The organism is Amycolatopsis sp. N2S4-7 (assembly GCF_058119595.1).
In genome coordinates this window covers 6,884,965-6,941,529 of the sequence record NZ_CP172299.1, presented here as the reverse complement: position 1 = coordinate 6,941,529, position 56,565 = coordinate 6,884,965, and the positions used below count along the sequence as shown (strand labels likewise).

Sequence of the window (56,565 nt, the reverse complement as noted above, 5' to 3'; positions counted from 1 at the left end):
CTCGGTGCTGACCGCGCCGATCAGCTTGGCGAGGTCGTCGGTGAAGCTGGCCGAGCCGTCGAGGTAGGGCCGCGCGAGCGACTGGACGACGTCGGAGTGCTGCACGAAACCGTCGACGCTCTTGCCGAGGCCGATCGAGCCGACGATCCGGTCGAAGAACATGGTCTCGCCGCCGACGATGTCGATGTCGGCCTTCTCCAGCCCGACGCTGAGCACGGTCGCCTGCGCTTCGGCGACGTCACGCTGCACGTCGAGCGCGGCCAGGCGAATCTCCTTCTCCGCCTCCAGCCGCAGCCGGTACTCCTCGTGCTCGCGGCTCGCGCTGTCGAGCGCGGCCATCGCGGCGGCCTTCTCGGTGAGGCCCTCGGCCTCGCCCTTCAGCTTGTCGCGCAGCGCCTCGGCGACCACGATCGCCTTCTCGCGTTCGACGATCGCCTCGGCGCGGCCGACCTTCTCCAGCGCGTCGGCGTCGCGCTCCTTGACCAGGGCCGCGGCGAGGCCGGCGGCGGCCTCCTCGGCCTGGATGCCTTCCGCCAGCCGGATCTTGGCCCGCGTCTCCAGCTCCGCGGTCTGCTGGCGCGCCTCGGCGAGGGTCAGCTCCTCGCGGGCCTTGTGCTTGGCGGCCTGCTCCGAGGCCTCGGCGGCCTTGATGCCCTTGACCAGGTTCTCCTGCGCTTCGGCCTCGGCACGGATGACGATGGCCTCGCGCGTGCGCTGGGCCTCCTCGACCACGCGCAGCTTCTTGATGTTCTCTTCCTGCTCCGCGACGGTCTTCTCGACGGCGATCCGTTCGCGGATCACCTCGGCGATCGACCGCTTCTCGGTTTCGAGTTCCTTGTCCTTCGCGATCCGGGAAAGCTCGGTCTCGCGCTCGCGGCCGATCACTTCGAGCAGGCGGTCCTTTTCGATCCGCTCGGACTCGATGGCGATGACGCGTTCGCGGTTCTTGCCGGCGACCTCGATTTCGCGCTGCTGGTTCTGCTGCTGGATCCCGAGCTGTTCGTCGGTGCGCAGCTGCGCGGCCTGCGACTTGAGCCGCTCCTCGGCCTGCACCTTGAGGGTTTCCGCCTCTTCACGCGCCCGCATGGTCTCGATCTCGCGGCGCTGCTTGATCTCCGCGTCGGCCTGGCGCCGCTCCAGTTCGAGGATCGCCTCGCGGGCGTCCACGTTCTGGCGGGTGATCTCCTTTTCTTCGTGACGCCGGAATTCGTTGGTGCGCACGTGCTCGATCGCGGTCAGCTCGGTGATCTTGCGAATACCCTGCGCGTCCAGGATGTTCGCCGCGTCGAGCGACGTCATCGGCGTCTGCTCGAGGTAGTCGATCGCCGCGTCCTCGAGGCTGTACCCGTTCAGGTCGGTGCCGATGACGCGGATGATCTGGTCGCGGAACTCGTTGCGCTTGGTGTAGAGGTCGACGAAGTCGAGCTGCTTGCCGACGGTTTTGAGCGCCTCGGAGAACTTCGCGTTGAACAGCGCCTGCAGGGTCGCCTGGTCGCTCGCGCGTTCGGTGCCGATCGCCTGCGCGACCTTCACGACGTCCTCGGCCGTCTTGTTCACCCGCACGAAGAACGAGATCCGGATGTCGGCGCGGATGTTGTCCCGGCAGATCAGGCCTTCCTGGCCGGTGCGCTCGATGTCGATCGTCTTCACCGAGATGTCCATGACCTCGGACTTGTGCAGCACGGGCAGCACGACCGCGCCGGTGAAGGTGACGTCGACCTTGCGGACCTTGGAGATGATCAGCGCCTTGCCCTGCGGCACCTTGCGGAACAGCCGGCTCACGACGAACAACAGGACCAGAAGGATCAGGACCACGACGGCGATCAACACGCCGGCCCCCAGGCCGATGGCATCCATGTTCAGTCCTTTTCTGCTTCGAGTTCCACCGGGCTGACCCAGAAGAACTCACCCGCGGTGTCGTAGTCGTAGATGACCACGCGGCTGCCCGCTCCGAGGTTGCCTTCCCCCGCCAGCCGGACTTGCACGATGGCCGAGGACCCGTCGGCGGCGGTGACTTCGGCCTGCCCGAAGTCCTCCGTGACGGTCGACGTCCGGATGACGCAGACGCGGCCCACGAAGTCCTTCCGCGTCGGCTCGGCCGCCCCGGAGAAGACCCGCCGCAGCGGCACGACGATCACCCGGGTGACCAGCGCCCCGACCACGAGGGCGGCCACCAGGACGCCGACCCCGAGCCCGATCCGCAGGGGCGTGTCCACGGCCTCGATGAGGACCGTCCCGACGAGACTGAGGAACCAGCTGAACGCCACGAGCAGCGACAGCGAGACGGACAGCGGCACGCCGCCGAAGAACCCGACGTCAAACCCGGGCCCGTCCTCGATGTCGAGCACGCCGACCAGCGCGAGCACCCAGTACCCGATCACGACGACCAGCAGGAAGCTGAAGAGCACGGCGGGAAAAGCCAATGCCGCGGTGACGAACCCGCTCATCCGACGTCGGTTCCTTCCCCCAAGGAAGAGCTCCCGGCAGCCCAGGGCCCTGGCCAGCGACTATAACCGGCACACGGAGGCGGGGAAGAACGTTTCGGACACGAACCGGTCACGCGGACGAGCCGGTGGCCGCTCGCCCGGGAAAGGGCGAACTCAGCAGGGCCAGGTACCAGGTAACGACGACACGGCGTCAGGCGACCTAGGGGTCGTGGATCCCGCCGCCTCGACCTCACCGCGGCGATCCTCCCAGAACAGCGGGCGGAGCAACGATGTTTCGAAAGCGCGTTGACGACAGCCACACCGGGCCCCTCGCCGAATTCAACGCATTGCGCGCCGAGATCCTCCAGCTGACCGACCAGCAGTGGAAGACGACCACCGTTCTGATCACCACCACCGGCGCTGTTTTCGGGTTCGCCCTGTCCGGAAACGGACGGATGCCGTTGCTGTTGATCGTTCCCTTCATCGCCTACGTCCTCTGCGCGCGGTGGGTTCACAGTCACGACCTGGTCAACCGAGCTGCGCACTACATCAGGACCGAGCTTGACGCGAAGGTGCCCGGAGGGCTCGGGTACGAAGAATGGATCAAGAAGAGGCGCGGCGAGCTGAGGTTGAAGAACGTGCTGGCGATGACGTGGATCCAGCCGACAGTCACGGTGTACCCGGCGATGTCTTCTCTTTCCTTGGCCGCCGTCGCCGTCTGGTTTTTCACCACCAGGCCATCACTGGCCAATCTCATGGTCATCGTCGGCATGCTCGCGTGGGCCTTCGGCATCGCCCTCACGGCCTTGTCCTTGGCGTTGATGCTGTGGTCGAAGAAACGTGTCTCCAGAGGAGACTTCTCGTACTAGCCGGCAACAGACCGGCCCAGGCCGCCGCATCAAGCCGGCCGCGACTGGCCTGATCTCCGCCGGACCGGCCACCGGGCTTCCGGCCGACATGAAGAAACCCCCTGCCGAGGGGGGCTCTGACCGGAGCCGCCAAGGGGCTCGAACCCCTGACCTTCTGTTTGTGGTTGGGGTCGGTGTACGTCCCGATCAACCGGATTACCTCTACGTCCAAACCGGTTTCTTCTCGAACCTCGCGGACGGCGGTATCCGTGAAGTCCGGCGCCGGCCGACGAGTTGTCAGCGTGCCACCCCCGCTCGTGCTGGCCCTGCTCGCGCACAGGGAGCAGCAGGAGGCTGCACGGCAGATCGCCGCCGACCTGTGGCACGACGGGCAATGGGTCTTCGCGCAGCGCACCGGCAAGCCCACCGACCCGCGAGCGGACTACGACGAGTGGAAGGCCGTCCTCAAGGCCGCCGGTGTGCGGGAAGCGCGCCTGCACGACGCTCGCCACACCGCCGCGACGTTCCTGCTCGTGCTCGGGATCGGTGAGCGAGCCGTCATGGACGTGATGGGCTGGTCCAAGATCACGATGGCTCAGCGCTACCAGCACGTGCCCGACGAGGTCCGGAGCGGCATCGCCACCCAGCTCGGTGGGCTGCTCTGGCAGGCACCGGGAGACGACGACGGAGAGCCGCCGGCGTCCGCGCTCGTGCCCGCGTAGATCGCCAAATGAGACTGGAACTGAGACGGAACGACACAAGGAGTCTCCCGAAAACGGAGACTCCCTGGTCAGAGCTGAGCCGCCAAGGGGGCTCGAACCCCTGACCTTCTGTTTACAAGACAGATGCTCTACCAGCTGAGCTATAGCGGCCTGGCGCGCGCGGCGCCGGACACAGTGTATCGGCCTCGTCCAAGGGCACCGAGCAGAGGCGGTATCCCCTGGTCGGGGGCCGATGATCACAACGTGGTGGACGCCACTCCATGATCCGTGCAACGGTCGGCGGGTAGCCGTCGATGGTCCGGGAGGAACGAGCGAGGAGGTGGATGGATCATGAAGATCAACGAGCGCACCAACGGGGGCCGGGCGACCAGATGGCCGCTCCTGGAACCCCCCGCTCAGCGACCCCGGACCCACCGCCCCAACCTGCTCAAGAGAAGGCCGTGGCACGTCCTCGAGGCGCCCACCGGGGAACTGCCCGCCGTCGACGCCGAGGCGGCCATGGGGCCGCAGCTGCCCGACGAGGCCACCGTCAACTTCGTCCTCGACCTCTCCCTGCGCATCGGCGAGGTCCAGATGGCGAGCGGCGCGGGCGCGTCCGACGTCACCGCGACGATCATCGCCATCGCCGGCGCGCTCGGGCTGCCGCACTGCGAGGTCGACGTCATCTTCACGTCGATCACCGTCACCTGCCACCGCGGCACCGACCTCTCGCCGGTGACCGCGCTGCGCGTCGTCCGGAGCCGGAGCCTCGACTACACCCGGCTGACCGAGACCGAGAAGCTCGTCCGCAAGATCGTCCGCGGGCACATGGGGGCCGAGCAGGCGCAGACCGAATTGGAGCGGATCACGTCGGCGCCGCACCCGTACCCGCGGTGGGTCGCGACGCTGTCCTGGGGCGGTGTCGCCGCGTTCATCACCATCCTGCTCGGCGGCGGGGTCGACATCGCGCTCGTCGCGTTCGTCATCAGCGGCGTCATCGACCGGATCGGCCGGATCGTGAACCGCTACGGGCTCCCCTTCTTCTTCCAGCAGGTGGTCGGCGGCCTGGTCGCGACGCTGTCGGCGATGGCCATCCTGAGCAGCAACCTCCTGACGACGGACAAGCCGACGCTGGTCGTCGCGGCCGCCGTCACCGTGCTGCTGTCCGGGCTGTCCACCGTCTCGGCGGTGCAGGACGCCATCACCGGCTACAACGTCACCGCCGCCGGCCGCACCATGGAGACCGCGCTGATGTCGGCGGGGCTGATCGCCGGCGTGGTCCTGGCCCTGCGGATCGCCGTCATGCTCGGCCTGCCGCGCACCCCGCTGCCCGAGGTGACCGGGTCGACGCCCCAGCAGCTGCCGCTCGTCGTCCTCGGCGGGGCCGGCGCCTCCGCCTGCTTCGCGCTCGCCAGCTACTCCAAGATGCGCGCCATGCTGGTCGCGGCGGCTGCCGGGGCCATCGGCGCCGCCGTCTACGGCTCGCTCATGCTCGCCCGGCTGGACGGCGTCAGCTCGTCCGCGATCGCCGCGACGCTGGTCGGTTTCTGCGGTGGCGTGCTCGCCCGGCGACTCGGCGTTACTCCACTGGTGGTGGCCGTGTCCGGGATCACTCCACTGCTTCCGGGCCTGTCGACCTACCGTGGTCTGTACCAGATCGGGGTCGAGCCCAGCGGCGACATCTCGACGCTCATGACGGCCGTCGCAATCGGGCTTGCCCTGGCAGCGGGCGTGGTACTCGGGGAATGGCTCGCCCAGCCGGTCCGCACCGGCCTGGGCAGGCTCGAGCGGCGGTTCGCCGGACCACGCATGGCTGGTCCGCTCGAACCGACCGAACGAAGCTTGGAGTAACTCGGCGGTCACCGGCTGTTCATCGCTCACGCGATAGGGTTTCACTCTGGGGCCGCGACCCAGGACGCGAGGAGCAGCTGACGTGAGTGACAAGAAGGAGAACGGGAACCAGGCCGACTTCGTCGTGGTGGCGAACCGGCTACCGGTGGACCTCGAACGCACGGCGGACGGCGAGCGCCGCTGGACGGCCAGCCCGGGCGGGCTGGTGTCCGCGCTGGAGCCGTTCCTGCGCTCCCGGAAGGGCGCCTGGGTCGGCTGGCCGGGCGTTCCCGACGTCGACGTCGACGAGTTCGACGACGACGGTCTCGTGCTGCACCCGGTCTCGCTGAGCGCCGACGAGGTCCGCGACTACTACGAGGGCTTCTCCAACGCGACGCTCTGGCCGCTCTACCACGACGTCGTCGAGCGCCCGGTCTTCGACCGCGCGTGGTGGAACAGCTACGTCAAGGTGAACCGACGCTTCGCCCAGGCCAGCGCCGAGGTCGCCGCCCCGGGCGCGACCGTCTGGATCCAGGACTACCAGCTCCAGCTGGTGCCGGCGATGCTGCGCGAGCTGAGACCGGACCTCCGCATCGGCTTCTTCCTGCACATCCCCTTCCCGCCGGTCGAGCTGTTCATGCAGATGCCGTGGCGCGCCGCGCTCATCCGCGGCCTGACCGGCGCGGACCTCGTCGGCTTCCACCGCCCCGGCGGGGCGCAGAACTTCCTCTGGCTGTGCCGCCAGCTGATCGGCCTCGAGTCGACGCGCGGCGCGGTCGGCGTCCGGTCGCGGCCGGGCACCATGCAGGTCGGCGACCGGACCGTCCGGGTCGGCGCCTTCCCCATCTCCATCGACGCCGCCGGCCTCGACACGCTGGCCCGGACCAAGGGCGTCCAGGAGCGGGCCGCGCAGCTGCGGCGCGACCTCGGCAACCCCAAGACGGTCCTGCTGGGCGTCGACAGGCTCGACTACACCAAGGGCATCGACCTGCGGCTGCAGGCGCTGCACGAGCTGCTGCACGAGGGCAGGCTGCAGCCGGACGACGTCACGTTCGTCCAGCTCGCCACCCCCAGCCGCGAGCGCGTCGAGCACTACCAGCGGATGCGCGGCGAGATCGAGCAGATGGTGGGCCGGATCAACGGCGAGTTCTCCCGCGTCGGCCACCCGGTCGTGCACTACCTGCACCAGTCGGTCGACCGCACTGAGCTGGCCGCCTTCTTCACCGCCGCGGACGTCATGGTGGTGACGCCGCTGCGTGACGGGATGAACCTCGTCTGCAAGGAGTACGTCGCCGCCCGGCACGACCTGGGCGGTGCGCTGGTGCTCAGCGAGTTCGCCGGCGCGGCCGCCGAGCTCTCTAGCGCATTCCTCGTCAACCCCCACGACCTGGACGGGGTGAAGGATGCTCTAGTGGCTGCCATTACGCTCGACCCGGCTGAGGGCCGTCGCCGGATGCGCGCCATGCGTCGCCAGGTCCTCACTCATGACGTCGATCGATGGGCGCGCTCGTTCCTCCAAGCATTGGGTGCCGAAGCGGTCGACTGACATAGTCCCGACCCATGCACGAGCTCCTGAGGAGGAGTGTTGACTGCCGAGGCCCTGCCCGCCGAGCTACGGCGCGCGATCGTGCAGATCGCCCGTACTCCGCGTCTGCTGGTCGCCTGCGATTACGACGGCACGCTGGCACCCATCACGCTCAACCCGGACGAGGCACGCCCGCTGCCGGAGTCCGTCGGCGCCCTCAGATCGCTCGCCGGTCTCCACGAGACCACGACCGCGGTCATCTCCGGCCGCGCTCTGCGCGACCTGGCCACGCTTTCGCGGCTGCCGTCCGAGGTGAACCTCGTCGGCAGCCACGGCTCGGAGTTCGACATCGGCTTCATCCACGCCCTCGACGAGAAGGCGCGTGAGCTGCACCGGCGGCTGGAGGCCGAGCTCGAGCAGCTCGTCCTGGACGTCCCGGGCGTGTCGCTGGAGGTCAAGCCGGCCAGCATCGCGGTGCACGTGCGCCGCGCCGAGCACGAGGCCGGCCGCCGCGTGCTCGCGGCCGTCCACTCCGGACCGTCCAAGTGGGAGGGCGTGTCGACCACCGACGGCAAGGAGGTCGTCGAGCTCGCGGTCGTCCAGACGGACAAGGGACGCGCGCTCGACATCCTGCGCCACCAGGTCGGCGCCACGGCGGCCATCTTCCTCGGCGACGACGTCACCGACGAGAAGGCCTTCGCCCGCCTCTCCGGCCCGGACCTCGGCATCAAGGTCGGCGACGGGGAGACCCTGGCCGCCTTCCGCGTGCCGGACACCGTCGACGTCGCGCTCGTGCTGGCGTTCATGCTGGAAGAGCGCCGCAACTGGCTCTACGGCGAGTCGGCGCCGCCCATCGAACGGCTGTCGATGCTGGCCAACGAGCGGTCGGTCGCGCTGCTCACCCCGGACGCCAAGCTGACCTGGCTGTGCCACCCCGGCCCGGACGCGCCGGCGGTGTTCGCCGACCTGCTCGGCGGCGAGGGTGCCGGCCACTTCTCCATCAAGCCGCACCGCAACGGCCTCCCGCTGGGCCAGCGCTACCTGCCGAACACGATGACGGTCGAGACGCGCTGGTCGCGGCTGCTCGTCACCGACTACCTCGAGCCGGAGAGCGCGCCGCACCGCACGGACCTGGTCCGCGTGATCTCGGGCGAGGCGGCGGCGAGCGTCAAGTTCGCGCCGCGCCCGGAGTTCGGCGGCGTGCCGGTGAAGCTGGAGATCACCGAAGGCGGCGTGAAGGTGCTCGGCACGTCCGAGCCGTTCGTGCTGTACTCGCCCGGCGTCGAGTGGACCATCACCTCCGACGGCCTGCACGACACCGCCACCGCGCTCGTGCAGCCGACGCCGACCCAGCCGGTCGTGCTGGAGCTGCGCTGCGGCACCACGGACCTCGGCGCGCACGAACTGTCCGAAGTGGAACGCCGGGACCGCGCGGGCCGCTACTGGAGCGAGTGGACGTCGAAGCTGCAGCTGCCGAAGGTGCAGACCGACCTGGTGCTGCGCTCGGCGCTGACGCTGCGCGGCCTGGTCAACACCGACACCGGCGGGGTGCTCGCCGCGGCGACGTCGTCGCTGCCGGAGGAGATCGGCGGCGTCCGCAACTGGGACTACCGCTACTGCTGGATCCGCGACGCCGCGATGACCGTGCGGGAGCTCGTGCACCTGGGCTCGATCGAAGAGGCCGAGGGCTACCTCCGGTGGCTGCACGGCGTGCTCGCGACGCTGGCCGGCCCGGAGCGGCTGCACCCGCTGTACACGCTCGCGGGCAGCGTCATCGGCGCCGAAGCCGTCATCGAGTCGCTGCCCGGGTACGCGGGTTCGCGGCCGGTGCGCGTCGGCAACCTGGCGAACCACCAGGTGCAGCTGGACGTCTTCGGCCCGGTCGTCGAGCTCGTGCAGACCCTCGCCGCGGCGCGCGGCGAGCTGCGCGACGAGGACTGGCAGATGGTGCGCGCGATGGCGGAAGCCGTGACGCGGCGCTGGAACGAGCCGGACCACGGGATCTGGGAGGAGCGGCACGTGCCGCGCCACCGGGTCTACTCGCGGGTCATGTGCTGGGTGACGATCGACCGCGCGATCAAGCTGGGCGAGCAGTACGGCCGGGGCGTCCCCGGCGCGTGGCCGTCCCTGCGCGACGAGATCAAGCACGACGTCCTCACGCACGGCTGGAACGACGAGGTCCAGGCGTTCACCACGGCCTACGACGGCACGGACCTGGACGCGGCGTCGCTGTTCGTCGGGCTCACCGGGCTGATCGACCCGGCCGACGAACGCTTCCAGCAGACGGTGACCGCGATCGAGGCGGAGCTGCGCAGTGGGTCCACTGTGTACCGTTACCGCCGCGACGACGGCCTGCCGGGCGGCGAGGGCGGGTTCCACATCTGCGCGGCGTGGCTGATCGAGGCGTACCTGCTCACCGGGCGGCGCACCGAGGCGCAGGAGCTGTTCGACCAGATCGTCGCGGCGGCCGGCCCGACGGGCCTGCTGCCCGAGCAGTACGACCCGATCGCCGAGCGGTCCCTCGGCAACCACCCGCAGGCGTATTCCCACATCGGGCTCATCCGGTGCGCCAACTTGCTGGCGGCCAGTTAGCCCTTTCGGTCCGAACTGCCGTCAAGGCCACCTTGCGGGCGTCCGGCGCCCGTAAGCTGGTCTTGACGGCGTTCGGAGGTGGTGGGTGCAGGGGACGTTCGGGCAGGTCGAGTTCGTGCCGCTGCCGCCCCGGTTCGCCGACCGGGTGCGGTGGGGCTCGGTGGTCGTCGGCTCCTCGATGATCGCCGGGATGGTGCTGCTCTTCGGGCTCACGACGTTCCTGCAGGGCGTCGTCCACGGGCACGCCTTCCCGGACGCGCTCCTCGGCAAGGCCGCGGCGGCGCTGCCGCCGCTGGGCGTGCTGGCGATCGCGGTGCTCGTGCTGACGTGCCGCCGCTGCCTGCGCGGCAACTACCTCGTGGTGGCCAGCGCCCAGGCGACGCGCAACGCGCTGCTGTTCACGTACCTGCTGACGCTGGTGCTCATCCTCGGCTCCTTCGCGGTGCCGTTCGTGTTCCGGGTCTGGCGGGACACCCCGGAGCTGCAGGCTCCGGACCTGCTCACGACGTTCTCGACACTCGCCTTCGCCACGATGGGTTTCCTGGCGGGGATGTTCTACGTCCGGCCTTCCGTGCAGACGCTCCGGAAGTTCAGCGACCACCCGATCTGGTGAGCAGGGCCGCGTAACCCACTTTCGTCCACTGTGGACGTCTTGGTCTCCGCACGCCCTGGGGCACCCTCGTGGCCAGCGTGCAGAGATTTCTTTGCATAATTTCCTGTGCACGGCTACGGTGGAGCCATGACCAGCGCTCCACCACCGGAAGAGCTCGATCCCGACGCCCTCAAGGCCGTCACGCACCCGCTGCGCCGCCGGATCCTCGGCGTGTTGTCGGCGGGGCCGGCGACCGCCACGAAGCTCGCCCGAGCCCTGGGCGAGAACACCGGCGCGACCAGCTACCACCTGCGGGAACTGGCCCGGTTCGGGTTCGTCGAGGACGTCCCGGAGCTCGCGCGAGGCAAGGAACGGTGGTGGCGGACGCGGCCGCGGGACATCCGCTGGCCGCGCCGCAGTGAGCAGAGCGCCGAATCCCGGGTGCTGTTCGACGACATGCAGCGGCAGGGGTTCGAGGACGACCTCGAAAAGCTCAACCGGTTCGCGGAAAAGCGTGACGAGCTGCCCGGTGACTGGGCGGACTCACTGCTCTTCGCGCGGGGCGCCACGTGGCTCACCGAAGAGGAGCTGCAGCAGCTCTGGCACGACTACATGGAGCTGTTCCGCCGGTACTGGCGCACCGAGGAAGACCGGTCACCGGAAGCGCGGCGCGTGCTCGTGCGCTGGCTCGCGTTCCCGGATCCAGGGGAATGACAGGACAACAGGGGGATTTCAGATGCGAAGAGGGGCTCTACTGGCCGGGGTGATCCTGGCGGTCACGGCGCTCGCGCCACCGGCTTCGGCCGCCGACGTGACCAACGACGACGTCACGTTCCAGAACGGCGGGGTGACCTTGCACGGCACCGTCGTCGCCCCGCCCGGCGGAACGAAGCTGCCGGGCCTGGTGATGGTCCACGGCTCGGGGGAACACAGCCGGGATGACTACCGCGTCGAGGCGGAAGCCTTTGCGCGGCAAGGGATCGCGACGCTCATCTACGACAAGCGCACGGAAGGCTATTCCCAGTTCGAGCGGTCCTACTCGACGCTCGCGGACGACGCGATCGCCGCGGTCGAGGCGCTGCGGAAGCGGCCGGGGGTGGATCCGGCACGGGTGGGTGTCTGGGGGTTGAGTGAAGGCGGCTGGGTGGCGCCGCTCGCCGCATCGCGGTCGTCGGACATCGCGTTCGTCGTGACGCTGGGCGCGAACGGCGTCGAGCCGTCGCGGCAACAGGCGTGGGCGATCGAGAACCAGCTGCGGCGGCTGGACATGGACGGCTCGATCGTGCGGATGGCGTCGTCGACGATGATGCGTCAGCTCGTCGGCGGCGGGGTGTTCCCGGAGGCGCACTACGACCCCGTGCCGGTGCTGAAGAGCCTGCGTCAGCCGGTGCTCGGGTTGTGGGGCGCGAAGGACGTCCTGACACCGCCGGGTGAGGCGGTCCGGATCTTCCAGGCGTCGCTGGCCCGGTACACGCTGCGCGTGTTCCCGGACGCGCAGCACCAGCTGCGCCGCACGACCGACGGCTTCGACAAGCTGCCCGGCTACGCGCCGGGCTACCTGGAGCTGGTGGGCACGTGGGTGCACGACCTGCCCGCCGGGTCCAGCGCCGACGCGCCGCCGTCGCAGGACCGGCCGAGCGTGGGGGTCACGCCGCTGAACTGGTACGAGTCGACCTGGCTCCAGCTCGCCCTGCTGGTCGTGCTGCTGGTGGCGTTCGGCTCGTACCCGGTGCTCCGGCGCCGGGGTGGCGGGACGCGGTCCGCCCGCTGGCTGACGGCGACGGGGCTGACGGCCGTGCTCGGCTTCCTGGCCGTCGACGTGCTGATCCAGGTCACCATGGGCCGGAGCCTGGGCCCGGTGGTCCTCGGCCGTCCGCTGCCGTGGCTGGTGCTGCAGCTGGTGTCGGTGGGTGCGGTGGCCGCGACGATCGGCACGGCGGTGGCGTGGTGGCGGAACCGGACACCCCGGCTCGGCGTCCTGCTCGCCGGCGGCGTCCTGTTCGTCCCTTGGGCGGTCTACTGGGGGCTGTTGACCACCTGAAGGTAGGTTCGCCCGTGAACGCGCGGCACGCCTGCGGGCAACAGGGGGTATGCAGGTGATCTACGAGGGGTCGGAGACCTGGGGGCACGACCGCCCCGACCTGGGCGGCGCCGAGCCCGGGCCGGCGTTCGGCCGGCTCTTCGACGCCCACGCCGCGCAGCTGCGCCGGTACCTCGCCCGCCGGGTCGGCCCCGAGCCGGCCAACGACCTCGTCGCCGAGACGTTCCTGGTGGCGTTGCGGCGGCGCGAGACCTACCGGCCGGAGCTGGGCACGGCCCGGTCGTGGCTCTACGGCATCGCGACCAACCTGCTGCGCCACCACGTGCGGTCCGAGCTGCGCGGGCTGCAGGCCACCGCGCGGCTGGCCCGCAGCCGCGAGACCAGCCACGCGGGCCACGACGGCCGCGTCGCCGAGCAGGTCGACGCCCAGCTCCGCGCGGCGCAGCTGGCCGGCGCGCTGGCCAAGCTCAACCCGGCCGACCGCGACACGCTCCTGCTCGTGTCGTGGGCCGGGCTCGAGCCGGCCGAGGTCGCCGAAGCCCTCGGCATCCCGCCGGGTACGGTCCGGTCCCGGTTGCACCGGATCAGACGCTGGCTCAGGACGAACGCCCCGGCTCAGGAGGAGGTGCAGGACCTTGCGTGAAGACAACGTCCGGAAGATCTGGTCCGAAGCCGAGCTCGACGCGGCGCTCGACGACCTGAACAGCGACGTCGACGAGGACGACGGACTCGCCTTCGCCCGAGCGTCCCTCCTGGCGGCCGCCGGGGTCGAGGTGGCGCCGCCCGCGGAACCGCGCCGGTCCGGGACGTGGCGGTGGCTCGCGGTGGCGGCGGCCGTCGTCACCCTGGTGGGCGGGCTCGGGATCGTCGCGAACGTGATGACTTCGGACCCGCCGGAGACGGCCCAGCCGGCCGCGCCGCCGCCCGACCTCGACCGCCCGCTCGCGCCCGGTGAGTTCCGCTACTCGCAGAAGCTCGAGTGGTCGACCCACTTCGTCGAGGGAAAGGCGGTGACGACCCAGCTGCGGACCGAACTGTGGATCCCGGCCGACCCCACCGGCGTGTGGCACCGGCGGAGGACCGAGAAGGACGTCGTGCGCGAGCCGGACGGCGAGTCACCGGAGTCCCGGCCCTTCGACGAATACGGGCCGGGCGGCGTGTTCCCCGGGTACCCCAACCTCGCCGGGCAGACCAACCCGACCTGGCACACGCCGTTCCAGAACTGGCTGACCCCGGACGCGGCCTTCCTCGCCACGCTCGCCCCCGACCCCACGTGGATGATCAAGCGGCTCAACTTCGACACCGTCGACCTGAAGGACAACGGGAGGGCGCACAGCGCCACCATGGCGCTCACGATGGTGCGGACCGTGCTGGAGACGGGGCTGGTCCGCAAGGACGTCCGGGTCGCGCTGCGCGAGGCGTTCCCCGAGATCGAAGGGGCGTTCGTGCTACCGGGGACGGCTCCGGACGGCCGGCCGGCGACGGTGCTCGGGACCAAGGACACCGGGCAGCGGATCTACCTCGACCCGGCGACGGCGCAGCTGATGGCGTGGGAGATACCCACGCAGGTGATGATCAGCCGCAGCAGCGAGGTGCCGTTGAGCACGCCCCAGACACCGCCTCGCTCCGCCCCCTTCCCGACGACCACGCGCCCCGAGGCACCGGATTCGATGAAGGGCAGGTACGCGACGGTGTATTCGTTCGCGATCACCCGCACCTCGGGCTGATCAGCCGAGGGGTGCCGGGTCGCTCTCGGCAGGCGTCCCGGCTCAGCGGGCGCGCCTGGTCGGCCGACCGGCGCCCCGGCGTACCCCGGCTCAGGCCCAGCGTGCTCTGGCCCGGCACCGGCTCACCGCCGCCACCCCACCCTGGCCGCCCCGGCCCAACCGGCCCCCCAGCTCACCGGGCGTGGCTGGCCGCGTTGAGGGCATCAGCGACGTTCGCCACCTCCAGCACCCGGATCCCCGCCGGGGGCTTGCCCGAGTCCGGTGGCACCAATGCGTGCGTGAACCCGAGCCGCGCCGCTTCCGCCAGGCGGCGGCCCACGCTCGGGACCCGGCGGATCTCGCCCGCCAGCCCGACCTCGCCCACCGACACCAGCCGCGGCGACAGCGCCACGTCGCCGAACGATGACGTCAGCGCCAGGACCAGGGCCAGGTCGATCCCCGGCTCGGTGATCTTCATGCCGCCGACCGTGGCGGTGTACACGTCCTTGTCGCCGAGCTTCAGCCCGCCGCGCTTCTCCAGCACGGCCAGGACCATCGCCACCCGCGCCGAGTCGAGGCCGCTCACCGCGCGGCGCGGCTGGGGCGCCGACGTCGACGACACCAGCGCCTGGACCTCGCCCAGCAGCGGCCGCTTCCCCTCCATCGACACCGTGATCGCGGTACCCGGCACCGGCTCCGCCGTGCGGCTGATGAACAGGCCGGACGGGTCCGGCACCCCGACGATGCCTTCTTCCTGCAGCTCGAAGCAGCCGATCTCGTCGGACGCGCCGAACCGGTTCTTGATGCCGCGCAGCATCCGCAGCGTCGAGTGCTTGTCGCCCTCGAACTGCAGCACGACGTCCACCAGGTGCTCCAGCACGCGCGGGCCGGCCACCGTGCCGTCCTTCGTGACGTGCCCCACGAGCACCACCGGCAGCCCGCGTTCCTTGGCCAGCGCGACCAGCCCGGACGTCACCGCGCGGACCTGCGTCACCCCTCCGGGTGAGCCGTCGACCTGCGGGGACGCCATCGTCTGCACCGAGTCGACGATCAGCATCCCCGGCTTGACGTCGTCGACGTGCCCGAGGATGGCCGAAAGGTCGCTCTCGGCGGCCAGGTACATCCGGTCGTGGACGTTGCCCGTTCGCTCAGCGCGCAACCGGACCTGGCCCGCGGACTCCTCGCCCGTGACGTACAGGGACCGGTCGACCGTCTTCGCCCACTGGTAGGCGACCTCGAGCAGCAGGGTCGACTTGCCGACACCCGGCTCACCCGCGAGCAGCACCACCGCGCCCGGCACCAGGCCACCGCCCAGCACCCGGTCGAGCTCCGAGACGCCGGTGCGGCGGGCTCGCGCCGCTTCGACGTCGACCTCGCCGATCGGCCGCGCCGGTGCGCTGGGCGCCCCGGCCGCGACGCGCTGGATCGCCGGCCTGGCCGCGGCCCCGCGTTCCTCGAACGAGCCCCATGCCTGGCACTCCGGACACCGGCCCAGCCATTTGGCCGCTTCGTACCCGCAGCTCCCGCAGCGGAAGGTGACGCCTTTCTTCACCCCGTGAGGCTATCGGCGCCCACCGACAAAACCGGGGACCTACTCCTTGACGTGCGCCGGCGCCGCGACCGGCAGCTCGACGGTCAGCGGTCCGGCGTTCTTGAAGACGAACGTGACCTTGATGACCTGACCCGGCCAGAGCGGCTGCTTCAGCGCGGCGAGCGTCACAGTGGCCTTGCCGACGACCTCCGGGGCGGTCGGCGTGGCGGCCGGGCCGGACGACGGGACCTCGGACGTGGCCGTCGCGGTCAGGTTGTTGCCCGGGCTGTTGGTCGCCGAGCTGGAGCCGGCGGGGCCGGTGGGGGTCGTCGTCGGGGCCGCCGACGACGAGCTGGGCGCGCCCGAGGACGTGGGCTGCACCTCGTTGGTGGCCTCGACGGCGTCGTCCGGGCCGATGACCAGGGAGTGCCCGGCCACGATGTCCTTGGAGCCGCCGACGGTCGCCGGGCCGCCGCCCTCGGTCGTCACCGAGACGAGCGAGTCGTCCTGGGTGCCCTGGTTCACGATGGTCAGCGTCAGCGCCGGGGTCGCGCCGGCCGCGTAGCCCGCGCCGGACGTCGGGTACTGCACCGCGGCGTCGCGCAGGACGATGGTCTTGACCTGGGCGTGCGTGCCGTTGACGGCGGGCTGCTGCGAGTCGGTCTGGGTGATCTGGCCGGCCCCGCACCCGGCGAGCACGAGCGCGGCACCGAGCGCCAGCACGCCCGCGCCGAGCACGCGACGATTCTGCAGCCTCACGTCGCAGTCCTTCCCTTTTCACGGCCTCGTCCCCGCGAAGACTAGCCGGGGGCGATCTCCCGCGCGGAACCGGTGTGCGTTGCCGGGGCGCGGCGCCCAAGATCAACCGTCCACAAAGGATTTCCCGACGCGTGACGAAACGCTTCCCCGCTACCTGCGTGAGCACGGGGGTCCGACGTTTGTCAACCCCCGCTCAGGCCGCTGACCTGCGAGGACGAGTCCGGCCCGCTAGGTGGGCACTGGCGGCCCGTGCTAGGATGGAGTCAGCGAAAGGGGCAGAGGACACATGGTTTTCAAGGTCGGAGAGACCGTCGTCTACCCGCACCACGGTGCCGCACTCATCGAAGCCATCGAGACCCGTGTGATCAAGGGCGAGGAAAAGAAGTACCTCGTCCTCAAGGTCGCGCAAGGGGATCTCACGGTTCGCGTGCCCGCAGACAACGCCGAGATCGTCGGCGTTCGCGATGTCGTCGGGCAAGAAGGACTGGACAAGGTCTTCGACGTTCTGCGTGCTCCGCACACCGAGGAGCCCACCAACTGGTCTCGTCGGTACAAGGCCAACCTCGAGAAGCTCGCCTCCGGCGATGTGAACAAGGTGGCCGAAGTGGTGCGCGACCTCTGGCGGCGAGAGAAGGACCGCGGGCTTTCGGCAGGCGAGAAGCGCATGCTCGCCAAGGCGCGGCAAATTCTGGTCAGCGAGCTCGCGCTCGCGGAGGGCACCGACGAGGACAAGGCTGAAGTCCTCCTCGACGAAGTTCTGGAAACCGCGACGGTCTGACGCCCGGGCATCCTGCCCGACGGGCGGGTGGGTGCCTCTACGATCGCGAACCGATGAACGTCGTCGTGATCGTGACCGTCGCACATCATGCCTCCGACGGAGAGCTCGCTCTCACGCCGGTCCATGGTGAGGCGCTACTCACGCACACCGTGCGGGGGCTGCTCGGCGTACCGGAAATCTCTTCGGTGCTCGTGGCGGCCCCCCAGCGGTGTGCGCAGTTGTATACCCAGGCCCTCAGCGGTCTCGCGTGCCGGGTCGTCACCGGCTCGCTCCGGCAGGCCTTCGCCGCCGTCGAGCCCGGGCTTCCCCGTGACTCAGTTGTACTCCTCCACGACGCCCTGCGGGCCTTCATTCCTGCGCAGACGGTAAGTGACGTCATCAACGCGGTGAGTGACGAAACTCCCGTCGTCGTCCCGGTGCTCCCGATGGCCGACACGGTGAAGGTGACCGACGCCGCCTCGCTGATCGTCGCCACCGAGGACCGCTCCCGGCTGCGCACGGCCCAGACCCCGATCGGCTTCACGCTCCCGGCGTTCCGCGCGGCGGAGCCCCCGGACCTCTCGGCGGCGGTCCGCGCGGGCGCGGCGACCGTGCCGGGGCACCCGGACGCGATGCGCGTCACGACCGATTTCGAACTTTCCCTGGCCGAGGCGATCGCGGCGGCACCGAAGAACGAGGAGACGCTGTGAGGATCGGCAACGGGGTGGACGTCCACCCGATCGAACCGGGCCGCGAGTGCTGGATGGCCGGGCTGCGGTGGCCGGGCGTCGACGGCTGCGCGGGCCACTCCGACGGCGACGTGGCGTCCCACGCCCTGTGCGACGCCCTGCTGTCGGCGGCCGGCCTTGGCGACCTGGGCGCGGTCTTCGGCACGGGCGACCCCCGCATGGACGGCGCGCACGGCGCGGACATGCTCGCGGAGGTCAGGGGCCTGATCGAGGCGGCAGGCTGGCGGGTCGGGAACGCCTCGGTGCAGATCGTCGGCAACGCACCCCGGGTCGGCAAGCGGCGCGAAGAGGCCCAGAAAGTTCTCTCGGAGGCAGTGGGCGGCCCGGTGAGCGTCTCGGGCACGACCTCGGACGGCTTGGGCCTGACCGGCCGCGGCGAGGGCATCGCAGCCTTCGCGACCGCGCTCCTGCTCGCGGCGGAATAGGCCCCCACCGCCGCCCGTTCGCCGTGATATGCCCCTCACCCTCTCGGACGACGTCCGCGCGCTGATCGACGGGAAGAACTTCGCCACGGTCGCCACCCTCGACCCGGACGGTGGCCCGCAGACCTCCGTGATCTGGATCGGCCTCGACGACGGCGACCTCGTCTTCAGCGCGACCGAGGACCGGCGGAAGGTCCGCAACCTGCGGCGCGACCCGCGCGTGAGCGTCTCGATCATCGACGCCGAGAACCCGTACCGGCACACGCAGCTGCGCGGCACCGTGACCATCACCGCCGATCCGGCCAAGGCCCTGCCGAAGACCCTCAGCCACAAGTACCTCGGCGAGGACCCGCCGGCGGAGGGCGCCGACGTCGAGCGCGTCGTCGTCCGCCTGAAAGCCGAGAAGATCGCCGGCAACGTGAAATAGGGTCACGACCATGGGTGTGACTTTCAACGAGGCCACCAAGGCCCTCTTCGACGGCAAGAACTTCCCGGTGGTCGCGACGATCAACGCCGACGGCTCGGTCCAGACCTCCGTCGTCTGGGCCAAGCGGGACGGCGACGCGGTGCTCTTCGCGACCGTGCGCGGGCGTCTCAAGGAGCGGAACATGAGCCGCGACCCGCGGGTCTCGCTGTCCGTCTTCGACCTCGACGACCCGCTCAAGTACGTCGAGGTCCGCGGGCGTGCCGAAATCACCGAGGAGGGCGGCCGCGAGCTGATCAACGAGCTGTCCCACAAGTACGACGGCAAGGACTTCCGGACCGAGCCGCCGGAGGTCGTGCGCGTGGTCGTGCGCGTGGTCCCCGACAAGATCACCGGCTACGCCGCCTGACGTGACGCGGATCGCGGGCGCCGCGGTGGCGCCCGCGCTCTCGCTAGGCTGAAGCCCATGACGATCAGGGCGGTGTTGTTCGACTTCTCCGGCACGCTCTTCCGGCTCGAGCAGGACGAGTCGTGGCTGGCCGAGCTGACCGACCACGAAGGCACGCCGCTGGACATCGAGGCGCAGGCCGAGCTGATGCGCCGGATGACCGCCCCGGTGGGCCAGGTCGTCGAGCTCGACGCCGAGCACCAGCACGCCTGGCAGCACCGCGACCGCGACCCCGTGCTGCACCGGAAGGTCTACCTCGAGGTGCTCGGCAAGTCGGGTGTCCCGCGGCCCGAGCAGGCCGTCGCGCTGTACAACCGGCTGATCGATCCCAGCCAGTGGACGCCGTACCCGGACACCGAGGCCGCGCTGAAGGCCGCCGCCGAGCGCGGGCTCAAGGTCGGCGTGCTCAGCAACATCGCCTTCGACATCCGGCCCGCCTTCACCGCCCGGGGGTGGGACGCCTACGTCGACGAGTTCGTCCTGTCGTTCGAGGTCGGCGCGGTCAAGCCGGAGCTGGAGATCTTCCGCAAGGCCGTCCAGTCCCTCGGCGTGCCGGCCACCGAAACGCTGATGGTCGGCGACAGCGAGGAGGCCGACGGCGGTGCCCGCGCGCTCGGCTGCGAGTTCGCGCTGGTCGACCCGGTGCCGACCGCCGAACGGCCGGACGCCCTGCTCACGGCGCTGCGCACCCACGGCGTCGCCTGAGGGCCAGAGACGTCCCTCACGCCCGACCCCGTACCCTTTGGGGGTGGCCCTTCACCTTTTCGACACAGCGACCCGGAGCGTGCGGGAGTTCCACCCCGTCCGTAGCGGAACGGCGTCGATCTACGTGTGTGGTGCCACCGTCCAGGGCGTTCCGCACATCGGGCACGTCCGCGGCGTCCTGAACTACGACGTCCTGCGCCGCTGGCTCGTCCACAGTGGACTCGACGTCCTGCTGGTCCGCAACGTCACGGACATCGACGACAAGATCCTGACCAAGGCCGCCGAGCACGAGCGGCCCTGGTGGGAGTGGGGCGCGACGCACGAGCGCGCCTTCGAGACCGCGTACGAGCAGCTCGGCTGCCTGCCGCCGTCGATCAACCCGCGCGCGACCGGGCACGTCACCCAGATGGTCGAGCTGATGGAACGCCTCATCGAGGGCGGCCACGGCTACGTCGCGGACGGCGACGTCTACTTCTCGGTGAAGTCGTTCGACGACTACGGCAAGCTCTCCGGCCAGGTCCTCGAGGACGTTCAGCAGGGCGAGACGCCGACCCGCGGCAAGCGCGACCCGCGCGACTTCACCATGTGGAAGAGCGCGAAGCCGGGCGAGCCGTCGTGGCCGACACCGTGGGGGAACGGCCGGCCGGGCTGGCACCTGGAGTGCTCCGCGATGGCGACGGCGTACCTCGGCGCGGAGTTCGACGTCCACGGCGGCGGGATCGACCTGGTCTTCCCGCACCACGAGAACGAGCGCGCCCAGTCCAACGCGGCGGGCGACGCGTTCGCGCGGTTCTGGCTGCACAACGCGTGGGTCACCATGTCGGGCGAGAAGATGTCGAAGTCGCTCGGCAACACCGTGTCGATCCCCGCGATGCTGGAGCGCTACCGGGCGCCGGAGCTGCGGTACTACCTGGTCCAGCCGCACTACCGGTCGACCATCGAGTACTCCGACGCCGCGGTCTCCGAGGCCGCGCAGGGGTACCGGCGGATCGAGACGTTCCTGCGTCGCGCCGCGCAGTCGGGCACCGTGGGAGTCGGCACGATCCCGGAGGCGTTCGCCAACGCGCTCGACGACGACCTGGCCACCCCGCAGGCGTTCGCCGTGGTCCACACCACGGTGCGGGACGGTAACGCCGCCCTCGACGCGGGCGACACCTCCAAGGCACTCGAATTCGCCGCGGCCGTCCGCGCGATGACCGACGTGCTCGGCCTCGACCCGCTGTCCGCGCGCTGGTCCGAGGCGGGCGGTTCCGACACGCCCACCAAGCAGGCGCTGGCCGGACTCGTCGAAGGGCTGCTGGCCGAGCGCCAGCAGGCCAGGGCCGAGAAGGACTTCGCCCGCGCGGACGCCGCCCGTGACCGCCTCCAGCAGGCGGGCATCGTGGTGGAGGACACCCCCAACGGTCCGCAGTGGACAGTCAAGTCGGACTGACTTCGCACCAACGCAAGGAAACTTTCACCATGGCAGGCAACTCGCGGCGCCAGGGCGCGATCCGCAAGACGGGCACCAAGAAGGGTGCCGTCGTCGGCTCGGGCGGTCAGCGCCGCAAGGCCCTCGAAGGCAAGGGGCCGACCCCGAAGGCGGAGGACCGTCCCGGGCACAAGGCCTACCGGTCGGCCAACGCGGCGACCAAGCGCGACCAGGCGCGGCAGAAGAAGGCCGACAAGCCGGAGCTGATCGCCGGGCGCAACCCGGTGGTCGAGGCGCTGCGCGCCGGCGTCCCGGCGACCGCGCTGTACGTCGCGCTGAACATCGAGATCGACGACCGCGTGAACGACGCCGTCCGGCTGGCCGGCGACAAGGGCATCTCGATCCTGGAGATCCCGCGCGAGGAGCTGGACCGCAAGACCAACCGGGCCATGCACCAGGGCCTGGGCCTGCAGGTCCCGCCGTTCGAGTACGCGCACCCGGACGAGCTGATGGCCGCGGCCCGCAACTCGGGCGAGGTACCGCTGTTCGTCGCGCTCGACGGCGTCACCGACCCGCGCAACCTGGGCGCGGTGATCCGCTCGGCGGCCGCGTTCGGCGCGCACGGCGTGCTGCTGCCGGAGCGGCGCAGCGCGGGCATGACGGCGGTGGCGTGGCGCACGAGCGCCGGCACGGCGGCGAAGCTGCCGATCGCGGTGGCGACCAACCTCACCCGCCAGCTCAAGGCGTGGGCGAACGAGGGCCTGATGCTGGTCGGCCTGGACGCCGACGGCTCGGTGGGCATCGACGAGCTGGAGCTGGCGGCCGACCCGCTGGTCATCGTGCTGGGCTCGGAGGGCCGCGGCCTGTCGCGGCTGGTCCGCGAGACGTGCGACGCGACGGTGTCGATCCCGATGGCGGCCGGCGTGGAGTCGCTGAACGCCTCGGTGGCGGCCGGCGTGCTGCTCGCCGAGGTGGCGCGGCGCCGCCGTGCCGCCGGCCGGGTGTGAGGGCCGACCTTCACGACGACGCACCACCCACTCGGGTTAAGGTCGCCATCGGATAAACCCGAGGGGACCTGACCACCGATGTCGTTCGTTTCGCCACTCTTCCTGTGGTACTTCCTGCCGGCGGTGCTCATCGCCGTGCTGGTGTGCCCGCGGAGCTGGCGCAACGGCATCGTCGCGGTCGGGAGCCTGCTGTTCTACACGATCGGCGCCGGGCCGTTCGTGTTCCTGCTGCTCGGCTGCATGGTCGTCAACTTCGTGGCCGGGCCGCTGCTGGCGCCGAACCCGTTCGACGTCAACGGCGCCCGGCGGCGCCGGATCCTGATCGGCGTGGTGTCGCTCGACGTCGCCGTGCTGCTGGTCTGGAAGTACGCCGGGTTCGCGACGCAGCAGATCGCCGCCGTCGCGCACTGGTTCGGCGGGAGCGTGCCCGTCGCGAGCCTGGTGGTGCCGATCGGCATCTCGTTCTACACGTTCCACCACATCTCGTACGTGGTCGACATCTACCGCGGCGAGCGGCAGGCGCTGCGGAACCCGGTGTCGTTCGCCGCGTACATCGCGATGTTCCCGCAGCTGGTGGCCGGCCCGATCGTGCGTTACCGCGAGATCGCCGACCAGCTGCCGCAGCTGCGTTCCCACCGGCTCGACGACATCGCGGCCGGCTTCCCCGGTTCGCGCTCGGGCTGTGCAAGAAGACGATCATCGCCGACTCGCTGAGCCCGCTCGTCGAGGCGTGCTTCAAGGTGCCGTCGGACCAGATGACGTTCGCGACGGCGTGGCTCGGCGCGATCGGCTACACGCTCCAGCTGTTCTTCGACTTTTCGGGCTATTCGGACATGGCCATCGGGCTCGGCCGCATGCTGGGCTTCCGACTGCCGGAGAACTTCGCGCGGCCGTACTCGTCGGTGACGATCACGGAGTTCTGGCGCCGCTGGCACATGTCGCTGTCCCGCTGGTTCCGCGACTACGTGTACATCCCCCTGGGCGGCAACCGCAACGGAGCCGGCCGCACGTACCGCAACCTCTGCATCGTGTTCGTCCTGACGGGCTTCTGGCACGGCGCGCAGTGGACGTTCCTGGTGTGGGGCTGCTACCACGGCGCCCTGCTGGTGATCGAACGCCGCTTCGGCCTCGACCTCGACCCATCCGTCCGCTGGCAGCGCTACCTGCGCCGGGCGCTGACCATGCTCCTGGTGGTGTTCGGCTGGGTGTTCTTCCGCGCCCCGGACCTGGGCCACGCGCTGTCGATGATCGGCCACATGCTGATCCCCGACTTCGACGGCCTGGGCACCGGGGTAGAGCAGGCGTTCACGAACCAGCGCCTGGTCCTCCTGCTGGCAGCCCTGGCGGTGTTCCTCCTCCCGGCCCACCCGGTGACGGGACCCCTGCTGGAGTCATCCCGCAGTCGCCCGGCAACGGCCCTGCGCATCGGAGTGATGACGGCAGGCCTGCTGTACGCGGCGATCCTGATCGCCACGGGAACATTCAGCCCGTTCTTGTACTACCAGTTCTGACGCCCGCTCGCCCGCGCCGGGCCAGACGGCCAGGGTCCCCCCGGCCAGCCCCCCACCGCCGACAACCTGGCAGCATGATCGAAGCCAGGACCAACCAGTGGGGAGCCCCCGAAGGATGAGCGACGAGCTGGCCAAGGTGCCGGGCGTGATCCCGTACGTCGACAACCACGACGGCCCGCGCCGGCTGCTCACCGTCGAGATCCCGCACCTCGGCCACACCGTGCGCGCCTACGCCCCGATCGCCAGCATCGACGGCCGCCAGTACGTCGTCTCCTGGGGGTCCGTCTCCTTCGAGATCCCCGCCGACCGGAACGTGCACGTCAGCGTGCACCTCCACACCAACAGCGGGCACGAACACACGATCACCCCGTTCGCCTCGATCGTCCTGTCGCCCCACCTCGCGCCGATGCGGCTGGTCGCCCAGTTCGTACCGGCCCAAGGTCCCGAAGGCGCCCTCATCCCCGTCGGCTGAACCGTGCTGACCACGCGGTACCTCTTCCTCACCCGCCACGGCGAGGCGGCACCGGACGGCAGGCTCACCGAGGCCGGGCAGCGGCAGGCCGTTCTGCTCGGGCGGCGCCTGCGCGACGTCCCCGTCACCTCGATCCACCACGGTCCCCTCCCGCGCGCCGCGCAGACCGCCGCGCTGATCGCGACGCAGCTTCCCGGCGTCCCCGTCCACGTCGACAAAGCGGCCGACGACTTCGTCCCCTACACGCCGCGGCGCGAGGAACTCCCCGAGACCTCCGGCGACCTCCTGCACGCCTTCGCGCGGCAGCTGCCACCCCCGGACGAAGAACTCGCCGCCGAGGCCGAGCGGCGGTTCACCGGGCCCGTGCCCGGAACCGAGCCGCGGTACGAAGTGCTCGTCACGCACAACTTCCTCGTCGGCTGGATCGTCGGCGCGTCGCAGGATTCGCCGCCGTGGCGGTGGCTCGCGCTCAACCACGCCAACGCCGGGCTCACCGTGATCCGCTACTCGCCGGGGCGGCCCGCCGCGCTGCTGACCTACAACGACCTCAGTCACCTCCCCGCCGAACTGCGCTGGACGGGCTTCCCACCCGACTTTTACGTTCCGTAACCGGCAACCGCGGAACGTCACCTGCCCCGAAAATGGGTCTCGCCCGAATGGCCGAACCTGTCACGATGGCCGGATGATTGCCGTTCCGTCGCCCACCTCCGATCGGCTCAGCGACTACCTCGCCGCCGACGCCGTCGTCGATCACGGGCACCCGCTGATCCGCGCCCGGGTCGACGCCCTCCGCCAGGCGGACGACGATCCCGTCGAACGCGCGAAAACCGCGTTCCTCTTCGTCCGCGACGAGATCGAGCACGTGATCGACGCCGGGGATCCGCGGGTCACCTGGCGGGCGTCGGACGTGCTCCGCGAGCGCGTCGGGATCTGCCACGCGAAGGCCCACCTCCTCGCTGCTTTGCTGCGGGCACAAGGGATTCCGGCCGGGTTCTGCTACCAGGAGCTCTCCGCGCTGCACGGGCTGAATGCCGTGTACCTGCACGGCAAGTGGTCGCGGCTCGACGCGCGGGGCAACCGCACGGGCGCCGGCGGGGAGTTTTCGCTCCAGGAGGAGAAACTGGCGTGGCCCGTCGACGCGGCACGCGGCGAACGCGACCACGCGGAGATCCACCCGGCGCCCGCACCGGTCGTCGTGGATTTCCTGATGACGGCCGAACCGGGGCCCGGCTGGTACGAAAAGGGGCTGCCGGCCACGCTTTGACCATGGTTTTCCGTGATTTTCGGAAAACCCGGCAAGCCGGTTAATTATTGCCGAGAGTGACGCCTGTCCGTCAGCCTTGTCCCCCGAACTTCTTATTTCGCGCGCCCCGCCAGGCGCGTAAAGTGACTCCCCGCGCTCGAACAGACACTTTACGCATTCGTCCGTTCGAGTGGTTCGAGGGAGGTGAAGCACGTGGCCGCGGATGGCGGACACCTCCGCCGTACCCCACTGCAGGAGATCTTCTGGACCAGGACGAGCTTGCTCCTCACAGTGCTCGTCGTGGTCGCCGGCCTGAGCCTGTGGCTCGCCGGTCTGATGGACCCCGGCACCGGGAAGAACCTGGTGACGTCGCTGGGCACCGGCACCCTGATCTCCGCGATCGTCGGGTTCGGCACGACCTTGATCACCGCCAGCGCTTCGCAGCGGGCACTGGTGACCCCGGTGATCGAGGAGAGCAGGCGCGCGCTGGAGGACCTGAGCGCCGAATACCGCGCGCTGAACAAGGAGTTCTTCCCCACCGACGTGTTCGAGGCGACCACCGATCCCGACCCGGCGTTCAACCGCGCCCTGATGGCCGACCTCAACGCGACCCGGCAGTACTTCTTCCGCGGCTTCTCCGGGCGGCACGCGGCCGCCCGGCTGTTGCTTTCCCGCACGGAACGCGAACTGCGGGCCGTCATCGCCGATCCGCGCGACGCCAGCTCGATCAGCGGGCGCGCCCGCTACCTGCTGCGCCGCGAAGCCGGCGACGTCGACTCCGAACAGATCCAGACCCGGCTCGACGAAGAGATCCGGATCGGGCTCGTCGGCCTCTTCCTGGCGCGCAGCCGCTGCGCGCAGGTCGACATCACCGTCGTCGCGGACCCGCCGCTCGACCGGCTGGAGCTGTTCGACGACAGCGTGTGGGTGTCGCTCTACAGCGACGTCCGCGGCGCCACGAAGCTGTACCCGCGGACCTTGCGGTTCACCGAGGGTTCCTTCCTCTACAACATGGAACGCGCCGAGTTCGTGCGCGTCTCGCAGTCCCGGACCGGCCGCCACTTCCGCATCACGTCCGCGACGACGCGGACGGATTTCCTGGCGCTGTTCGAAAAGATCACCGGATCCCCCCTGTCCGAGGAGCAGTTCCGAGAGCTGGAAGGCAAGTTCCACGCCTTCCGCGCGGAGTTCTCCGAAGTCGCCGAGCTAGGGAGCTGACCTTGCTCACCCGCCTGTCCCCCCTCTCCGAACTGGCCACGCGCCTGCGCGCGGCCACGTTCCCGCTCGCCGCGGACTGGCGCGCGGTCGACGGCTGGTTCCGGCCGTGGGCCGAGCACGCCGGCCTGCGGGATGAACTGCGCACGCAGCTCCGCACGCTCTCCGCCGCGCAGGCCGCCAAGGTGCTGCGCTCGTCCCGGGAAACGACCACGCACTTCGCCTGGTGCCTGCTCGATTCGCCGTCCGACCCGTTCTCCTTCTGGCTGCACGAATACAAGGCGCAGGAAGACTGGCGGGAGGGGTACGCGGATTCCGTGCACAACCACAGGTACCACTTCTGCACCACCATTCTCCGGGGTGACTACGTTCACGAAAGGTACGAAACGACGATCGACGCCGGCACCGGGCTGATCGCGTCCGCGCGGCTGCGCCGCCGGACGATGTGCCAGGCCGGGGCCTGCGCCACCATGCTGGCCGACGAATTCCACCGGATCCCCGCGGCGGCCGCCGGGACGATGACTTTCCTCGTGAAATCACGCCCGGTGAGCAGTTTCAGCCTTTCTTTCGACCCGGCCAGCGGAATCGGTCATCGTCACGTTCCGGTAGAGGTCCGATTGGGGGAATTGGCCGACCGCATCTAGCTACACACCGGCGTCAGCGGCGCCTACCATTACTCCACCCGTCTGCACACCACGGCCGGGATCGGAGAGGTGTATGCGCACGCAGGAAAGCACGATCGACCACGTGACCGTCGGCGCCGTCGAAAACCGGGTCCACCGGCTTTGCCGGGAGTACGCCGAAAAACTGCAGTTCCACGGCTGGCACCACGTGAGTTTCGTCCGCGCGAAAGCGGTCGGCTTCGCCCAGCGCAACGGGGCCGACCGCGCCGTGGTCGAAGTCGCCGCGCTGGTGCACGACGTCAACTACCTGGTGCTCCGCAACTCGCCCGCCGCGGCGGGCCGGAGCCTGCGGATGGAGATCCTCGCGGAGTGCGGCGTGCCCGCGCGGGTGGCCCGGTGGATCGACGAGATCGTCGACGAAGCCGAGATGGCCACCAGGGGCCGCGACATTTCGCTGGAGGCGCAGGCCCTGAGCGACGCGGACACGCTGTTCAAGGCGCTGCCGGTGACGCCGGTGGTGCTCGCGCACCGGTACCTGCGCGAGAACGGGCTGAGCCTGCGCGAGCTGGCGGACAAGATCGTCGGCGAGCAGTGCGACGTCCACGACGAGGGCTACTACTTCTACAACCCGGAGGCGGCGGCGACGTATTCGCGGTGGGCGATGGCGAACCTCCAGCTGTGGCAGTGCATCAAGGAGGCGGTCGACGACCCGACGGTCGCCGAGCTGCTGGACGCGGTGCACGAAGTCGACGCATTGGCTTCCTAGCCGTTCGGCGGCCTGGTAGAGAAAGCTCGTGACCTACGAACCGTCCCAGCGCCCGAACTTCGGGCGCACCTCGGCGACACCGCCGCCGCGACCGTGGACCAACCCCGGCGCACCGCCTCCGCCGGCCGCGCCCAAGGGACCCGGCTTGGCCGTGGCGGCGCTCGTCCTCGGGCTGCTCGGGTGCGTGCTGCCGTTCCTCCCGGTCGACCTGACCGGCGTGCGGGCGTACGTCGCGTTCCCGTTCGCGACGGCCGGGCTGGTGCTCGGGGTCCTCGGCTGCGTCGGCCACCGCCGCGGCAAGCCGCTGGCCGTGACCGGCGCCGTCCTGTCCGGCCTCGCGCTGCTGGTCGGCGTCATCATGGTCGCCGGATCCCGCTTCTAGCCCTGGCCGTAACCACGCAGGCGGTCGACGACCCTGGCCACCTCGGGCGGCGGCAGCAGGCTCGGCCGGCCGGCGCTCTGCGCGAGCAGCCAGACGCGGCAGGCCCACTCGAGCTGCTGCGCCCGCTGGTAGGCGGCCTCGAGGCCGTCGCCGTAGGTGAGGGTGCCGTGGTTGGCCATCAGACAGCCACGGCGCCCCTCAAGGGCCTCGAGCACAGCGGCGGCGAGCTCCGGCGTGCCGTAGGTGGCGTAGCGCGCGACGCGCACGGACGGGCCGATCGTGGCGACGATGTAGTGGATCGGCGGAACTTCCCGCACAAGCGTCGATACGGCGGTGGCGTGCGGCGAGTGCGTGTGAACGACGGCGGTGACCGGCTCGCTGTCGGGATCGCGGACGTCCCAGTAGACGGACAGGTGCACCGGCAGCTCACTGGTCGGCTTGAGCGAGCCGTCGACGACCTGCCCACCGAGGTCGACGACCGGGATGTCGACGGGGGTCAGGCTCGAGTAGGAGACCCCGGTCGGTGTGACGGCGACGAGATCACCGGCCCGCAGCGAGACGTTCCCGGAGGTACCGACGACCAGGCCGTCACCGACCATCCGACGCGCGTACGCGCACACCGCGGCCCGCTCGGTCTCGAGGATCATGCGCAGGTCCCGTCTCGTGGGTGATCGGCAGCTGAGCTGAACACTGCCAGCCACCCACGAGCCACGGCCACCTACCCGGCCGGGGGAGTTACGCCTCGGCCGCCGACGAGCTGACCGCTGAGGCCGACGAGGGGGTCAGACCCGATGTGGATAACTACGCCTTCGCCGAAGCCGCGGGAGCAGAGGGAGCGGCAGGAGCCGGGGTCGGCTTGCGGTCCCCGTTCCCCGAAGGCTCCGGAGCCAGCAACCTCATCGCCTCCTGCACCGCCACATCCGTCGCCGCGATTCGCTCGGCCACCTTCGAGCGCAGGTCCAGCGCCAGCTTCCGGTTGCGATCCGCCTCCGCCTGCTGGGCACGCGCCGAAGCCAGGGCCGCCTCGGTCTCCTGCTTCTTGCGTGCCACCTCCTCGTCGAAGGCCTTCTTCCGCGCCGCCAGTTCCTCCGAAGCCACCCGATCCGCTTCGGCACGCGCCTGCGCCGCCGCGGCTTCGGCCTTCGCGTCCGCTTCCTTGCGGGCCCGCTCGGCCGCGGCCGCCTGCTCGACGCGCTTGGCGCCCGCCGCCGCGTTCAGCTTCTCGATCTCGCCCTTCGCCTCCGACAGCAGGCGGGCGCGCTCCTCTTCCGCGTCCTTCGCCAGCTTGTCGGCCGTGCGGCGGGTCTCGTGCGCGTACTTGTCGGCCTGCTCGCGGGTCGAAGCCGCGTCCGCCTCGGCCGCCGAACGCAGGTCGGCGATCTCCTCCTCGGCCAGCTGCATCATCATCCGGACGCGCTCGGCCATGGCGCCCGCGCCGGACGGGCTCGAGCTCATCCTGGCCAGGGCGGCCTTCGTCTCGGCCAGCTCCTTCTGCGCGTACGCGAGGGCCTTCGTGAGGTCCGAGGAGGTCGCGACGGCGTCGTCGCGGTTGCGGGACGTCTCGCGAAGCTCCTTGGTCAGCTCGGCGAGGCGTTCGTCGACCTGACGCTGGTTGTAGCCGCGGACACCCACGGCGAACTGGGCGGTCTTCGGGGCGGGCTGGGGCTTCTCAGGCGCGACCATCGGGCCACCTTAATGAGCAAGGGTCCTTCCGGACGTACCGCCAAACGGATGCATCACGAATTTGGGAACCCCCGGTGACGCATGGCATTCTGACCGTTGTTGACCAGCGGTTGACGCGAGGAGGCCACTTTGGACATTCAGGCCGTCCTCGCCGACATCGGCGCGCACTGGCACGTCTACGCCACCATGCCGCTCATCGCCGCCCTGATCGGCTACCTGACCAAGCGCGTGGCCATCGAAATGATGTTCCGGCCCTCGAGTTCACCGGCATCAGGCCGTTCCCCGGCTGGCAGGGCGTCATCCCGGCGCATGGCCACCACGGCCGTCGATCTGCTGACCGTCGTCAAGCGGCTGCTGCGCGAGGTCTCGACCAACATCGACGACGTCCTCGACGTCGACGGAATGCTGATCAACGCCATGGTCCGCGACAAGTCGCTGACCTGCCGGCTGATCCGCGAGGTCGCCGCGCCCGAGTTCAGGTTCATCGCGCGCAGGGGCATCTGGTTCGGGTTCGTGATCGGGCTCGTCCAGTTCGTCGCCTGGGCGCTGACGAAACAGCCCCTGGTCATGCCGATCTTCGGTTTCGTCACGGGCTTCGTCACAGACTGGCTCGCCCTGAAGATGATCTTCTACCCCCGCGAGCCGCGCGGGTTCGGGTTCTTCCGCTGGCAGGGCATGTTCCAGAAGCGCCGCCAGGAGGTCGCGGCCGACTACGGCGCGCTGATCGCCGACGAGGTGCTCACCGTGCGGAACGTGATGGAGGCCGTGCTCACCGGCCCGCGCGCGGACCGCCTGTTCGCGCTGATCACCCGCGAGGTCCAGCGCACGATCGACGCGCAGGCGAGCATCGCCAAGCCGCTGGTCGCGCTGACCATCGGCGGCAAGCAGTACCAGGAGATGAAACGCGCGGCCGCCGAGAAGGCCATCGCGCACCTCCCCGAAACGGTGAAACACGTCGAGAGCTACGCCACCGGCGCGCTCGACGTCCGGAACACGATCGTCGGCAAGATGACCCAGCTGACCCCGCTCGAGTTCGAAGGCATCCTGCGTCCGGCCTTCAAGCAGGACGAATGGAAGCTCATCGCCGTCGGCGCGGTCATCGGCGGGCTGGTGGGTGAACTGCAGGTGCTCCTCCTGCTGCACTGACGCCGGGCCGATAGCGTGCGCGCGTGGACTTCGGCACGCACTGGCAGGTGTACGTCACCATGCCGTTCATCGCGGCGCTGATCGGCTACGTCACCAAGCGCGTCGCCATCGAGATGATGTTCCGGCCCCTCGAGTTCACCGGGATCAGGCCGTTCCTCGGCTGGCAGGGCGTGCTGCCGGCGAACGCCGAACGCATGGCGGCCACCGCCACCGAAATGCTGACGACCAACCTCGTCGACCCGAAGGAGATCTTCGCGCGGCTCGACCCGGCGCAGGTCGCGAAGGAGATCGAGGAGCCGCTGCTGCGGGTTGTCGAGGACGTCACCCGCGAGGTGATGGAGACCTACCAGCCACGGCTGTGGGAGGTCCTGCCGAACTCCGCGCAGCAGCTGCTGCTCAAGCGCGTCCAGGCCGAGGCGCCGAAGGCGATCACCAAGATCATGCGCGAGATCGCCGACAACATCGAGGACGTCCTCGACCTCAAGCACATGGTCGTGACGAACCTGGTCCGCGACAAGGCGCTGCTCAACCGGCTGATCCGCGACATCTCGCGGCCCGAGATGCGGTTCATCGCCCGCTCCGGGATCTGGTTCGGGTTCATCCTCGGCTGCGTCCAGCTCGTGGTGTGGACGCTGACGAGGTCGCCGATCGTGCTGCCGCTGTTCGGTCTCGGCATCGGCTGGCTCACCGACTGGCTGGCGCTGAAGATGATCTTCCTGCCGCGCGAGCCGAAGCGGTTCTTCGGGCTCTACACCTGGCAGGGCATCTTCCAGAAACGCCGCGACCAGGTGGCCGCCGACTACGGCGACATGATCGCGCGCGAGATCATCACCATTCCCAACCTGCTGGAAGCCGTGCTGCGCGGGCCGAAGTCCGACAAGCTGTTCGCGATGATCACCCGCGAGGTGCAGAAGACGATCGACGCGCAGGCCAGCGTCGTCAAGCCGTTCGTCGCCATCGCCGTCGGCACGAAGAAGTTCCAGGAGATGAAGCAGACGGCGGCGGCGAAGGCCGCGGAGCGCGTCCCCGAGACGATCCGGTACGCCGAGAACTACGCGATCAACGCCCTCGACGTGCGCAACACGATCGTGGACCGGATGCGGAAGCTGAGCGCGCTCGAGTTCGAGCAGCTGCTGCGGCCGGCGTTCCGGCAGGACGAGTGGAAGCTCATCGCCGTCGGCGCGGTGATCGGCGGGCTCGTCGGGGAACTGCAGGTGCTCGCCCTGCTCGGGTAGCCGGTACGGTTTCGCTCTCGGCACTGCGAGGGAGGTCGGAATGGACGCTGTCCTGCACGATCTCGCGCTGCACTGGCCGCTGTACGCGGCGATGCCGTTCATCGCCGCGCTGATCGGGTACGTCACCAAGCGCGTCGCCATCGAGATGATGTTCCGGCCGCTCGACTTCGTCGGGATCCCGCCGCTGCTCGGCTGGCAGGGCGTCGTCCCGAAGCACGGCGGCCGGATGGCGGCGGTCGCGACCGAGCTGCTGACGGCGAACCTGCTGGACATGCGCGAGGTCCTCGGGCGGATCGACCCGGTCGTCATCACCAGCGAGCTGGAGCAGCCGCTGCTGCGCGCGGTCGACCACATCGCGCGCGAGGTGCTGGCCGAACACCACCCGCGGCTGTGGGAGGTCATGCCCACGCTCGCGCAGGAGATGCTGATCAAGCAGGTCCAGGCGTCGGCGCCGCGGCTGGTGCGGGAGTTCCTCGACGACGTCCGCGAGAACCTCGAGGAGGTGCTCGACGTCCAGCACATGACGGTGCAGCGGCTGACCCGCGACCGCGCGCTGCTGGTGCGGCTGATCCGCGAGACGTCCCGGCCGGAGATGGCGTTCATCGCGCGGATGGGCATCTACTTCGGCTTCGGGCTCGGCGTGGTGCAGACGGTGGTGTGGGCGCTGACGCGCGAGCCGTGGGTGCTGCCGATCTTCGGCGGCGCGATCGGGCTGTTCACCGACTGGCTGGCGATCAAGCTGATCTTCGTCCCGCGCGAGCCGGTGCGCGTGGGCCGGGTGATCTTCCAGGGCAAGTTCCAGCGCCGCCGGGCCGAGGTGGCCCGGCAGTACGGCGAGCTGATCGCGAACGAGGTCCTGACGGTGCAGAACCTCCTGGACGCGGTCCTGCGCGGCCCCCGCGCCGACCGGCTGGCGGCCCTGGTGGAGCGCCTGGTTTCGGAAGCGGTCGACGAGCAGACGGCGTTCGCGAAGCCGGTGCTGGCGCTCGCGGTGGGCGGCCCCCGGCTCCGCCAGATGAAGCACGCGGCGGCGGTGAAGGCCCTGGAGCAGCTCCCGGACACGGCGCGCTACGCGGAGGGGTACCTGACCGAGGCGATGGACGTCGCGAAGGTGATCGAGCAGCGCATGCTGGCCCTGACCCCGCTGGAGTTCGAGGGCCTGCTGCGGCCGGCGTTCCGCCAGGACGAGTGGAAGCTGATCGCGGTGGGCGGGGTGATCGGCTTCGTGGTCGGTGAGCTGCAGGTCCTGCTGATGCTGGGTTAGGCCGCCGCGACGAGGTCGGGGGCGGGGTCCACCGTGCGGACCCGGGTCCGCCGGTCGCGTTGCCAGGCGATCACCCGGCACACCACGTAGATCAGGAACGAAATCGCCGTCACGAAGGCGCTCACCGGCAACCCGGGCGCCAGGGACAGCACGATCCCGCCCAGGGCCGAGACCTCCGCGAACACCACCGCCAGCACCGTGGCCTTCCAGGGCGACGCCGTCACGCGAGCCGCCGCGGCGGCGGGGGTCACCATCAGGGCCACCACCAGCAGGGAGCCGACCACCTTCACGCTCAGCGCCGTCGACACGCCCACCAGCAGCGCGAACACCACCGTCAGCGTCTTCACCGGGACCCCGCGCGCCACGGCCACGTTCCGGTCCACCGAAGCGAACAGCAGCGGCCGGTACACCAGCGCGAGCACCGCCAGCACCACCACCGACGACACCACGAACAACGTCAGGTTCGTCGAGTCGATCGTGATGATCTGGCCCGTGAGGATGCCGAACTTGTTCCCGGACCGTCCTTTGTAGAACGACAGGAACAGCACGCCCATGCCGAGGCCGAACGACAGGATCACGCCGATCACGGAGTCACGGTCGGCGTCGCGGGCGCCGAGGATGCCCAGCAGCAGGGCCGCGACGACCGCGCCGATCAGGGCGCCGTACTCGACGCCGATCCCGAGCAGCAGGGCCGCCGCGCCGCCGGTGAACGCCAGCTCCGAGGTGCCGTGCACCGCGAACGACATGCGCCGCATCACGATCAGCGGCCCCAGCGCCCCGGCCACCAGGCCGAGGATCGCCGCCGCCAGCAGCGCCGTCTGGACGCCGTCCAGCTCGGTGATCAGCTCCCACGTCTTGCCGAAGTCGAACAGATCCAAGACTCAGCCCACTTGCTCTTCGACGTCGTGTTCGTGGTGGTGCGGCTCCTCCTCGCACAACGCGCTCTGCGCGCCCGCGATGTGGATCTGCCCGCCCACCTTGAGCACCTCGACCCGGGTGCCGTACAGCTGCGACAGCGTCTCGGTCGTCATGACCTCGTCCGGCTTGCCGATCCGGAACTGGCCGTTGACCAGGTAGAGGACGCGGTCGACGAACGGCAGCACGGGGTTGATCTCGTGCGTCACGAACAGCACCGCTGTCCCGGCCGTGCGCCGCCGCGAATCGATCAGCTCGCTGATCGCGCGCTGGTGCGCCAGGTCGAGGGACAGCAGCGGTTCGTCGCAGAGCAGCACCTCGGGGTCGCCGACCAGGGCCTGCGCCACCCGCAGCCGCTGCTGCTCACCACCGGACAGCCGGCCGACGGGCTGCTTCGCGTACCGGGTCGCGCCCACCGCCTCGATCGCCGAAGCGACGAGACGCCGCCGCGCCGCCATGCCGAACAGGCCGGGTCCCCAGCGGTGCCCGTCGAGGCCCAGCCCGACCAGGTCGACGCCGCGCAGCGTCAGCGACTCGTCGATCGCGCGCTGCTGCGGGATGTAGCCGACCTTGCGGTTCGCGCCGCCCGGGCGGCCACCGGCGATCTCGACCGCACCCGCCGACAGGTCCTGCATGCCGAGCAGCGCCTTGAGGAGGCTGCTCTTGCCGGAACCGTTCGGGCCGAGCACGGCGAGGAACTCCCCCGGCTCGACGACGAGGTCCAGGCCCGACCAGAGGGTCCGGGGGCCGAACGCCAGGCCCGCCCCGCGGACCCGGACCGCGGGGCGTACGTCGTCCGATACGGGAGGCATGGCTACTTCAACGCCCCCGCCAGCTCGTCGACTTCCCCGGTCATCCAGACAATGTAGTCCGTCACACCCGCGGGCAGCGTCTCGGTCACGTCGACGACCCCGATCCCGGCGGCCTTCGCCTGCCCGACGACGTCCTGGGTCAGCGGCGTCACCGTCTGGGCGTTGTTGACCAGCGCCTTTACCTGCTTGGTCGCGATGAGCTGCTTGTACGCGTTGACCGCGTCGGCCGGGACGTCGGTGTCGTTCTCCACCGCGTCCGAGAACGCCTTCGGCGTCGCGTCGGTGATCTTCGCGCTTTCGAGCAGGTAGTGCGCGACCGGCTCGGTGACGACGACCTTCGTGCCCGGGTGGGTGGTGCCGAGCTCGCCGAGCCGCTTCTCGAGCGCGTCGACCTTCGCCTTGAACGCGGTCGCGTTGTCGGTGAACAGCTGCTTCGACGCCGGCTGCAGCTCGCCGAGCTGGGCCGCGACCTGGTCGGCGACCTTGTCTACGCCCGGCAGGTCGTACCAGACGTGCTCGTTCTCGTCGCCGGTCGCGGCGATGTCGTAGGCGACGAGCTTCTTCGCGTCCCCCGCCTGGCCGGTGAGCTTGCCGAAGAACTCGTCGTACCCGCCGCCGTTGGAGAGCAGCAGCTTCGCGTCCTTGGCCGCGAGCGCGTCGTCCGCCGTGGTCTCGTACGAGTGCGGGTCGGCCGACGGGTCGTGGATGATCGACTTGACCTCCACCTTGTCGCCGCCGACGGCGTTGACGACGCTGCCCCAGACGTCGGTCGAGGCGACGACCTTGATCTTTTCGGAGCCGCCGGACTGCGCGCCGCCGTCGGAGCCCGAGGTTCCACCGGAGCACGCGGCCAGGGCGAGCAGGGACAGGGCCGAAGCGGCGGTGAAGACGCTCCTGGTGCGGCGGGAACTCATCTGAGGACTCCTGGAGACGCTAATGGAAACCGTTGTCAGATTCACCTTACCCCATCCGGATGACTTCCTGGCCGCGCGACCCCGATTTGGTGTATGCGTCTTCACGCATGCGGATCGAGACATCGACCACGCGGGGTGTCTCTTCAGGAAAACGATCTGAACCGTTACGGTTTGCTGATGGGCCGTCCTATTCGCACCCGGAGGCAGGCGACGCTGGCGTCGCTCGCGGCGGAGCTCGGTGTGTCCAGGACCACGGTGTCCAACGCCTACAACCGGCCGGACCAGCTGTCGCCGGAACTGCGCCGCCGGGTCCTCGAGACCGCGCGGCGCCTCGGTTACCCCGGCCCCGACCCGGTCGCCCGCTCGCTGCGCACGCGCCGGGCCGGCGCGGTCGGGCTGCTGCTCACCGAGAACCTTTCGTACGCCTTCCGCGACCCCGCCGCCGTCGGCGTGCTCGAAGGACTGGCACTGGCGTGCGAAGACGCGGGCGTCGGCCTGCACCTGGTGCCGGCCAGCCCGGGCCGCGAGGACGTTGCCGCGGTGCACCGCGCGGGCGTCGACGGTTTCGTCGTCTACTCCGTGCCGGACGACGACCCGCACCTGGCCGCCGTGCTCGAGCGGCCGGTGCCGACGGTGATCATCGACCAGCCGAGCATCGAGGGCATCGACCGCGTCGGCCCGGACGACGCGGCGGCCGTCGGCAAGATCGCCGAGCACCTGGTCGGCCTCGGCCACCGGCAGGTCGGCGTGATCTGCATGCGGCTGGCCCGCGAGCGCAACGACGACTTCGTCTCCGCGACCCGGCAGAGCGGCGCGCACTTCCACGTCCAGCGCACCCGGCTGGAGGCGCTCGCCGTGGCGTTCTCCGCGGCCGGCGTCGACTGGGCCGGCGTCCCGGTGGTCGAGCGGTTCGACCACACGGTGGACGACGGCGCGTCCGCGGCCCGCCAGCTGCTGGACGCGTACCCGCAGATCACGGCCGTGATCTGCACCTCGGACATCCTCGCGCTCGGCGCCATGGCCGAGGCCGAGCGGCGGGGGCTGCGGGTGCCGCAGGACCTCACCGTCACCGGCTTCGACGGCATCGCCGAGGCCGAGCGGATCGGCCTCACCACGGTGCACCAGCCCGTGCTCGAGAAGGGCAAGATGGCCGGCCGGTTGCTGCTCGGCTCGGCCGAGCGGAGCGCCCCCAAGGTCATCACCCTGCCGACCGAACTGCGCGTCGGCCGGACGTCGGCGCCGCCGCGGACCGTCGAGGAGCCGTGGTTCGGGGGCTGACCCGTGACATAGCTCGTAGTGCATTGCTCGAACGGGTAGTCACCAGGTCAAATGGAGTGGTACGCCCGCGCCGCGGGGCCACTGGCCGGAAGGTGACCGATGACCTCGATCGACGTACTGCTCAAGCGCAACCAGGAGCTCGGCGAGGTGACGCCGGGCGACCGGTCGTCCCCGAAGCCGTCGCTGCAGGTGGCCGTCCTGACCTGCATGGACGCCCGGATCCGGGTGTTCGAGCTGTTCGGGCTGCTCCAGGGTGAGTCACACGTCCTCCGCAACGCGGGCGGCGTGGTGACCGACGACATGATCCGCTCGCTCGCCCTCTCGCAGCGCAAGCTCGGCACCCGCGAGGTGCTGATCGTCCAGCACACCGAGTGCGGCCTGTCGATGGTCACCGAGGACGACTTCAAGGACGAGCTGGAGAACGACACCGGCCTGCGCCCGACCTGGTCGGTCGAGGCGTTCCGCAACGTCGAGAACAGCGTCCGGACGTCGGTGGAGCGGGTGCGCCGCAGCGCCTACCTGCCGCACACGGAGAACGTGCGCGGCTTCGTCTACGACGTGAAGACCGGGAAGCTCACCGAGGTCGAGTAGGCTATCGTTCCCATTCAGATGTTCTTGACATCCAAATGGGGACAGCATGCGCGTGCTCTTCGCCGGCCTCGCGTCGGCCGGTCACACGTACCCGATGGTCCCGCTCGCGGTCGCGGCGCGGGACATCGGGCACGAGGTGCACTTCGCCGCCGGTGAGCACGTCCACGCGCCGCTGCGGCGGCTCGGGCTCAACCCGTTCCGGCCCGCGGACTCGTTCTACGAGATCTACGCCGAAGACCTCGAGCCGGACCTGGCCCGGTTGCGGCCCGACCTCCTCGTGCACGGCTGGGGCGTCCCGGAAGCCGGCGTCGCCGCGAAGCGCGCCGGGATCCCGGCGCTCTGGCACGGGGTCGGCCGGATGTTCCCGCGCGGCATCGGGTTCGAGCGCCCCACCGGCGGCGTGCACCTCGACATCTGCCCGGCGTCCCTGCAGGAGGCGGACTTCCTCGCGACCGCCGAGCGCATCATCCTGCGTCCCGTGCCCTTCGCCGAACCGGGCGACTACCGGCGGCCGCTGGTCTACCTGACCCTCGGCACCGCGTTCGGCACCCCGGAGGTGCTCACGACGGCGATCCAGGGGCTGGCCGCACTCGACGTGCCCCTCGTGGTGGCCACCGGACGGGTGCGGCCGGCGGACCTCGGCCCCGTGCCGGACCACGTCACCCTGCACACTTGGGTACCGCAGGCGGCGGTGGTGCCACACGCCGACCTGGTCGTGCACCACGGCGGCAGCGGGACCACGCTCGGCGCGCTCGCCGCCGGCGTACCGCAGCTGGTCCTGCCACAGGGCGCCGACCAGTTCGCCAACGCCGAAGCGCTCGTCGCCGCCGGTGCCGCGCTGCGCCTCCTCCCCGGCGAGCTGACCGCGGACGCCGTCACCGAACAAGCCCGGAAGGCGTCCTCCTGCCGCGACGCGGCCCGCGCGATCGCCGCCGAGATCGCCGCGATGCCGTCGCCGGACGAGGTCGCCCGAGAGCTGCCGAAGCAGGCGAAGTAGCCTCCCGGCGTGGCTGTGGACGCTGACGTACTGCTCGACTGGTTTTCCGCACACGGCCGGGACCTGCCCTGGCGCGAACCGGACTGCTCGGCGTGGGGTGTGCTGGTCAGCGAGATCATGCTGCAGCAGACGCCGGTCGTCCGCGTGCAGCCGATCTGGCACGAATGGATGGCGCGCTGGCCCGTGCCGTCGGCGCTGGCCGCGTCGTCGCAGGGCGAGGTCGTGCGGGCGTGGGGCAAGCTCGGCTACCCGCGTCGCGCGCTGCGGCTGCACGAAGCCGCCGGGGTGATCGCGAAGGAACACGGCGACGTCGTTCCGTCCGATGTGGACACTCTGCTCGCGCTGCCCGGCATCGGCGCCTACACCGCGCGGGCGGTGGCCGCGTTCGCCTACGGGCGCCGCGCGCCGGTCGTGGACACGAACGTGCGGCGGGTTGTCGCCAGGGCGGTGCACGGCGCCGGCGACGCCGGGCCCGCGTCGAACACCCGGGACATGGCCGACGTCGAGGCGCTCCTGCCCGCCGAGGACGCGCCCGCGGCCCGGTTTTCCGCGGCGATCATGGAACTGGGCGCGCTGATCTGCACCGCGCGCGCCCCGAAGTGCGCCGACTGCCCGATCTACGACGACTGCGCGTGGCAGCACGCCGGGCGGCCGGAGTACACCGGGCCGGCCAAGCCGGTGCAGCGGTACGCGGGCACCGACCGGTACGTCCGGGGACGGCTGCTCGACGTCCTGCGCGGCTCCGAGGGACCGGTCGAGAAGGCCCGCCTCGACCTCGTGTGGCACGACGGCGGCCAGCGCGACCGCTGCCTGGACTCCCTGCTGGTCGACGGCCTGCTGGAGCAGACCCGCGACGGCCTCTTCGCCCTCCCGGGTGAACACTAACGCGCTACGACCAAAGTTGGTCAATAGTTGTCATCGGCGCGGTGCGGAGTTACCGTTTCACGCATGGTCAGTGAGGCTTATTCAGCCGTCGCCCGCCGCATGACTTCCGCTCTGATCAGCGGTCTGCACGCGGGGCGCGGCGGGCTGACCAGAATAAGCCTCACTGTTGACCGCCGGACCCTGCTGAAGGCGGGGGTGACCGCGACCGCGGCCGGCGCACTGGGGATGACGACCACGGGGACGGCCGCCGCGGCCGTGCCGACGCCGACGATCCACCCGACCTCCGAGTGGGGCGCCCGGCCCGCCACGGGCACGATCGTCGTGGAGAACCACAAACCGACCTACATCGTCGTGCACCACGCGGTCGACCCGCCGATGAACAACGACTTCTCGCTGGCGCGCGCCTTCTACGTCTCGCGGTTCATCCAGAACCTGCACATGGACAAGAACGGCTGGATCGACAGCGGCCAGCAGTTCACGAACAGCCGCGGCGGGTTCGTCACCGAGGGCAGGCACCGCAGCCTGGAGATCCTGCGCGGCGGCACGCAGCACGTGCAGGGCGCGAACGTCGGCAACCACAACAGCGAGGTCATCGGCATCGAGAACGAGGGCCTGTACAGCACGGTGGACGTGCCGCAGGCGCTGTGGGATTCGCTGGTCGGCCTGGTCGCCTACATCGCGCACCAGTACGGCATCGCGCCCGAGTTCATCAAGGGCCACCGCGACTTCAACTCGACCGAGTGCCCCGGCCAGGTGCTCTACAACCGGCTGCCCGAGCTGCGGACGGCGGTGGGCCGCGTGCTGGGCGTCTCGGTGGCGCGCGCCGAGGCGGAGTGGCCGCTGCTCAAGCCGGGCGACACGGGCAAGCAGGTCCAGCTGGCGCAGCAGTTCCTGCGATCGTCCGGCTTCGGCGTGCCGACCGACGGCGTCTTCGGGAAGTCCACAAAGGACGCCGTGGCCGCGTTGTCGGCCCAGGCCGGGCTGCCGCGTGACACGTGCACCGCGGCGAAGGTGACGGACGAGACCGGCTTCCTCGGCGCGGACGTCTGGCCGCTGATCGTGCCGGGCGGCCGCTCGACGGCGGCCTGGCGAGCGGACCTGGCCCGCTCGTGACCAGGCGGTCGGCGCGCCGGGCTCAACGGCGCGTTCGGTGTGCCGTCCCCCTGGTCACGCGCGGTTTCAGCGGTTCAGGACCTGGCTGAGGAAGGCCTCCACCGCGCCGCGGTAGGTCTCCGGGGCTTCGTCGTGGGGCAGGTGGGCCGAACCCGGCACCACCAGGTGTTTCGCGTCCGGCACCCGAGCCGCGACCAGGGCCTGCTGTCCCGGCGGCATCGCCGTGTGCTCGCCCTCGACCAGCAGCAGCGGGCAGCGAATCCCGTCCACAATGGACCAGAAGTCGCGGCGGCCCCACTCGGCGGCGATGACGTACAGGTCCTCCAGGTCGGCGACCAGGTGGAACCCGTCGGAACGCTCCTCGACGCAGTCGGTGAAGTACTCGCCCGCGTCGCCGAAGAACTCCCGGACGTGGTCGAGCGACCTGAACGGCACCGGCCAGCTCTCGAAGTACCCGCGCCAGGTCTCCACGGTCCGGCCGCGCTGGTCCGGCGCGAAGTCCTCGGACACGACCGCGCGCACCAGCTCCGGGTACCGCGCGGCGGTCGCCCAGGCGTGCAGGCCACCCATCGAGTGCCCGATGAGCACGGCCGGGCCGGCGTCGAGGGTCCGGAGCGCGTCGGCGACGTCGTCGGCGAAGCGCTCGGTCGTCCACGGCCCGACGCGGGGCGCGCTGCCGTGGCCGCGCGCGTCGAGTCCGTACACCGCGCCGTAGGGCCGGAGCCACTCCGCGACGCGCCACCACGTCCGCGCGCGGCCCATCAGGCCGTGGAGCAGAACGATCGGCACGCCGGTGCCGCCGAAACAGAGCACGCGGCCACCTAACCACAAAACCGCTGGTGCGGAACGTGACCAAGTGATCGCAATCCATCACCTATGGTGGTGGGTGTGCGCCGCCGACTGACCGCCCTGGCCGTCTGCGCCGCGGCGGTCCTCGCCGTGGCGTGCGGCGGCGACACCGTCACCGCGGCACCCCCGCCGCCGCCCATGCACCCGGTGCCGGGCGCGGCCGGGGCCGGTGATCCGTATTACCCGGACGACGGCAACGGCGGTTACGACGCACTCGACTACCACGTCGACGCGACCTACGACCCGCCCAGCGGGCACCTCGACGGCGACACGACGGTCACCGCGACGGCCACCCAGGACCTCAGCCGGTTCGACCTCGACCTGCGCGGGCTCGACGTGCGCAGCGTCGAAGTCGACGGGCAGCCGGCCCGGTTCAGCCGCGAGAAGGCGTTCGAACTGGTCGTCACACCGCCGTCGCCGATCCGCGCCGGGACGACGTTCCGCACCCGCGTCCGCTACGGCGGCGACCCGGCCAAGACCCCGCACGGCGGCGGCAGCGAGAACGGCTGGCGGCACTCGGCCGACGGCGGCGCGTACATGGTCGGCGAGCCGCACTCGGCGGCGTTCTGGTACCCCGTGAACGAGACCCCGCGCGACAAGGCCACCTTCACGCTCACCGCGCACGTTCCGGCCGGCTGGACCGTGGTTTCGAACGGCCGCGAAGTGGCGCCGGGCACGTGGACCGAGCCGAACCCGGTCGCGAGCTACCTGACGACGATCGCGATCGGCAAGTTCGACCTCGACAAGTCGACACTGCCCGACGGCACCCCGGTCGTCTCGGCGTACGCGCCCGGCACCGAGGGCCGCCGCGCGATCGGCGCCCGCCTGCCGGAGGTGCTCGGCTTCCTGAGCGGCAAGTTCGGGCCGTACCCGCAGTCGGCGGCGGGCGGGATCTTCCTGAACGAGGACGTCCGCTTCTCGCTCGAGACGCAGACCCGGCCGACGTACGCGAAGTGGGCCGACCTGCCGACGCTGGTGCACGAGAGCGCCCACCAGTGGTTCGGCGACTCGGTTTCGCTGCGGAACTGGTCCGACATCTGCCTGAACGAGTGCTTCGCGTCGTACTCGCAGTGGCTGTGGGCCGAGCGCGAGGGCCAGAGCCTGGACGACCGCTACCGCGCGGCCATCGAGATCACCCACGCCAGCACCGACTTCTGGAGCCAGAAGCTGGTCGGCATGGGCCAGGGCCACGAATTCGAGGGCGTCTACAACAAGGGCATCCTGGCCGTGCACGCCCTGCGCCGCGAAATCGGCGACCCGGCGTTCGACCGGCTCCTGCACGAGTGGCCGTCCCGCTTCCGCCACGGCAACGCGACCTGGCCCGACCTCGAGGCCATGGCGACCCGGCTCAGCGGCCGCGACCTGCGCGAGTTCTTCGACGCCTGGTTCCGCGCCACGAAACTCCCCGCCGACGCCGACCTCTTCCCCGGCTCACTGCGCAGCTGAACTGCCCAGCAACGACCGCGTCAACGCGCTCCGCGCCTCCTGCATCTCCCGCAACGCCCCTGACAGCTCCTCGTCCCCGACCACGATCTCCTCGTCCGGCCGGAGAGCCAACGCCCGCAGCGACGCCCGCCGCAGGAGTTCCTTGGCGAACGACGCCGTCACCCCCTCCGTCGCCTCGACGATCGGGCCCAGGTCCGCCGTCAGCTTCAGCCCTCTCGCGTACAGCCGAAGCAGGGCTTCGCGCCCGGCTGCGTCGGGCAGCGGGATCTCGACGGCGAGGTCGACCCGGCCCGGGCGGTCGGCCAGCGCCTTCTCCAGCGCCCCCGCCCGGTTGGTGGTGAGCAGGAACGTCACGTCCGCGTCGCCGCCCACGCCGTCCATCGCGTCGAGCAGCGTGAACAGCAGAGGGTGCGCGTCCGGGCCGTAACTGCGGTCCTGCGCGATCAGGTCGACGTCCTCCACCACGACCACGCTGGGCTGCAGCCGCCGCGCCAGTTCCGCCGCCTTCGCCACGAACCGCATCGCCGTGCCGGTCAGGATGACCACCGTCGTGCCGGGCAGGCGGCTCATCAGGTAGCGGACGGTGTGCGTCTTGCCGGTGCCGGGCGGGCCGTGCAGCAGCAGCCCGCGCTTGAGGTGCTGCCCCGCGGCCAGCAGCCGCTCGCCGTGGGCGGCGATGCCGACCGTGTGCCGCTCGATCGCCTCGAGCACGCCGTCCGGCAGCACGACGTCCTCGCCGCCCAGCGTGGGCCGCGGCAGGAAGGTGAGCAGGTCGTTGCCGCGGTTCTCGCTGGTCCCGAAGGCCAGCACCTGGCCGCGCAGCACGTCGTGCTCGGCCATCAGGCGCTCGACGCGGTCGCGCACCTCCGTGGCGGTCGCCCGTGACGTCGCCAGCACCTCCAGCCGGCATTCCAGCTGACCCCACTGCGGGTTCGCGCCCCGCACCGCGACCAGCACGGGCTCGCCACCCGGCGCGCTCGTGCCGACCAGCCCCAGCTGGACCGCCTCGGTCGCGGCGTCCGGGCCGATCGCCGTCGTCGTGTAGTCGACCGAGCCGAGTTCGTACATCCCCTGCTTGCGCGCGATGGCGAGCATCCCGATCAGGTCTTCGTGCGTACGCTGGCCACCGGCGATGCCGAACCAGTCCACGGCCTTGCCGTGCTCGGCGAGGTAGGCCTCCACGCCGCGCTGGATGTTCGCGTGCTCCCACATCGGCCAGTTGCGGGTCACGACCACGACCTCGGGCAGCGGCGCCGCGAGGTGCCCGGTCACCTTGTCGATGAGCTCGTTGGCCCGGCCGGTGCCGACCTCGTCCGCGGCCGCGCGGACGATCCGGGCGAGGTCGGCCGCGAGGTCGCGCTCGGTGCTCCCCATGTCACCACAGTGGCACGGATCACACCGGACGGCCAACTACCCTGGAGCCATGAGTGTTGTGAAGATCAACGCGATCGAGGTACCCGAAGGCGCCGGGCCCGAGCTGGAGAAGCGGTTCGCGGCGCGGCTGCACTCCGTCGACCAGCAGCCGGGTTTCCTCGGGTTCGAGCTGCTGCGCCCGGTCTCCGGCGAGACGCGCTACTTCGTCTACACGAAGTGGGAAACCGAGGAGCACTACCAGGCGTGGGCGAAGGGCGGCCCGGCCGCGGCGGCGCACTCCGGCGAGCGCGCCAAGCCCGTGTCCACCGGGGCGAACCTCCTCGAATTCGAGGTCGTCCTCGGCTCGAACCCGGGTGAGTGAGCTCGCCAGGGCCGCGGAACTCCTGGACGGTGCCGGCGCGCTCCTGATCTGCGCCGGCGCCGGGATGGGGGTCGACTCCGGCCTGCCGGACTTCCGCGGCGGCGAAGGCTTTTGGCGGGCGTACCCGCCGTACGCGCGGCTGGGGCTGCGGTTCGAAGAGCTCGCCGACCCGCGGCACTTCGCCGACGACCCCGAGCTGGCCTGGGGCTTCTACGGGCACCGGCTGGCGCTGTACCGGAACACCGTGCCGCACGACGGGTTCCGGCTGCTGCTCGAGCTCGGCTCGCGCCTGCCCTGCGGCGTCCGCGTCTTCACGTCCAATGTGGACGGCCAGTTCCAGAAGGCGGGCTTCGAGTTCGTCGCCGAGGCGCACGGCTCGATCCACCACCTGCAGTGCCTGTCCGGGTGCACGGCCGAAATCCGGGCCGCCGACGTCGACGTCGCCATCGACGAGGAGACCATGCGCGCGGTGCCGCCGCTGCCGTCGTGCCCCCGCTGCGGTGGCCTCGCGCGGCCGAACATCCTGATGTTCGGCGACTACGCGTGGGTCCCGGACCGCAGCCAGGCCCAGCTGGACGAGCTGACGGCGTGGCGCCGCACGGCTCGCGACCTCGTGGTTGTCGAGCTGGGCGCGGGCCAGGCCGTCCCGACCGTCCGCCGCTACGCCGAACTGGCCAGCGCGGCCACCGGCGCGCTGATCCGGATCAACCCGCGGGAGCCGGAGATCCGCCACGGCCGCGGGGTCTCCATCGCGGCCGGCGCACGGGAAACCCTCACGGCGCTGGACGCAGCCAGAGATCGCGGTTCCCGGCGAGCATGACCCGGCCGTCGGCCAGCGTCGCCGCGGCCGTCACCGGGGACTCGCCGCACCCCAGTTCTCCGCGCTGCCAGCCGTTCTCGCCGGGCACCAGCACGAACGAGCAGTACTCCTTCGAGTCACCCGTGAACGTCCGCCCGGCGAGCACCGGCTTGCCCGCCGCGTCCACCGTCCCCGCGATGATCCCCCCGCCGCCGGGGATGTCCACTGTGGACCACGCGCCCGGCCGGCCCGAGATCAGGACCGGCGCGTCCGTGGTGCCGGTGTTCGTTTCGCCGTAGAGCAGCCACTGGCCCGCGACCGGGAGGATGCCGTACACGACCGTGGACGGCGTCGGCGTCGGCACCTGCGACACCGTCCAGCTGCCGCCGCCGTCGTGGGACGCCCAGACCTCCAGGCGCGGGCCCGAGTAGCCCGCCGCGAGCAGCTCGGCGCCGTTCGCGGCCACCGACCAGGGCAGGTTCGCGAGGTCGGCACCTTCCACGATCGGCATCACGACCGTGCGTTCCGTCTCGCCCTCGTCGGCCGACACCCAGGCCACCGGCCGGGTCGTCCGCGCGTCGAGGAACGCCGTCCCGACCGCCACGAGGTTGCCGCCCGACCGCGCGAGCCCCCGCGGCGCCCGAGAACCGCGCAGCTCGGCGAGCTGGCGGACCGTGCCGTCGGGTTCGCGCCGGGAGAACCGGGTTCCGACGCCGATCACCGAGCCGTCCGGGCCGGGCACGGCGCCCTGCGCCGCCAGACCGCCACCGCGCCAGCCGTTCGCCGCTTCCGGACCGCCACCGCCACTGCCGGGCGCCGGATCGATCGTCAACGTCGTGCAACCCGGATCGCCGGTCCAGTTCGCCGCGACGTCCCGGTAGCCGTTCGAGAAGTTCCCGACCCCGAGCACGCAGCCGCCGACCGGGACCAGCACCTTCAGCCCGACGTCCGACGCCACCCAGTCGCCGGCGCCGGGGAACTGCACCGCTCCCTGGTGCTTTTCGAAGCCGAGTGCGCCCGAAGACGCGGTGGGCTGCCCGCACCCGGCGACCAGCAGGACCAGCGCGAGCACGAGTCTTCGCATGCCCGTCAGCCTGCCGGGACCGGGCTCACGGCAGGCGCACTTCGGCGAACACCGCCCGGTGGTCGCTGCCCGGGACGTCGAACACGCGGTAGTCCTGGACCGCGGCCCGGTTGTCCACCACCACGTGGTCGATCGTCGCGACCGGGAGCGAGGCGGGCCACGTCGGCACCAGCGCCTCGCCGCGCGCTTCCGCGGCGTCGTTGTAGCCGCGGGACAGCACCGTCCGGAAGGCCGCGTGGTCCAGCGTCGCGTTGAAGTCGCCCGCCAGGATGCGGAGCCCGTGCTCGCCGGCCGCGCGGGAGAGGTCCTTGATCTCGCGCTCCCACTGCGGGGTGTCGACGTCCGGGGAGATCGGGTGGACGGCGACGATCTCGGCCACGACGCCGTCGCCGAGGTCGGCCTGCGCGCCCGGCTGCTTGGCCGCCGAATCGCCGGTCAGGTTGACCTCCGTCAGCGGGAAGCGCGACACGATCCCCGAGCCGAACGCGCCCGGCGCCGGGTGCAGCACCCGGTGCGGCAGCGTCTCGAACAGCCCGGCCGCGGTCAGCCCGTCGACCGCGCGGGGCGTCAGCTCGACCAGGTTCAGCACGTCGATCCGCTGCTCGCGCACCAGGTCGACGACGGCCTTGGGGTCCGCCTGGCCGTAGAGCAGGTTCGAGGCGAGCACGCGCAGGGTCTTGCCGTGCACCTGGCGCTGGTCGGCCGCCGCGAGCCGCGGGAGCACGAGGACGGCCAGCACGATCGCCAGCACCAGCGCGACCCCGCCGGTCCACCACCGCCGCAGCGCCAGGGCCAGCCCGGCGAGCAGCGCGCCACCCGCCGCCACGTACGGCGTCAGCGACAGCGCGACGAGGGTGTACCAGTCGCCGTCGTAGCCGATCAGGCGCAGCGCCGCGAGCACCGCCAGCGGCACCACCGGCACCATCAGCAGGGCCGTGACCAGCGGGTTCTTCCGCCGCGACCGCGTCTCTTCCGCAATCACCATGCTGCCGAGTATGCCGAGGCCGGCGCCGGAGGGCCCGGGTCCCGACCACTCCTCCACAAGATCTCCACCAGTGGCTGCCAGCGGCTGCCAGCGCGCTGTGCGCGGCCTGCCAGCTCCGGCGTCCAGGGTGGTCCCCAGCGACCAGAGAAGGAGGACGCCCATGTCGCACGCGATCCAGGCCGAAGGCCTGGTCAAGCATTTCGGGGACACCAAGGCGCTGGACGGGGTGGACCTCGAGGTCCCGTTCGGCCAGGTCGTGGGGGTGCTCGGACCGAACGGCGCCGGCAAGACGACCGCCGTCCGGATCCTGGCGACCCTGATGAAACCCGATGCCGGCAGAGCCACGGTCGGGGGTTACGACGTCGTCGCCGACCCCGTCCGCGTCCGCAGCCTCATCGGGCTGACCGGGCAGTACGCGTCGGTCGACGAGGACCTCAACGGCATCGAGAACCTCGTCCTGATCGGACGGCTGTACGGCCACTCCCGCGCCCACGCCAAGACGCGCGCCGCCGAGCTGATCGAGCGGTTCGAGCTGACCGGCGCGGCCAAGCGGCCGATCCGGACGTACTCCGGCGGCATGCGGCGGCGGATCGACCTGGCGGCCAGCCTCGTCGGCCGTCCCGAGGTGCTCTACCTCGACGAGCCGACCACCGGGCTCGACCCGCACGCCCGCAACGAGGTCTGGGACGTCGTCCGCGGTCTCGTCGCCGAGGGCGCGACCGTGCTGCTGACCACGCAGTACCTGGAAGAGGCCGACCAGCTGGCCGACAAGATCACCGTGTTCGACCACGGCCGCGTCGTCGCCGACGGCCGGGCCGACGAGCTGAAGCGCCGCGTCGGCGGGCAGACGCTGCAGGTCCGGCCGACCCAGCTGTCCGACATGGACGCCGTCAACCGGATCCTCGGCGACCTCTCCGGCGTCCGGCCGACCCGCGACGATTCGAGCGGGCTGCTCACCGCGCCGGTCAACGACCCGGTCCTGCTGTCCACTTTGGTCCGCAAGCTGGACGAGGCCGGGATCACCGCGGACGAGCTGGCGCTGCGGCTGCCCAGCCTCGACGAGGTGTTCCTCGCCCTGACCGGGCACACCGCCGAAGAGTCCGCTGAGGACAAGACCACCCGAGACCTCGAAGGGAGCCTGGCATGACGACGCTGGCGCTCGACCGCCCGGCCCCGCCGCGGCACATCAGCCCCGCCAAGGGGTTCCAGCACGCGCTTTCGCTGGCCTGGCGCGGCATCCTGAAGATCCGCAAGAACCCCGAACAGCTGGCCGACGTCACCCTGATGCCGATCATCTTCCTGGTGATGTTCGTCTACCTGTTCGGCGGCGCGCTGTCCGGCTCGACCGACGCCTACCTGCAGCTGGTCGTGCCCGGCATCATCGTGATGAACATCCTGCAGGCCAGCCTGACGGTCGGCGTGCAGCTCAACACCGACGTCAGCAAGGGCGTGTTCGACCGGTTCCGCAGCATGCCGATCGCGCGGTCGGCACCGCTGATCGGCGCGGTGCTCGCCGACATCGTGCGGTACCTCGTGTGCCTCACCGTGCTGATGGTCGTGGCGACGATCATGGGCTACCGGATCGCGACCAGCCCGGCGGAGTTCGCCGTGGCGATCCTGCTGGCGCTGGCGTTCGGGCTGGCCTTCTGCTGGGCCTCGGTGTTCGTCGGCATGCTGATGAAGTCGCCGGGTTCGGCGCAGGCCCTGATGTTCGTCTTCATCATGCCGCTGACGTTCGGCAGCAACGTGTTCGTCCAGACGTCCACGATGCCGGGCTGGCTGCGCGCCTGGGCCGACATCAGCCCGGTCAGCCTGATGGCGAACGCCCTGCGCGGCCTGATGAACGGCGGCGCCGTCGCGGGCCCGCTGGCCGGCGCACTGGCCTGGATGGCCGGCGCGGTGATCGTGTTCTTCCCGCTGGCGACGTGGGCGTACCGCCGGCGGGTCTGAGAGGCGCGGACGCACGGGGGTGAGTCGCGCCAGGGGAAGCTGAAGGGGACGTTCGCGGGGCGGACGTCCCCTTCAGCACGCCGGAGACCCGGCGGAGTTCACGGTGTCGGGCCGATCTCGTCCAGCAGCCAGGTGATGACGTCCTTTTTGGACACCGTGCGCCCTCGCTCGTACAGCTCGTCGTAGTTCGGGAGGACGGTCCGCAGTTCGGCGATCAGCTCCCGCAGCTCGGGGCTGCCGCGGTCGAGACGTCCGCGGATGACGGCGGAGGCCGCCAGCACCCGGGTGGCCGTCTCGTGGCGGCCCTGCCGGGCGCGGATCAGCGCCAGCAGCTCCACGGCCCCGGCCAGGTCGGGCATGTCGCCGCGCCCGTTCGTGGCCCGGATCGCGATGGCGACGTGCGGCTCGGCCTCGTCGGCGCGGTCCTCGGCCAGCAGGATCCGCGCTTCGAACGCGTGGATGAACTCGTCGCCGATGCCGCCCGGGAACCAGTCGTCGCCACCGAGGGCGGAGACGCGATCGAGGAGCGCCCGGGCTTCGGCCAGCGCCCCCGTGCGCAGCAGCAGTTCCAGCCGGCCGAACATCAGGATGGCCCGGTGCTGCAGGTTCGTGACGCCTTCGCCGTAGCGCTCCGCGGCCTCCTGGTCGCGCCAGGCGCCCTCGAAGTCCCCGGCGCGCGCCCGCTCGACGGACAGCCGCCACCAGTGCTGCACGGCGTCTTCGTGCGAACGCAGCTCCATCGAAAGGGCCAGGCCCCGCTGGTAGATCTCGATGGCCTTCGCGCTCTCGCCGTCCTGTGACAGCGCGAAGGCCTTGAAGCTCAGCGTCATCGCGATGCCCCAGCGGTCGCCGACCTCCTCGAACCCGGCGTGGGCCAGGTCGCGGGCGCGGTCGGCGCCTTCGACGTCACCCGCGTCGTCGAGCAGGAAGCTCTCCACCCAGTGCCCGCCGGCCCGCGTCCACGGGTCCGGGCTCGCCTCGGACCGGCGCACCTCGCGGGCGGCGACCTCGCGATCGCCGCCGAGGAAGGCCAGCATCGGCAGCGCCACCGCGAGCCCGGGGTACCGGTCCACCGCGTCGGTGCGCACGCAGTCGTCGACCAGCTGGAGGATCTCGGTCTGTTCGGACCGGACCGGGATGGCGTCCATGAGGTAGCTGAGCGCCCGGTAGGCGGCCCGGACCGGCGCGGGCAACCGGTCGCCGAAGTCGAGGGTCCCGCGGATCAGGCCGCCGACGCGCTCGCCCTGGCCGAGAATGGTGAGGTACCAGAACATCCCGTCCAGCAGGGCGACCGTGCTGTCCACATCGGACATCTCGATCGCGCCGCGCAGGGCCGCGATCATGTTCACGCTCTCGGCTTCGTACTCGTCGATCGCCTTCAGCTGGTCGGCGGTGCGCAGCGTCGGCTCGAGCCGCTGGGCGAGCTCGGCGTAGTAGGCGGCCATCGCCCGGCGCGTCCGGTCGTGCTCGCCCGACTCCACCAGCCGCTCGGTGGCGTACGCGCGCAGTGTCTCCAGCATCCGGTACCGCGGCTCGCCGCACCCGGCGTCCACCACATCCACAATGGACTTCTCGACCAGGCTGCCCAGCACGTACGGCACGTCGGCGGCGGGCAGCAGCTCGTCGGCGCAGACGGCTTCGATCGGCGCCGGCTCGGCCCCGCCGGCGAACACGGCGAGCCGCCGGGCCAGCACCAGCTCGGGCTCGGTCAGCAGGTCCCAGCTCCACTCGACGACCGCGCGCAGCGTCCGCTGCCGCGGCAGCGCCGTGCGGCTGCCCGACGTGAGCAGCCGGAACCGGTCGCCCAGCCGCCCGGCGATCTGGGTCACGGTCATCGACCGCAGCCGCGCGGCGGCCAGCTCCAGGGCCAGCGGCATCCCGTCGAGCCGGCGGCAGATCTCCCCGACGGGATCCACAGTGGACTCGTCGAGCACGAAGTCGGGGCGGACCGCGGCCGCCCGGTCGAGGAACAGCCTCGTCGAGTCGAGCTCGGCCGCCTCCGCGGGCGCGACGCGTTCGGCGGGCACCGGCAACGGACCGAGCGGGCAGAGCGCCTCCCCGGTGATCGCCAGCGGTTCGCGGCTGGTGGCGAGGATCCGCAGCCGCGGCGCCCGCTGGAGCAGCTCGTCGGCCAGCCGCGCAGCCGCGTCGACGACGTGCTCGCAGTTGTCCAGCACCAGCAGCGCTTCCGCGCCGCCCAGCACCTCGACGGCCTGTTCGAGCAGGTCCACCGGGCGGCGGCGGACCTCGGTCTCGGTGCTGCGGATCTCCCGGACGCCCAGCGCGCCCAGCAGCGCGCCGCCGACGTCGCCGGGGTCGCGGACGCCGGCCAGTGCGGCGAACCAGACGCGGCCCTGCTGGTGCGCCGGGTGCCGGGACGCCGTCTCGGTGGCCAGCCGGGTCTTGCCCGCCCCGCCCGGCCCGGTCAGGGTGACCAGCCGGGCGCCGCCGAGCAGTTCGGCCAGCAGCTTGAGCTCGTCGTCGCGGCCGACGAACGTGGTCAGCCGGGTCGGCAGCCGGTCGGTCACCGGCGACGGCGGCGCGAACTCGCCGCGCAGCGCGGCGACGTGGATCTCCTGCAGCTCGGCCGACGGGTCGACGCCGAGCTGGTCGGCCAGGGTGCGGCGGATCCCGGCGTAGACGGCCAGGGCCTCCGACTGCCGCCCGGCCGCGCAGAGCGCGCGGATCCGCAGCCCGGCGAGCCGTTCGCGCAGCGGGTCGGCCTCGGCCGCGGCGGTCAGGTCGGCCAGGACGCCGGCGTGCTCGCCCAGCCGGATCAGGGCTTCGAACCGGTCCTCGGCCGCCTCGGCCCGAAGCGCGGTGAGCCGCCGCGCGGGCGCCTGCGCGAACGGCGCGTCGAGGACGTCGGCGAGCGCGGCACCGTGCCACAGCGCGAGAGCGTCGGCGAGCAGCTCGGCCGCGTGGGCGTCCCGGCCCGCGGCCAGCTCACGGCGGCCGTCGGCGGCGAGCCGTTCGAACCGCTCGGCGTCGACGTCGTCCCGCGCCAGCGCCAGCCGGTAACCGCCCGGGCCGGATTCGATCGCCACGGGCAGTGCTTTCCGCAACCGGGAGACCAGCGACTGCAGGGCGTTGGCCGCGTCGGCCGGGGGGCGGCACCCCAGAGCCCGTCGATCAGCGCGTCGGCCGGGACGGCGCGCCCGGGGTCCAGCGCGAGCCTGGCCAAGAGCATGCGGAGGCGGGCGCCGCCGATGTCGATCGGCGTGCCGTCGTCCTCCGCCGCCCGCAGCGGGCCCAGCAGCGCAACGCGCATGCGTCCAGCTTTCCAGACGGCGGGGCGACGCCGGTCCGCGCAGCCCGGACAGGCCGACGGAAGGGCTGATTATCCGGACAAATGCGACGCGAACGGCCGGTGCGCCCGATCGTGGCGATACGTTGCGGAACGAGGTCCATCTGCTACGGACAGGAGCGTTCATGAGGGCACAGAAGCCGGTCGTGGTGGCGGCGGCCGTGGTTGCCAGTCTCTGCCTCGGGACCGGTGTTGCCGCGGCGGGAGACGGCTGGGGCCGGGCGACGCCCGGCAGCGACGGCGCCGGCGACAGCTACTACCCGCAGGACGGCAACGGCGGCTACGACGTCGCCGACTACAACCTGAAGGTCACCTACGACCCCGCGTCGCACCAGCTCACCGGCGCGCAGGACATCTCCGCGCGGGCGACGCAGTCGCTCAGCTCGTTCAACCTCGACCTGCACGGGCTGACCGTGGACTCGGTGCGGGTCGACGGGCGCGACGCGAAGTTCGCCCGCACCGGCGACCACGAGCTCGTGATCACGCCGTCGCGGCCGCTGCGGCGCGGCCAGCGCTTCGGGGTCAAGATCGCTTACCACGGCGTGCCCGAGCCGATCGACAACCCGGCGCTCGGCAACAACGGCTGGCAGTACGCCCAGGCGGGCGGCGCGTTCGTCGCCGGCGAGCCGAAGTCGGCCACGACCTGGTACCCGGTCAACGACACCCCGCTCGACAAGGCCACGTTCCACCTCGCGATCACCGTGCCCGACGAGTGGGGCGTGATCGCCAACGGCCGCGAGCGCGGCTCGGTCAAGGCACCGGGCGGCACCACGCACGTCTGGGCCGAAGAGACGCCGATCGTGCCGTACATGACGACGGTCGCGATCGACAAGTGGACCTTCGACCGCCAGAAGCGGGCGGACGGCACCCCGATCGTCAACGCGTTCGCCCCGGGCGTGCCCGACTCGACGAAGCAGGCCGAGGCGCGGCTGCCCGAGATCCTCGACTTCCTCGAGTCGAAGTTCGGCGCGTACCCGGTCGACGCGGCGGGCGGCATCTTCCTGCACGAGCAGATCGGCTTCTCGCTGGAGACGATGAGCCGGCCGATCTACTCGGGCGGGGCCGGCACGGTGGCGACGATCGTCCACGAGAACGCCCACCAGTGGTACGGCGACTCGGTGGCCGTCGCGCACTGGCGCGACGTCTGCCTGAACGAGTGCTTCGCCTCCTACGCCACGTGGCTCTGGGACGAAGCGAAGGGGGGCGTGGACCTGGACAAGCAGTACGCGGCCGACGTCAGCAAGGCGTCGGCGAACTTCTGGAACGGCAAGCTGTACGACATGGGCGCCGGCCACGAGTTCACGTACGTGTACTCGAAGGGCCCGATGATGCTGCACGCGCTGCGGAACTACATCGGGCAGGCCGCGTTCGACCGGGTGCTGAAGACCTGGCCGTCGCTGCACCGCGACGGGAACGCCAGCATGCAGGAGTTCCAGCGGTACACCGAAAGCGTCGCGCACCGGAGCCTGAAGGGCTTCTTCGACGCGTGGGTGTACGGCACCGGCAAGCCCGCCGACGAGTACCTCTTCCCGGGTGGGCTCAAGCCCGCCGCCTGAGCGAGTCCGTCGAGGCCACCCCGCGGTCGTAGGGTGGCCTCGACGCTTTCGTTCGGGAGGGTGCATGAGCAGGGTGTTGATGACGGGGTTCGCGCCGTTCGGCGGCGAGTCGGTGAACCCGTCGTGGCAGGCGGTTTCGCGGCTCGGCGCGCGCCGGGACGACATCGCGGCGGTCGAGCTGCCCTGCGAGTTCGCGGCGTCGCTGCCCGCGCTGCGGCGGGCTCTCGAAGAGCACCGGCCTTCGCTGGTGGTGTGCGTCGGCCAGGCGGGCGGCCGCGCCGAGGTGACGCCGGAGCGCGTCGCGGTCAACCTGATCGACGCCCGCATCCCGGACAACGCGGGCGCGCAGCCGGTGGACGTCCCGGTGGTCGCCGACGGCCCGGCGGCGTACTTCGCGACGCTGCCGGTGAAGGCCTGCGTGGCGGCGATCCGCGCGGCGGGCGTCCCGGCGTCGGTGTCCCACACGGCGGGGACGTACGTGTGCAACCACGTCTTCTACGGCCTGATGCACCTGCTGGCCTCGGACTTCCCCGGCGTGCGCGGCGGTTTCGTGCACGTCCCGTTCAGCCCGGAGCAGGTCGCGGCGTCCGGGAAGACCGCGCCTTCGCTGGGGGTGGACCGCATCGCCGACGCGCTGGAGGTCCTCGCGGACACGGCGTCGCGGGTCACCGAGGACATCGCGGTCAGCGCGGGCGCGGAGCACTGACGACAGCACTCGTCGTGGCGGGAGCGGCCTGCGTCCGCTAACCGCCGCGGCCGGTGAGTTCCACGAACGCCGGTGGGCCCGGGACGTTGTGGTGGACCGTCAGGTCCGCGACCCGGTCGCCGCTCCAGCCCGGCGTGAAGCTCACGACGAGGGTGCAGCGCCGGCCCGGGGTCACGTCGTGGCCGACGCACGCGCTCGCGTCCACCGCGAAGTCCGTGCCGTCCAGGTCGATCCCGCTGACGCGCAGCGCGCTCGCGCCGACGCTGCGGACCGCCACCGTGCAGGTCGTCGTCGTGCGCACCGGGGTCGTGCCGCAGGCGACCGACTCGGGGACCAGCACGGCGGGATTCTCGGCCGTTCCCACCGGGAACGTCGCCGGGGTTCCGCGCACGAGGTCGAGCACGGTCACGCCGGTGACCGTGAGGACCAGCGCGCCGGTGGCCAGCAGGACGATCGCGATCGCCTTGATGCCACGGGCACTGCCGTCCTTGGCGGTGAACCCGCCGGCCGCCAGGACCGTGACCACCAACGTCGAGATCAGCGTCGCGTTCGGGCCGGCGCCGATCGCCGCCGGGACGAGCGTGCCCAGCAGCGACGCCCCGACCGTGACGGCGAACCCGGTCCAGGAG

The 56,565-nt window shown here is 71.1% G+C and carries 53 protein-coding genes, 1 tRNA gene and 3 pseudogenes (2 of these 57 cut by a window edge); 41 read left to right on the top strand and 16 right to left on the bottom strand.

Going from position 1 to position 56,565, the window contains the following annotated elements; genetic code table 11:
• Both ACH54P_RS32930 and ACH54P_RS32925 read right to left on the bottom strand, forming a co-directional pair.
• Positions 1-1,857 carry the 5' portion of a flotillin family protein gene (locus ACH54P_RS32930; protein WP_489907199.1) on the bottom strand. 153 nt of this gene lie to the left of the window's left edge, so 1,857 of the gene's 2,010 nt are visible here — the first part of the coding sequence; the start codon lies at positions 1,855-1,857; its stop codon lies beyond the left edge, outside the window.
• A gap of 2 nt (positions 1,858-1,859) precedes the next feature.
• On the bottom strand, positions 1,860-2,447 hold the full coding sequence (locus tag ACH54P_RS32925; RefSeq protein WP_489907198.1) for a hypothetical protein: 588 nt from the start codon (positions 2,445-2,447) through the stop codon (positions 1,860-1,862).
• 269 nt (positions 2,448-2,716) lie between these two features.
• On the opposite strand from ACH54P_RS32925, the gene ACH54P_RS32920 reads away from it, so the two are divergent.
• Together ACH54P_RS32920 and ACH54P_RS32915 are read left to right on the top strand one after the other, a co-directional pair.
• Complete coding sequence (locus tag ACH54P_RS32920) at positions 2,717-3,295, top strand: hypothetical protein (protein WP_489907197.1); 579 nt, start codon at positions 2,717-2,719, stop codon at positions 3,293-3,295.
• Between the two features lie 281 nt (positions 3,296-3,576).
• Positions 3,577-3,996, top strand: a complete 420-nt coding sequence (locus tag ACH54P_RS32915; protein WP_489907196.1) for a tyrosine-type recombinase/integrase — start codon at positions 3,577-3,579, stop codon at positions 3,994-3,996.
• Between the two features lie 77 nt (positions 3,997-4,073).
• On the opposite strand, the gene ACH54P_RS32910 is transcribed toward ACH54P_RS32915, so the two are convergent.
• Positions 4,074-4,146: transfer RNA gene (locus tag ACH54P_RS32910), tRNA-Thr, on the bottom strand.
• A gap of 180 nt (positions 4,147-4,326) precedes the next feature.
• Here ACH54P_RS32910 and ACH54P_RS32905 point away from each other — a divergent pair.
• From ACH54P_RS32905 to ACH54P_RS32870, 8 genes are all read left to right on the top strand, one after another.
• On the top strand, positions 4,327-5,826 hold the full coding sequence (locus tag ACH54P_RS32905; protein ID WP_489907195.1) for a threonine/serine exporter family protein: 1,500 nt from the start codon (positions 4,327-4,329) through the stop codon (positions 5,824-5,826).
• Between the two features lie 82 nt (positions 5,827-5,908).
• On the top strand, positions 5,909-7,351 hold the full coding sequence (locus ACH54P_RS32900; protein WP_489907194.1) for an alpha,alpha-trehalose-phosphate synthase (UDP-forming): 1,443 nt from the start codon (positions 5,909-5,911) through the stop codon (positions 7,349-7,351).
• Between the two features lie 39 nt (positions 7,352-7,390).
• A complete protein-coding gene (gene otsB / locus ACH54P_RS32895; protein WP_489907193.1) occupies positions 7,391-9,922 on the top strand; it encodes a trehalose-phosphatase in 2,532 nt (843 codons plus the stop codon).
• An 85-nt stretch (positions 9,923-10,007) separates the two neighbouring features.
• Complete coding sequence (locus ACH54P_RS32890) at positions 10,008-10,535, top strand: hypothetical protein (RefSeq protein WP_489907192.1); 528 nt, start codon at positions 10,008-10,010, stop codon at positions 10,533-10,535.
• Between the two features lie 126 nt (positions 10,536-10,661).
• Positions 10,662-11,228 (top strand): ArsR/SmtB family transcription factor, encoded by a 567-nt coding sequence (locus ACH54P_RS32885; RefSeq protein WP_489907191.1) that lies wholly within the window; start codon positions 10,662-10,664, stop codon positions 11,226-11,228.
• Between the two features lie 49 nt (positions 11,229-11,277).
• The gene (locus tag ACH54P_RS32880) at positions 11,278-12,555 is read left to right on the top strand and encodes an alpha/beta hydrolase family protein (protein ID WP_489916766.1); all 1,278 of its coding nucleotides are present in this window, start codon (positions 11,278-11,280) and stop codon (positions 12,553-12,555) included.
• Between the two features lie 49 nt (positions 12,556-12,604).
• Positions 12,605-13,198, top strand: coding sequence for an RNA polymerase sigma factor (locus ACH54P_RS32875; protein ID WP_489907190.1), 594 nt, complete (start codon positions 12,605-12,607; stop codon positions 13,196-13,198).
• Positions 13,191-14,282 (top strand): CU044_5270 family protein, encoded by a 1,092-nt coding sequence (locus ACH54P_RS32870; protein ID WP_489907189.1) that lies wholly within the window; start codon positions 13,191-13,193, stop codon positions 14,280-14,282. Before ACH54P_RS32875 ends, ACH54P_RS32870 begins: the two co-directional genes overlap by 8 nt.
• 172 nt (positions 14,283-14,454) lie before the next feature.
• Here ACH54P_RS32870 and radA read toward each other — a convergent pair whose 3' ends face one another.
• Both radA and ACH54P_RS32860 read right to left on the bottom strand, forming a co-directional pair.
• On the bottom strand, positions 14,455-15,813 hold the full coding sequence (radA, locus tag ACH54P_RS32865) for a DNA repair protein RadA (RefSeq protein WP_489907188.1): 1,359 nt from the start codon (positions 15,811-15,813) through the stop codon (positions 14,455-14,457).
• A 39-nt stretch (positions 15,814-15,852) separates the two neighbouring features.
• Positions 15,853-16,551 carry a hypothetical protein gene (locus tag ACH54P_RS32860; RefSeq protein ID WP_489907187.1) on the bottom strand — a complete coding sequence of 233 codons (699 nt, stop codon included), beginning with the start codon at positions 16,549-16,551 and terminating at the stop codon, positions 15,853-15,855.
• Between the two features lie 286 nt (positions 16,552-16,837).
• On the opposite strand from ACH54P_RS32860, the gene ACH54P_RS32855 reads away from it, so the two are divergent.
• The 16 genes and pseudogenes from ACH54P_RS32855 to ACH54P_RS32780 all read left to right on the top strand — a co-directional run bounded on the left by ACH54P_RS32855 (position 16,838) and on the right by ACH54P_RS32780 (position 28,686).
• Positions 16,838-17,329, top strand: coding sequence for a CarD family transcriptional regulator (locus tag ACH54P_RS32855; RefSeq protein WP_004559016.1), 492 nt, complete (start codon positions 16,838-16,840; stop codon positions 17,327-17,329).
• 53 nt (positions 17,330-17,382) lie between these two features.
• Positions 17,383-18,018, top strand: a complete 636-nt coding sequence (locus tag ACH54P_RS32850) for an IspD/TarI family cytidylyltransferase (protein ID WP_489907186.1) — start codon at positions 17,383-17,385, stop codon at positions 18,016-18,018.
• Positions 18,015-18,482 carry a 2-C-methyl-D-erythritol 2,4-cyclodiphosphate synthase gene (gene ispF, locus ACH54P_RS32845; protein ID WP_489907185.1) on the top strand — a complete coding sequence of 156 codons (468 nt, stop codon included), beginning with the start codon at positions 18,015-18,017 and terminating at the stop codon, positions 18,480-18,482. Before ACH54P_RS32850 ends, ispF begins: the two co-directional genes overlap by 4 nt.
• A gap of 28 nt (positions 18,483-18,510) precedes the next feature.
• Positions 18,511-18,906, top strand: a complete 396-nt coding sequence (locus ACH54P_RS32840; protein WP_489907184.1) for a PPOX class F420-dependent oxidoreductase — start codon at positions 18,511-18,513, stop codon at positions 18,904-18,906.
• A 10-nt stretch (positions 18,907-18,916) separates the two neighbouring features.
• Positions 18,917-19,312, top strand: a complete 396-nt coding sequence (locus ACH54P_RS32835; protein WP_489907183.1) for a PPOX class F420-dependent oxidoreductase — start codon at positions 18,917-18,919, stop codon at positions 19,310-19,312.
• A 57-nt stretch (positions 19,313-19,369) separates the two neighbouring features.
• On the top strand, positions 19,370-20,056 hold the full coding sequence (locus tag ACH54P_RS32830; protein WP_489907182.1) for an HAD family hydrolase: 687 nt from the start codon (positions 19,370-19,372) through the stop codon (positions 20,054-20,056).
• A 43-nt stretch (positions 20,057-20,099) separates the two neighbouring features.
• Positions 20,100-21,488: a cysteine--tRNA ligase gene (gene cysS / locus ACH54P_RS32825; protein WP_489907181.1), complete on the top strand. Its 1,389-nt coding sequence runs from the start codon at positions 20,100-20,102 to the stop codon at positions 21,486-21,488.
• Positions 21,489-21,517: 29 nt separating this feature from the next.
• Positions 21,518-22,474 (top strand): 23S rRNA (guanosine(2251)-2'-O)-methyltransferase RlmB, encoded by a 957-nt coding sequence (rlmB, locus tag ACH54P_RS32820; RefSeq protein WP_489907180.1) that lies wholly within the window; start codon positions 21,518-21,520, stop codon positions 22,472-22,474.
• A gap of 78 nt (positions 22,475-22,552) precedes the next feature.
• A pseudogene (locus tag ACH54P_RS32815) lies at positions 22,553-23,985 on the top strand (MBOAT family O-acyltransferase).
• 115 nt (positions 23,986-24,100) lie between these two features.
• Complete coding sequence (locus ACH54P_RS32810) at positions 24,101-24,457, top strand: hypothetical protein (RefSeq protein WP_489907179.1); 357 nt, start codon at positions 24,101-24,103, stop codon at positions 24,455-24,457.
• 3 nt (positions 24,458-24,460) lie between these two features.
• Positions 24,461-25,066 (top strand): histidine phosphatase family protein, encoded by a 606-nt coding sequence (locus ACH54P_RS32805; RefSeq protein WP_489907178.1) that lies wholly within the window; start codon positions 24,461-24,463, stop codon positions 25,064-25,066.
• 73 nt (positions 25,067-25,139) lie between these two features.
• Positions 25,140-25,721, top strand: a complete 582-nt coding sequence (locus ACH54P_RS32800; protein WP_489907177.1) for a transglutaminase-like domain-containing protein — start codon at positions 25,140-25,142, stop codon at positions 25,719-25,721.
• A 258-nt stretch (positions 25,722-25,979) separates the two neighbouring features.
• Positions 25,980-26,918, top strand: a complete 939-nt coding sequence (locus tag ACH54P_RS32795; protein ID WP_489907176.1) for a hypothetical protein — start codon at positions 25,980-25,982, stop codon at positions 26,916-26,918.
• Positions 26,919-26,920: 2 nt separating this feature from the next.
• Positions 26,921-27,559 carry a hypothetical protein gene (locus ACH54P_RS32790; RefSeq protein ID WP_489907175.1) on the top strand — a complete coding sequence of 213 codons (639 nt, stop codon included), beginning with the start codon at positions 26,921-26,923 and terminating at the stop codon, positions 27,557-27,559.
• A 73-nt stretch (positions 27,560-27,632) separates the two neighbouring features.
• Positions 27,633-28,304: an HD domain-containing protein gene (locus ACH54P_RS32785; protein WP_489907174.1), complete on the top strand. Its 672-nt coding sequence runs from the start codon at positions 27,633-27,635 to the stop codon at positions 28,302-28,304.
• Positions 28,305-28,332: 28 nt separating this feature from the next.
• Positions 28,333-28,686, top strand: coding sequence for a hypothetical protein (locus ACH54P_RS32780; protein WP_489907173.1), 354 nt, complete (start codon positions 28,333-28,335; stop codon positions 28,684-28,686).
• Here the strand turns inward: ACH54P_RS32780 and ACH54P_RS32775 are convergent.
• Positions 28,683-29,333: a class II aldolase/adducin family protein gene (locus ACH54P_RS32775; RefSeq protein ID WP_489907172.1), complete on the bottom strand. Its 651-nt coding sequence runs from the start codon at positions 29,331-29,333 to the stop codon at positions 28,683-28,685. The two genes, ACH54P_RS32780 and ACH54P_RS32775, sit on opposite strands and share 4 nt — an antisense overlap.
• Before the next feature lie 154 nt (positions 29,334-29,487).
• Positions 29,488-30,369, bottom strand: coding sequence for a coiled-coil domain-containing protein (locus ACH54P_RS32770; RefSeq protein ID WP_489907171.1), 882 nt, complete (start codon positions 30,367-30,369; stop codon positions 29,488-29,490).
• 129 nt (positions 30,370-30,498) lie between these two features.
• Here ACH54P_RS32770 and ACH54P_RS32765 point away from each other — a divergent pair.
• The 3 genes and pseudogenes from ACH54P_RS32765 (at position 30,499) to ACH54P_RS32755 (ending at position 34,014) form a co-directional block, all read left to right on the top strand.
• Positions 30,499-31,515: pseudogene (locus tag ACH54P_RS32765) on the top strand (DUF445 domain-containing protein).
• Positions 31,516-31,574: 59 nt separating this feature from the next.
• Complete coding sequence (locus tag ACH54P_RS32760; RefSeq protein ID WP_489916764.1) at positions 31,575-32,750, top strand: DUF445 domain-containing protein; 1,176 nt, start codon at positions 31,575-31,577, stop codon at positions 32,748-32,750.
• Positions 32,751-32,790: 40 nt separating this feature from the next.
• The gene (locus ACH54P_RS32755; protein ID WP_489907170.1) at positions 32,791-34,014 is read left to right on the top strand and encodes a DUF445 domain-containing protein; all 1,224 of its coding nucleotides are present in this window, start codon (positions 32,791-32,793) and stop codon (positions 34,012-34,014) included.
• Here the strand turns inward: ACH54P_RS32755 and ACH54P_RS32750 are convergent.
• The 3 genes from ACH54P_RS32750 to ACH54P_RS32740 are packed head-to-tail and all read right to left on the bottom strand — an operon-like array spanning position 34,011 to position 36,655.
• Positions 34,011-34,892: a metal ABC transporter permease gene (locus ACH54P_RS32750; protein ID WP_489907169.1), complete on the bottom strand. Its 882-nt coding sequence runs from the start codon at positions 34,890-34,892 to the stop codon at positions 34,011-34,013. The two genes, ACH54P_RS32755 and ACH54P_RS32750, sit on opposite strands and share 4 nt — an antisense overlap.
• A 3-nt stretch (positions 34,893-34,895) precedes the next feature.
• The gene (locus ACH54P_RS32745) at positions 34,896-35,741 is read right to left on the bottom strand and encodes a metal ABC transporter ATP-binding protein (protein ID WP_489907168.1); all 846 of its coding nucleotides are present in this window, start codon (positions 35,739-35,741) and stop codon (positions 34,896-34,898) included.
• A 2-nt stretch (positions 35,742-35,743) separates the two neighbouring features.
• Entirely contained in the window at positions 35,744-36,655 is a 912-nt protein-coding gene (locus ACH54P_RS32740) for a metal ABC transporter solute-binding protein, Zn/Mn family (RefSeq protein ID WP_489907167.1), read from the bottom strand.
• A 177-nt stretch (positions 36,656-36,832) separates the two neighbouring features.
• On the opposite strand from ACH54P_RS32740, the gene ACH54P_RS32735 reads away from it, so the two are divergent.
• From ACH54P_RS32735 to ACH54P_RS32715, 5 genes are all read left to right on the top strand, one after another.
• Complete coding sequence (locus ACH54P_RS32735) at positions 36,833-37,933, top strand: LacI family DNA-binding transcriptional regulator (protein ID WP_489907166.1); 1,101 nt, start codon at positions 36,833-36,835, stop codon at positions 37,931-37,933.
• A gap of 99 nt (positions 37,934-38,032) precedes the next feature.
• Positions 38,033-38,524: a beta-class carbonic anhydrase gene (locus tag ACH54P_RS32730; RefSeq protein ID WP_489907165.1), complete on the top strand. Its 492-nt coding sequence runs from the start codon at positions 38,033-38,035 to the stop codon at positions 38,522-38,524.
• A gap of 46 nt (positions 38,525-38,570) precedes the next feature.
• On the top strand, positions 38,571-39,521 hold the full coding sequence (locus tag ACH54P_RS32725) for a glycosyltransferase (protein WP_489907164.1): 951 nt from the start codon (positions 38,571-38,573) through the stop codon (positions 39,519-39,521).
• Positions 39,522-39,530: 9 nt separating this feature from the next.
• The gene (locus tag ACH54P_RS32720; RefSeq protein ID WP_489907163.1) at positions 39,531-40,406 is read left to right on the top strand and encodes an HhH-GPD family protein; all 876 of its coding nucleotides are present in this window, start codon (positions 39,531-39,533) and stop codon (positions 40,404-40,406) included.
• A 195-nt stretch (positions 40,407-40,601) separates the two neighbouring features.
• Complete coding sequence (locus tag ACH54P_RS32715; RefSeq protein ID WP_489907161.1) at positions 40,602-41,519, top strand: peptidoglycan recognition protein family protein; 918 nt, start codon at positions 40,602-40,604, stop codon at positions 41,517-41,519.
• Between the two features lie 66 nt (positions 41,520-41,585).
• Here ACH54P_RS32715 and ACH54P_RS32710 read toward each other — a convergent pair whose 3' ends face one another.
• Complete coding sequence (locus tag ACH54P_RS32710; RefSeq protein WP_489907160.1) at positions 41,586-42,332, bottom strand: alpha/beta fold hydrolase; 747 nt, start codon at positions 42,330-42,332, stop codon at positions 41,586-41,588.
• Between the two features lie 75 nt (positions 42,333-42,407).
• Here ACH54P_RS32710 and ACH54P_RS32705 point away from each other — a divergent pair, with 75 nt between their 5' ends.
• Complete coding sequence (locus ACH54P_RS32705; RefSeq protein ID WP_489907159.1) at positions 42,408-43,814, top strand: M1 family metallopeptidase; 1,407 nt, start codon at positions 42,408-42,410, stop codon at positions 43,812-43,814.
• On the opposite strand, the gene ACH54P_RS32700 is transcribed toward ACH54P_RS32705, so the two are convergent.
• On the bottom strand, positions 43,800-45,188 hold the full coding sequence (locus tag ACH54P_RS32700) for an AAA family ATPase (protein ID WP_489907158.1): 1,389 nt from the start codon (positions 45,186-45,188) through the stop codon (positions 43,800-43,802). The genes ACH54P_RS32705 and ACH54P_RS32700 overlap by 15 nt on opposite strands.
• 49 nt (positions 45,189-45,237) lie before the next feature.
• Between ACH54P_RS32700 and ACH54P_RS32695 the strand changes: the two genes are divergently transcribed.
• Together ACH54P_RS32695 and ACH54P_RS32690 are read left to right on the top strand one after the other, a co-directional pair.
• Positions 45,238-45,549, top strand: coding sequence for an antibiotic biosynthesis monooxygenase family protein (locus tag ACH54P_RS32695; protein WP_489907157.1), 312 nt, complete (start codon positions 45,238-45,240; stop codon positions 45,547-45,549).
• On the top strand, positions 45,542-46,369 hold the full coding sequence (locus ACH54P_RS32690) for an SIR2 family NAD-dependent protein deacylase (RefSeq protein ID WP_489907156.1): 828 nt from the start codon (positions 45,542-45,544) through the stop codon (positions 46,367-46,369). The genes ACH54P_RS32695 and ACH54P_RS32690 overlap by 8 nt, the downstream gene beginning before the upstream one ends.
• On the opposite strand, the gene ACH54P_RS32685 is transcribed toward ACH54P_RS32690, so the two are convergent.
• Both ACH54P_RS32685 and ACH54P_RS32680 read right to left on the bottom strand, forming a co-directional pair.
• Positions 46,323-47,432 carry a hypothetical protein gene (locus tag ACH54P_RS32685; RefSeq protein ID WP_489907155.1) on the bottom strand — a complete coding sequence of 370 codons (1,110 nt, stop codon included), beginning with the start codon at positions 47,430-47,432 and terminating at the stop codon, positions 46,323-46,325. The two genes, ACH54P_RS32690 and ACH54P_RS32685, sit on opposite strands and share 47 nt — an antisense overlap.
• A gap of 25 nt (positions 47,433-47,457) precedes the next feature.
• Positions 47,458-48,474, bottom strand: a complete 1,017-nt coding sequence (locus tag ACH54P_RS32680) for an endonuclease/exonuclease/phosphatase family protein (protein ID WP_489907154.1) — start codon at positions 48,472-48,474, stop codon at positions 47,458-47,460.
• 103 nt (positions 48,475-48,577) lie between these two features.
• Between ACH54P_RS32680 and ACH54P_RS32675 the strand changes: the two genes are divergently transcribed.
• Both ACH54P_RS32675 and ACH54P_RS32670 read left to right on the top strand, forming a co-directional pair.
• Entirely contained in the window at positions 48,578-49,564 is a 987-nt protein-coding gene (locus tag ACH54P_RS32675; protein WP_489907153.1) for an ATP-binding cassette domain-containing protein, read from the top strand.
• Positions 49,561-50,367, top strand: coding sequence for an ABC transporter permease (locus tag ACH54P_RS32670; RefSeq protein WP_489907152.1), 807 nt, complete (start codon positions 49,561-49,563; stop codon positions 50,365-50,367). Before ACH54P_RS32675 ends, ACH54P_RS32670 begins: the two co-directional genes overlap by 4 nt.
• Positions 50,368-50,465: 98 nt before the next feature.
• On the opposite strand, the pseudogene ACH54P_RS32665 reads toward ACH54P_RS32670, so the two are convergent.
• Positions 50,466-53,638 (bottom strand): annotated as a pseudogene (locus ACH54P_RS32665) (AfsR/SARP family transcriptional regulator).
• Positions 53,639-53,799: 161 nt separating this feature from the next.
• On the opposite strand from ACH54P_RS32665, the gene ACH54P_RS32660 reads away from it, so the two are divergent.
• The gene (locus tag ACH54P_RS32660) at positions 53,800-55,230 is read left to right on the top strand and encodes a M1 family metallopeptidase (RefSeq protein WP_489907151.1); all 1,431 of its coding nucleotides are present in this window, start codon (positions 53,800-53,802) and stop codon (positions 55,228-55,230) included.
• A 64-nt stretch (positions 55,231-55,294) separates the two neighbouring features.
• Positions 55,295-55,936: a pyroglutamyl-peptidase I gene (pcp, locus tag ACH54P_RS32655; protein ID WP_489907150.1), complete on the top strand. Its 642-nt coding sequence runs from the start codon at positions 55,295-55,297 to the stop codon at positions 55,934-55,936.
• A gap of 37 nt (positions 55,937-55,973) precedes the next feature.
• On the opposite strand, the gene ACH54P_RS32650 is transcribed toward pcp, so the two are convergent.
• On the bottom strand, positions 55,974-56,565 hold the 3' portion of the coding sequence (locus ACH54P_RS32650; RefSeq protein ID WP_489907149.1) for an Ig-like domain-containing protein. Its footprint extends 32 nt past the window's final position; the window shows 592 of its 624 coding nt (coding positions 33-624); its start codon lies beyond the right edge, outside the window — the gene reads right to left on this strand; its stop codon occupies positions 55,974-55,976.

Coding starts and splice junctions, on each gene's coding strand:
- ACH54P_RS32925 (WP_489907198.1), bottom strand. CDS start 2,447: ATGAGCGGGTTCGTCACCGCGGCATTGGCTTTTCCCGCCGTGCTCTTC.
- ACH54P_RS32835 (WP_489907183.1), top strand. CDS start 18,917: ATGGGTGTGACTTTCAACGAGGCCACCAAGGCCCTCTTCGACGGCAAG.
- ACH54P_RS32800 (WP_489907177.1), top strand. CDS start 25,140: ATGATTGCCGTTCCGTCGCCCACCTCCGATCGGCTCAGCGACTACCTC.
- ACH54P_RS32745 (WP_489907168.1), bottom strand. CDS start 35,741: ATGCCTCCCGTATCGGACGACGTACGCCCCGCGGTCCGGGTCCGCGGG.
- ACH54P_RS32675 (WP_489907153.1), top strand. CDS start 48,578: ATGTCGCACGCGATCCAGGCCGAAGGCCTGGTCAAGCATTTCGGGGAC.
- ACH54P_RS32695 (WP_489907157.1), top strand. CDS start 45,238: ATGAGTGTTGTGAAGATCAACGCGATCGAGGTACCCGAAGGCGCCGGG.
- ACH54P_RS32740 (WP_489907167.1), bottom strand. CDS start 36,655: ATGAGTTCCCGCCGCACCAGGAGCGTCTTCACCGCCGCTTCGGCCCTG.
- ACH54P_RS32875 (WP_489907190.1), top strand. CDS start 12,605: ATGCAGGTGATCTACGAGGGGTCGGAGACCTGGGGGCACGACCGCCCC.
- ACH54P_RS32755 (WP_489907170.1), top strand. CDS start 32,791: ATGGACGCTGTCCTGCACGATCTCGCGCTGCACTGGCCGCTGTACGCG.
- ACH54P_RS32700 (WP_489907158.1), bottom strand. CDS start 45,188: ATGGGGAGCACCGAGCGCGACCTCGCGGCCGACCTCGCCCGGATCGTC.
- ACH54P_RS32855 (WP_004559016.1), top strand. CDS start 16,838: ATGGTTTTCAAGGTCGGAGAGACCGTCGTCTACCCGCACCACGGTGCC.
- ACH54P_RS32775 (WP_489907172.1), bottom strand. CDS start 29,333: ATGATCCTCGAGACCGAGCGGGCCGCGGTGTGCGCGTACGCGCGTCGG.
- ACH54P_RS32770 (WP_489907171.1), bottom strand. CDS start 30,369: ATGGTCGCGCCTGAGAAGCCCCAGCCCGCCCCGAAGACCGCCCAGTTC.
- ACH54P_RS32840 (WP_489907184.1), top strand. CDS start 18,511: ATGCCCCTCACCCTCTCGGACGACGTCCGCGCGCTGATCGACGGGAAG.
- pcp (WP_489907150.1), top strand. CDS start 55,295: ATGAGCAGGGTGTTGATGACGGGGTTCGCGCCGTTCGGCGGCGAGTCG.
- ACH54P_RS32760 (WP_489916764.1), top strand. CDS start 31,575: ATGCCGTTCATCGCGGCGCTGATCGGCTACGTCACCAAGCGCGTCGCC.
- rlmB (WP_489907180.1), top strand. CDS start 21,518: ATGGCAGGCAACTCGCGGCGCCAGGGCGCGATCCGCAAGACGGGCACC.
- ACH54P_RS32735 (WP_489907166.1), top strand. CDS start 36,833: ATGGGCCGTCCTATTCGCACCCGGAGGCAGGCGACGCTGGCGTCGCTC.
- ACH54P_RS32810 (WP_489907179.1), top strand. CDS start 24,101: ATGAGCGACGAGCTGGCCAAGGTGCCGGGCGTGATCCCGTACGTCGAC.
- ACH54P_RS32905 (WP_489907195.1), top strand. CDS start 4,327: ATGAAGATCAACGAGCGCACCAACGGGGGCCGGGCGACCAGATGGCCG.
- ACH54P_RS32850 (WP_489907186.1), top strand. CDS start 17,383: ATGAACGTCGTCGTGATCGTGACCGTCGCACATCATGCCTCCGACGGA.
- ACH54P_RS32725 (WP_489907164.1), top strand. CDS start 38,571: ATGCGCGTGCTCTTCGCCGGCCTCGCGTCGGCCGGTCACACGTACCCG.
- ACH54P_RS32920 (WP_489907197.1), top strand. CDS start 2,717: ATGTTTCGAAAGCGCGTTGACGACAGCCACACCGGGCCCCTCGCCGAA.
- ACH54P_RS32785 (WP_489907174.1), top strand. CDS start 27,633: ATGCGCACGCAGGAAAGCACGATCGACCACGTGACCGTCGGCGCCGTC.
- ACH54P_RS32885 (WP_489907191.1), top strand. CDS start 10,662: ATGACCAGCGCTCCACCACCGGAAGAGCTCGATCCCGACGCCCTCAAG.
- ACH54P_RS32685 (WP_489907155.1), bottom strand. CDS start 47,432: ATGCGAAGACTCGTGCTCGCGCTGGTCCTGCTGGTCGCCGGGTGCGGG.
- ACH54P_RS32660 (WP_489907151.1), top strand. CDS start 53,800: ATGAGGGCACAGAAGCCGGTCGTGGTGGCGGCGGCCGTGGTTGCCAGT.
- ACH54P_RS32670 (WP_489907152.1), top strand. CDS start 49,561: ATGACGACGCTGGCGCTCGACCGCCCGGCCCCGCCGCGGCACATCAGC.
- ACH54P_RS32730 (WP_489907165.1), top strand. CDS start 38,033: ATGACCTCGATCGACGTACTGCTCAAGCGCAACCAGGAGCTCGGCGAG.
- ACH54P_RS32830 (WP_489907182.1), top strand. CDS start 19,370: ATGACGATCAGGGCGGTGTTGTTCGACTTCTCCGGCACGCTCTTCCGG.